The organism is Streptomyces sp. NPDC091271, from assembly GCF_044757505.1.
Lineage (GTDB): Bacteria > Actinomycetota > Actinomycetes > Streptomycetales > Streptomycetaceae > Streptomyces.
Genome location: NZ_JBIVVD010000009.1, coordinates 55,199 through 110,177, shown reverse-complemented (window position 1 = coordinate 110,177; position 54,979 = coordinate 55,199). Strand labels below are relative to the sequence as shown.

The following is a 54,979-nucleotide window of genomic DNA, read 5'->3' as shown; positions in this document are numbered from 1 at the left end:
GACACGGACGGCGGCCCCTCCGAGATCGCCACCCCGCGCCTGGTCAGCGACCTCTCCGTGGAGCGCGACCGCATCGACAGGAAGATCGACGAGCTGCTCCGCTCCCGGGAGGTGCTGGACGACGTGATCGCCACGGCGGCGGGCGAGACGCCGAGCGGACGCTGAGCCGAGCACGCCTCCTTCATCCCCCCGGCGTCATCATCGGCTCGTCGGCGGACGGACCGAGCCGCGAGTCCGCCGAATAAAGGGGACACAGGATGTCGGGTATGGCGCCGAGCATGGTTTCACCGGTCGTCGGCGACGACTTCATGGACCGGGCCGTGCAGCCTGCCAGGACTCGAGGAGATACATGCCCGACACATCGACACCCGCACTCCATGGAAAGATCGCCCTGGTCGCAGGCGCCACCCGGGGCGCCGGGCGTGGCATCGCGGTGCAGCTGGGCGCGGCGGGCGCGACTGTCTACGTCACCGGTCGCACGACCCGGGGACGGCGATCGGAGTACGACAGGCCCGAGACGATCGAGGAGACCGCGGAGCTCGTCACCGCCGCGGGCGGTACGGGCATCGCGGTGCCCACCGACCACCTGGTGCCCCAGCAGGTCCGTGCGCTGGCCGGGCGCATCGATGCCGAGCAGGGGCGTCTCGACGTACTCGTCAACGACGTCTGGGGCGGCGAGCGGCTGTTCGCGTTCGACAAGCCGGTCTGGGAGCACGACCTCGACGACGGGCTGCGGCTGCTCCGGCTGGGCGTGGAGACGCATGCGATCACCAGCCACTTCACGCTTCCCCTGCTGGTGCGGCGGCCGGGCGGGCTCGTGGTCGAGATGACCGACGGGACAGCCGCGTACAACGGAGCGAACTACCGCAACTCCTACTTCTACGACTTGGTCAAGAACAGCGTGCTGCGCATGGCGTTCGTGCTCGCCCACGAGCTGGAGCCGCACGGCGGGACGGCGGTGGCGCTCACCCCGGGCTGGCTCCGATCGGAGATGATGCTCGACGCCTTCGGTGTGGCCGAGGAGAACTGGCGCGACGCGCTGACCGAGGTGCCGCACTTCTGTATCTCGGAAAGCCCGGCGTACGTCGGCCGCGCGGTCGCCGCTCTGGCTGGGGACGCCGCCCTGGCCCGCCGGAACGGCCAGTCACTGTCCAGCGGGCAACTCGCCCAGGAGTACGGCTTCACCGACCTCGACGGTTCCCGCCCCGACTGCTGGCGCTATCTGGTCGAGGTCGAGGGCGCCGGCAGGCCGGCCGACGCGACGGGGTACCGCTGACGGTCCGGCCGGGCCGTTCCTTCGGTTGAGGAGCCGCCTACTCCTCGGCGAAGACGTCCTCGACCGACCGGGCGGTGGGGGCCCGCAGAAGCCAGCGGTTCAGGGTGTCGAGATCGCCGCAGGTGGTGATCCGTTCACGCGCCTCGTCCGATACGTCGACGCCCGCTTGCGCAAGGAAGAGCAGGATGCCCTGCGCAATGCCCTCCGTCCGGCCCTCGTTCCGGCCCTCGTTCCGGCCCTCGTCCCGGATTTCCTCTGCCATGAAGGACTTGTAGAAAGAGAGGTCCACGGCCACCAGGTTCCTCCACTGTTGTGCGGCCGGGCGGTTGCCCAGGCCTTGCGCGGTGAGTTCGACAAGGGGATCGGCGATGATTTCCGGTACGTCCCGCAGAGCGGTGGACAGCGTTTTCAGTATGGCACCGATGTCCGGATCTGCAGCGTGCGTGATCGCCGCCAGCGTGGTCAACGCCAGATCCTTCCGGGCCTCGGCGACGTCGGTGATCACCGGCATGTTGTGCGGGCCCGCGACGAGTGGCCTCAGGGTGAGCGCGGGCCACTGGCGGGGCCCGATGGAGACGGGAGCGGAGGCCCATTCCGCCGTCGCACGGTCCTGGCAGACGACCAGCAGCAGCGGCGGAAGCCGGTATTTCGTGTGGAGGTAGGACAGGTAATAGGCCCAGCTCGCCGGCTTGTCCGTGTCCTTCTTTCCTTGGGCCTCGATGGCCAGGAGAAGCGGCTCGTCGTGCTCCGTCTCCAGCCGCAGCAGGGTGTCCACCCGCCGTTCGAGTGGACGGTTCTCGGTCAGGTCGGTAGGCATCACGGTGACCGAGACGGGTGGGGCGATCGTGATCCCCAGCACTTCCGAGACCCGGGAGAACAGGCCCGGGTGCTCCTGGAAGATTCGGTGCATCGCCTCGTGGGGCGAACTGACCATGCGGGACTCCTGCGGGTGGCGTGATGCTCGAAGCGCCCCCGAGCACCGGGTTCGTTCTTGCCAGGAGCATATGTCCGCGGTGTCATCCAAACCCGCCCCAAAGAGGCGGATCACCCCTGTGAGTGACGCACTCAGAACGGCAGTTACGAGCAGCCGCTTCCGGAGCCCGGCCGCGCGGCTCCGGAAGCGGCCAGCGCTCCGCTACTGCGGTAGCACCGGCAGCAGCTCCGGCAGGTGGCCGTCCGATGCCGCAGCGGCCGTGACGCGCTCCTCGGGCACCTCGCCGTACAGCGTCGTACGCGGCTTCGCGGGCCGGCCCGCGAGGTCGGCGATGGCGACGAGGTCCTGGATCGAGCGGTACGAGCCGTAACTGGAGCCCGCCATACGGGAGATGGTCTCCTCCATCAGGGTCCCGCCCAGATCGTTGGCGCCCGAGCGCAGCATCTCCGCCGCGCCCTCCGCACCGAGCTTCACCCAGCTGGTCTGGATGTTGGTGATGTGCGGGTGGAGCAGGAGGCGGGCCATCGCGGTGACGGCCCGGTTGTCGCGGTCGGTGGGCCCGGGACGGGCGATGCCCGCCAGGTAGACCGGGGCGTTGGTGTGGATGAACGGCAGCGTCACGAACTCCGTGAAGCCGCCGGTCTCCTGCTGGAGGCGGGCCAGCGTCCTGAAGTGGCCGAGCCAGTGGCGAGGCTGGTCCACATGGCCGTACATCATCGTGGACGAGGAGCGCAGCCCCGTCTCGTGGGCCGTTTTGATGACCTCCAGCCAGTCGGCCGTCGGCAGCTTGCCCTTGGTGAGGATCCAGCGGACCTCGTCGTCCAGGATCTCCGCGGCGGTGCCGGGGATCGAGCCGAGGCCGGCCTCCTTGGCCGCGGTCAGCCAGTCGCGGACGGACATGCCGGTGCGGCTCGCGCCGTTGACGACCTCCATCGGCGAGAAGGCGTGGACGTGCATGCCGGGGACGCGTTCCTTCACCGCCCGCGCGATGTCGAAGTACGCGGTGCCGGGCAGGTCCGGGTGGATGCCGCCCTGCATGCAGACCTCGACCGCGCCGACGTCCCAGGCCTGCGCCGCGCGGTCGGCGACCTGGTCGAGGGAGAGGGTGTAGGCGTCGGCGTCCGTACGCCGCTGGGCGAAGGCGCAGAAACGGCAGCCGGTGTAGCAGACGTTGGTGAAGTTGATGTTCCTGGTGACGATGTAGGTGACGTCGTCGCCGACCACGTCACGGCGCAGGGTGTCCGCGATCCGGCACAGCTCGTCCAGCGCAGGCCCGTCCGCGTGGAGCAGGGCGAGGGCCTGGTCGTCGGTGAGCTTCGTGGGATCGTCGGCGGCCTGGCTCAGCGCCTGGCGTACGTCGGTGTCGATGCGGGACGGGACCATGCCCGGGGCGGCGGCCTCGCGCAGGGCCTCCCAGTCGCCGTACACCTCGTCGAAGTCGTCGCGCCGGTCGCCGGTACGGCCCTCGGTGTCGATGGTGCGGTGCAGGTCGGTGCGGCCGGACGAGCCGAACTCCTCGTCGGGCTCCTGCCAGGGCAGTCCGGCCGGGATCGCGCCCTCCTTGGCGAGGCCCGTCTCCGGGTCGGCGAGCGCGCGCACGTGCGGCAGGAGGCGGGGGTCGAGCCAGGGCTCGCCGCGCTGGATGAACTCCGGGTAGATGGTGAGGCGTTCTCGCAGCTGGAAGCCGGACTCGGCGGTGCGGGCCGCGAGTTCGTCGATGTGCGGCCAGGGGCGTTCGGGGTTCACATGGTCCGGGGTGAGGGGCGATACGCCGCCCCAGTCGTCGATGCCCGCACCGATCAGCAGGGCGTATTCGGCGTCGACGAGATTCGGCGGGGCCTGGATGCGGGCCGAGGGACCCAGGATGTGGCGGGCCACGGCGATCGCGGCGGCCAGCTCCTCCAGCTCCGCGTCCGGCATCCCGCGCATCGCGGTGTCCGGCTTGGCGCGGAAGTTCTGGACGATGACCTCCTGGATCCCGTGGTAGGCGCGGGCCGTCTTGCGCAGCTCGAAGAGGGAGTCGGCGCGCTCCTCGTACGACTCGCCGATCCCGATCAGGATGCCGGTGGTGAAGGGCACGTTGGACCGGCCGGCGTCCTCCAGCACCCGCAGCCGGACGGCCGGCTCCTTGTCCGGGGACCCGTGGTGCGGGCCGCCCTTCTCGGACCACAGCCGGGTCGCCGTCGTCTCCAGCATCATGCCCATGGAGGGGGCGACGGGCTTCAGCCGCTGCAGGTCCGTCCACGTCATCACACCGGGGTTCAGGTGCGGCAGCAGCCCCGTCTCCTCCAGCACCCGGACCGCCATGGCCCGCACGTACGCCAGGGTGTCGTCGTAACCCTCGGCCTCCAGCCATTCCCGCGCCTCGGGCCATCGGTCCTCGGGCCGGTCGCCGAGCGTGAACAGGGCTTCCTTGCAGCCCATTTCGGCGCCCTTCCGGGCGATGTCGAGGATCTCGTCCGGCGACAGGAACATCCCGTGCCCCTCGCGCCTGAGCTTCCCGGGCACGGTGACGAAGGTGCAGTAGTGGCAGGTGTCCCGGCAGAGCCGGGTCAGGGGGATGAAGACCTTGCGGGAGTACGTGATCACTCCCGGCCGGCCCGCGGCTTCGAGGCCCGCGTTCCGGACCCGGGCGGCGGACGCGGCGAGATCGGTCAGGTCCTCCCCCCGCGCCTGGAGCAGGACGGCGGCCTCGGCCACGTCGAGGGCGACACCGTCGCGGGCCCGCCGGAGGGCACGCCGCATGGCGTTGGTCGTGGGGCGCTGAGGAACGGTCATGATCCGAGCATACGAGCGCGTCTCTCCTTCTGGACCAGGGCCTCTTCCCCGCGTAACCGCCCCGTCGGCACTGGCGCCTTGGCCGTTATGTCCCGCTTGCCCCGTAGGCTCGGAGGGGTGATGGAAACGATCGTCTTCGACATCGGAGAAACCCTCGTCCGCGACGACCGCCACTGGGCCTCGTGGGCCGACTGGCTCGGGGTCCCGCCGCACACCGTCAGCGCCTTGGTCGGCGCCGCCGTCGCTCAGGGCCGCGACGGCACCGACGCGTTGCGCATCCTGCGCCCCGGCATGGATGTGGCCGAGGCGTACCACGCCCGGGCGGCGGCCGGGCGGGGCGAGCACCTGGGCGAGGCGGACCTCTACCCCGACGTCCGCCCGGCGCTTGCCGAACTGCGCGCGCTCGGCCTGCGGGTCGTCGTCGCGGGCGACCGGACGGCCCGGGCGGGAGAGCTGCTGCGAGCCCTGGACCTGCCGGCCGACCTGGTCGTCACCTCGGAGGAGTGGGGTGTCACCAAACCGGACCGGGAGTTCTTCGCCCGCGTGCTGGAGGTGTCGGGCGCCTCACCGGAGGCCACCCTGTACGTGGGGGACCACCCCGCCGACGACCTCTTCCCGGCGAAGTCGTCCGGCCTGCGGGCGGCCCACATCCGCCGCGGCCCGTACGGACATTGGTGGGCGGACCACCCGGACGTCCTGGAGACGGCGGACTGGCACATCAGCGCCCTGACCGAACTGCCGGCACTGCTGGGCGGAAACACGCGACGGAGAACGGCATCGGGCCGGCCCGGAACACCCGCGCGGCCCGAGGAGCCCACCTCACCCGAGGATTCCGCCCCGACCGAGCAGCCCGCCCGGCCCGAGGATTCCGCCCCGACCGAGCAGGTACGGGCCTGAGCCCACGCCCCTACGCGTCATCTCCGCGCAGCGAGAGCCGCAGCCGGTCACTGGCCAGCCTCATGTGCTCGGCCATAGCCGCGTCCGCGCCCTCCGGGTCGCCCGCCCGGATCGCGTCGAGCACGGCCCCGTGCTCGTGCAGCGTCCCGCTGACCGTGCCCTCGATGTCTCCCGCCCGCTCCATCCACACCTGGAGCAGCGCCCGGATGGAGTGCAGGATGTCGCTGAGCACCGTGTTGCGGGCGATGTTCGCGGTCTCCAGGTGGAAGGCGATATCGGCGTCGATGAACGCCTTGACGTCCGTCCCCGCCTCCCGCATCCGCTCCAGGTGCTCCTCCAGCCGCTCGACGTCCGCCTCGGACGCCCGGTCCGCGGCCAGCCGCGCCGACATGCCCTCCATGAAGGTGCGGACCTCGACCAGGTCCTGGGTGCGGCGCTGACCGAGCATCAGGCCCCAGTTGATGGCCCGCGGCAGGAACTCCGAGGTCCCCTCGCGGACGTACGAGCCCGAGCCGGGCCTGATCTCGATGATGCCCAGGACGTCCAGCGCGGACAGCGCCCCGCGCACGCTGGACCGCGCGACGCCGAGTGCGTCGGCGAGCTGGCGCTCGGCGGGCAGGCGCGTGCCCGGCTTCAGGTTCCCCTCGGACAGGTGATCAAGGAGCCGCTTGGCCACCTCACTGACCGAGGACTCCCGTACGACGGGGCGCAGAAGTGACGTGAAATCGGGCGCTTCGGGCTGCGTGGACACGCTGACCAGTACATCAGACGGGGCGGCGGAACCCCGGAGCGGGCGGACGATAACGCGCTCATCGGGCCAGGAGAAGAGCTCAGGGGAGCGACCTACGTCACTTTGGTAAATTGGTGACCAATTTAGGATCCAGGGCTAGCTTGGAGTTGTTCACCGGCCGGAAACACAACCTTCCACGGTTCGCCTTCGCCTGCCGGAGTAGACACGGAATCGGACAAAGCGGTCCGCAAGCGAGGAGTCTCCATGGGCGCCACAGCGCATTCAGCGATCGAGAGATCAGCGATCAAGAAGGTCTCGGTCCGGCTCGTCCCCTTCGTGGCCCTGATGTTCTTCGTGAACTACCTGGACCGGACGGCCGTCTCGTTCGCCGAGCCCAACGGCATGGGGCAGGACCTCGCCCTCACCGCGGCGCAGTTCGGCTTCGCCTCCGGCGTCTTCTTCATCGGTTACATCATTCTCGAAGTGCCCAGCAACATGGCGCTGCACAAGTTCGGCGCCCGGCGCTGGCTGGCCAGGATCATGGTGAGCTGGGGCGTCGTCGCCCTCCTCTTCACCTGGGTGCAGAACAGCGAACAGCTCTACACGCTCCGCTTCCTGCTCGGTGTCGCCGAGGCGGGCTTCTTCCCCGGCGCGATCCTCTTCCTCAGCCAGTGGGTGCCCTCCCGGCACCGTACGAAGGTGCTCGGCCTCTTCTACCTGGCGCAGCCCCTGACCACCGTCATCGGCGCCCCGCTGGCCGGGTGGTTCATCAACCAGCACGGGCTCTTCGGCCTCGAGGGCTGGCGCGTGATGTTCCTCGGCGTGTCCATCCCGGCGATCCTGCTGGGTGTCATCGCCTGGTTCTACCTGATCGACAAGCCTGCCGACGCGAAGTGGCTGACCTCCGAGGAGCGGGACTGGCTCACCGATGAGCTCGCCGCCGAGAACGCCGGCAAGACCGGCGCGGACGAGAAGACCAATCACGGCAAGGAGGCCCTGAAGGCCGCCTTCACCAACAGCCGCGTCTGGACACTCGCCCTCATCTACTTCGGCTTCATCTACGGCCTGTACGCACTCGCCTTCTTCCTGCCGACAATCATCAACGGCTTCCAGGAGCAGTTCGGCACGACGTTCAGCGTGATGGACAAGGCCCTGATCACCGCCATCCCGTATCTCCCGGCCGCGATCGTCCTCTACTTCTGGTCCCGCCACGCCACCAGGCACGGCGTCCACACCTGGCACATCGCGGGTCCGGCCGTGGTCGGCGGGATCTCGATCCCCGTCGCCCTCTACATGGGCTCACCGGCCGCCACGGTCGCCGTCATCACCGTCACCGCCTGTGCGATCTTCGCCGCGCTGCCGGTCTTCTGGTCCGTCCCCTCACAGTTCCTGACCGGCGCGACAGCCGCGGCCGGTATCGCCCTGATCAACACCGCGGGCAACGTGGCCGGCTTCGCCGCCGGCTATGTCACCGGCTGGCTGAAGGACTTCAGCGGTGGTTACCACCTGCCGCTGTTCCTCGTCGGGGCCTTCATGCTCATGTCCGCCGCGCTGATGCTGTGGCTCGCCAACCGGTCGAACGGCCGGGGCGCGAACCAGGGCCGGCCCCTCGCAGAGGTCCGCTGATGACCCGCCTGTCCAACGACCCCGCCGCCTTCGCCGACGAGGCACTCGAAGGCTTCGTCGCCGCACACCCCCGCAGGGTCCGCCAGGTCCCCGGCGGCGTGGTCCGGGCCACCCGTACCGCCCCCGGCCAGGTCGCCGTGGTGGTGGGCGGCGGCTCCGGCCACTACCCGGCCTTCTCCGGTCTTGTCGGCCAGGGCCTCGCCCACGGCGCGGCGGTCGGCAACGTCTTCGCCTCCCCCTCCGCCCACCAGGTGCGCCAGGTCGCGCGGGCCGCCGAGACCGGCGGCGGCGTCCTCCTCGCGTACGGGAACTACGCGGGCGACGTCCTGCACTTCGGCCAGGCCGCAGCCCGGCTCACCGCGGAGGGCGTCCCCACCCGCACGCTGGGCGTCACGGACGACATGTCCAGCGCCTCGCCCGACGAGGCGCACAAGCGCCGTGGTGTCGCCGGGGACCTGGTCGTCTTCAAGGCGGCCTCGGCCGCGGCCGAGGCGGGACTGCCGCTGGACGAGGTCACCAGGATCGCCGAGCTGGCGAACGCCCGTACCCGGTCCTTCGGTGTCGCGTTCTCCGGCTGCACCCTGCCGGGCGCCGACCACCCCCTGTTCAGCGTCCCCGAGGGCCGGATGGCCGTCGGGCTGGGCATCCACGGCGAACCCGGCATGGGCGAGCAGCCCGTACCGACCGCCGACGAGGCGGCCGAACTGCTGGTCGCCACCGTCCTCGGCGAGCTTCCCGAAGGCGTCGGATCCCCACGCGGCGAGCGTGCGGCGGTGATCCTCAACGGTCTCGGCTCGGTGAAGTACGAGGAGCTGTTCGTCGTCTACCGCCGGGTCGCCCAACTCCTCGCCGAGGCCGGTGTGGAGACCGTCGACCCCGAGGTCGGCGAGCTGGTCACCAGCTTCGACATGGCCGGTGTCTCGCTCACCCTGTGCTGGCTCACCGACGAGCTGGAGCCCCTGTGGACGGCCCCGGCCGACGCCCCCGCCTACCGCAAGGGCTCCGTCGAGGCGGCGGACCTGTTCGCACCCGGCCCGTCGGCGGAGACGGCCGAGGAGACCGTCCCGTCCGCCACCGACGCCTCCCGCGAGGCGGCCCGCACGGCCCTCACCGCCCTGCGCGTCCTCAAGGAGACCGTCGACGTCCACGCCGAGGAGCTCGGCCGGATCGACGCGGTCGCCGGGGACGGCGACCACGGCATCGGCATGCAGCGCGGCTCCACCGGGGCGTACGAGGCGGCCGCCCGCGCCGTAGCGCTCGGCGCCGGTGCAGAAACGCTTCTGCACCGGGCCGCCGATGCCTGGGCGGACCGGGCCGGCGGCACCTCCGGTGCCCTGTGGGGCTGCATGCTCCGGGCGCTCGGCAGCACCCTCGGCGACACCGAGCGGCCCACGGCCCCCCTCGTCGCCACCGGGGTCGCCCGGGCCACGGCCGGCGTGATGGAGCTGGGGAAGGCGGAGGTCGGCGACAAGACCATGGTCGACGTCCTCGTCCCCTTCTCCTACGCGCTCACGGCCGCCACCGAGGCGGGACAGCCCCTGGCCACCGCCTGGGACACGGCCGCCCACTCCGCGTCCGCCGCCGCCGAGGCCACGGCGGACCTGCTCCCCCGGATGGGCCGCGCCCGCCCGCACGCCGGGAAGAGCCTCGGCACCCCGGACGCCGGAGCCCACTCGCTCGCCCTGATCGTCCGTGCCGTGCACGACGTGTTCGTACCCACCCTGGAGAACCACTGATGTCCGAGAAGCGGTCCGAGAAGCCGTCCGGGAAGCTCCGCGTCGTCGTCGGCTCCGACGACGCCGGCTACGCGTACAAGGAAGCCCTCAGGAAGGACCTGGAGGCCAGCGGCCTCGTCGAAGCCGTCACCGATGTCGGTGTCGACGCCGACGGGCACACCGCCTACCCGAAGGTCGCCATCGCCGCGGCCGAGATGGTCGCCCGCGGCGAGGCCGACCGCGCCCTGCTGGTCTGCGGCACGGGCCTCGGCGTGGCCATCGCCGCCAACAAGGTCAGGGGGATCCGGGCCGTCACCGCCCACGACTCCTTCTCCGTCGAGCGCGCGGTGCTCTCCAACAACGCCCAGGTCCTCACCTTCGGCCAGCGCGTCGTCGGTCTGGAGCTGGCCCGCCGGCTGGCCTCCGAGTGGCTGACGTACCGCTTCGACGAGGCGTCGGCGTCGGCCGCCAAGGTCGCGCTGATGGACGACTACGAGAACAAGCAGGAAGCCGCAGCCTGATGCCCGCGCGGAACCGCCCCCAGGTCACGATCGGGGTGAGCCTGAAGATGTACTTCGGCCACCACGAGACCCTCAACTGGGCCCGCAGCATCGCGGATCTGGCCGCCCGGCACCCGGCCGTCACCGACGGCACGGCCGAGCTTTTCGTGCTGCCCGCCTTCCCCGCACTCGTCCCGGTCACCGGCATCGTCGCCGGCACCCAGGTGCGGACCGGGGCGCAGGACCTGGCGACCGAGGACTCCGGTCCGTACACCGGCGAGGTCAGCGGCGCGCACCTGCACGAGATCGGCGCCCGCTACGCCGAGGTCGGGCACGCCGAGCGCCGCCGGCTCTTCGGCGAGGGCGACACGGTCGTCGCCGCCAAAACGGCCGCCGCCCTGCGCAACGGGCTGACCCCGGTGCTCTGCGTCGGCGAACTCGACCAGGTGTCCCCCGCCGAGGCGGCCGCCCGCACGGTCGCCGAGGCCGAACGCGTCCTGGCCACGGCGGCCCACGACGGCCCCCTCGCCCCGGTCGTCCTCGCGTACGAACCGCAGTGGGCCATCGGCGCCCCCCGGCCCGCCTCGCCCGAGCACATCCGCACGGTCTGCGAGGCCCTCACGGCCTGGCTCGCCACCCAGCCCTCCCTGTCCGGCAGCCGCGTGATCTACGGCGGCAGCGCGGGCCCGGGCCTGCTGACCGAGCTGGGCCCGTGCGTCGACGGCCTGTTCCTCGGCCGCTTCGCCCACGACCCGGCCGCGGTGGAACGCATCCTCGACGAGGCGCGGGAAGGGGCCGCCGCGTGTACGGCCTGAGCACCTACGCCTTCTTCTGGCGCATATCGGACAGGGCCCCCCGCCCCCTCACCCTCCAGGAGATGCTCGCGCAGACCCGGGAGCTGGGCGGCGAGGTCTTCCAGATCTGCGACTACCCGCTGATCGAGTCGTACGACGACGACCAGCTCGACGCCCTGCGCGCCACCGCCGCCGGACACGGCATCACGCTGGAGCTGGGCACCAGGGGCGTACGCACGGAGCACCTCTCCGCCTACCTCCGCATCGCTCGGCGCCTGGGCGTCACCCTGGTCCGCTCCATGCTGAACACGGCGGACCACCGGCCGTCCGTCGCTGAGGCCACGACGCTCCTGCGCGAAGCCGTCCCCGCCTATGCGGCGGCAGGCGTCACGCTGGGCCTGGAGACCTACGAACAGGTCTCCACCGAGGACCTGCTGGCCGTCGTACGCGGTGTGGACAGCCCGAACCTCGGCGTCGTCCTCGACCCGGGCAACAGCGTCGCCCGGCTGGAGCGCCCGGTGGACGTCGTCGACGCCACCGCCCCGTACGTGGTGAACATCCACGTCAAGGACTTCTCGTTCTCCCGCCGGGACGGCTGGGTCGGCTTCACCTTCGCCGGCTGCCTTCTCGGCGAAGGCCTCCTCGACTACGACCACATGATCCGCGAGGTCGGTCCCGACGAGCGTGGCATCAACCAGATCGTGGAGCACTGGCTCCCCTGGCAGGGCGGTTTCGAGGAAACCGCCCGCCTGGAGGACCGGTGGACCCGGCACAGCATCAACACCCTTCTGAGGAGCAAGTAATGGCCACCGGATCCAGGACCGTCGCCGTCATCGGGGCCGCGGGCAAGATGGGCCAGCGCGTCTCGAACAACCTGGTCAAGAGCGACTTCACCACCCTCTTCGCCGAGAACTCCCCCAAGGGCCAGGAGCTGATCCGTGAGCTCGGCCGCGAGCTCACGGACAGCGCCGACGCCGCCGCACAGGCCGACGTCGTGATCCTCGCCGTCCCGGATGTCGTCCTCGGCACGGTCTCCGAGCAGCTCGTCCCGGTCATGAAGCCCGGCGCGATCCTGCTGACCCTGGACCCGGCCGCCGCGTACGCCGGTCTGCTGACCCGTCGCGCGGACGTGCACAACGCCGTGGCGCACCCCTGCCACCCGTCGGTGTTCCTGGAGCGCACGACGAAGGAGGAGTGGGCGGACACCTTCGGTGGCATCGCCGCCCCGCAGGAGGTCGTCGCCTCCTTCGAGCCCGCCGCCGAGGCCGCCGACCCGGCGGCCCAGGAGCTGGCCGAGGCCGTCATCTCCACGATGTACGCCCCGGTCGTCGAGGTGCACTGGGTGACGGTCAAGCAGCTCGCGGTCCTGGAGCCGACCCTCGTCGAGACGATCGCCTGCATGGTCGGCGCCCTGCTGACAGAAGCCCTCCACGAGACGGTCCACACGGTGGGCGTCCCGGAGAAGGCGGCCCGCGCGATGCTGCTCGGCCACACCCAGGTCGCGCTGGCCAACACGCTCAAGGGCTCGAACCCGTTCTCCGACGCGTGCCTGATCGCGATGGACTACGGGCGGGAGTCGATCGTCCGCGACGACTGGAAGAACGTCTTCAAGGACGACGAGCTCGACAAGGTCATCACGCGGATGCTCAAGATCAAGGAGATCAAGCGCTGACCCGGTCCTGACACCGGCGCCACCGCTCAGATCCCCGCGAAACCGGGCCGGGCTCTCCATCAGGGGTGGAGGGTCCGGCCCTTCGCATGCCCTCTCGCCTCACACCCGGAGGATGCGGGAGATCCCGTAGTCGAAGCGCGCGTCGAAGGAGGCGTCCTCGAAGTGCTCGGCGGCCCGGGAGAGTGACGGGTACTCCCCCGCGTCCAGCCGTCGGGCGAACGCCGGGCCCCTCGCGTCCGGCAGCGCCTGCTCCTCCTGGGCCAGCCCGAGGGTGAAGTAGACCAGGGTCCAGGCCGTCCAGACCGCCTCCCGCTCCCGCAGTCCGCCGGCCAGCAGCGCCTCGACCGTCAGCTCGGCGAAACGGAGCGTGGCGGGCTCGGCGGCGTACGTGCCGGCCACGATCCTGGCTCCGTCCCGGTGGGCGAGCAGAGCCCGGCGATAGCGGTGGAACAGCTCGCGGACGCGGGGTTCCCAGGGGCCGGGCAGCCCTTCCACGGGCACCTCGGCCAGGATCGCGTCCGCCATCAGCTCCAGCAGCCGCGCCTTGGTCTTGGCGTGCCAGAGCACGGTGTTCATCCGTACGCCGAGCTGGTCCGCGATGCCCCGGATCGAGAGCCCGTCCGCGCCCTTCTCGTCCAGCAGCTCCAGCCCCGCCCGCACCACCGCGTCAGGGCCGAGCCGGGTGGGCGCGGGGTTCTCCGCTTGCTTCTTGGTCACCGACCTAGTCTACTGGGCACACATTTCATTGGTCACTGACCAAGAGCATGAGGAGCCGCCCCATGGAACACGTCGTCATCGCGGGAGGCGGGCCCACCGGCCTGTGGCTGGCCGCCGAACTGCGCCTGACCGGGACGCCCGTCACCGTCCTGGAAGCCAGGCACGAGCGCGACCCCCACTCGAAGGCCCTCACCCTCCACCCCCGCACGCTGGAAATCCTGGCCTTCCGGGGTGCCGTCGACCCCTTCCTCGCCGAAGGGCGGCGTATCCCCAGCGGGCACTTCGGCGGCCTGGACGACCGGATGGACTTCAGCGTCCTGGACACCCCGTACCCCTTCACGCTCGCCCTGCCGCAGGCCCGCACCGAGGAGCTGCTGGAGGAACACGCCCTGGCGGCAGGTGCCGACATCCGGCGCGGGCACCGGGTGACCGGCCTCACCCAGGACGAGGACGGGGTGACCCTGAACACCACCGGCCCCGAGGGCCCGTACACCCTGCGCGCCGCGTACGCCGTCGGCTGCGACGGCACCCGGAGCACCGTGCGCGAGGCCGCCGGCATCGCGTTCCCCGGCACCGACGCCACGACGTGGGGCTGGCTCGGCGACGTCGTCCTGGACGCCCCACCGGAGGGTGCGGTGTACGCCGCGTCGGGTCCGGCCGGTGGCGTCATGGTCGTCCCGATGCCGGAGGGCGTCCACCGGATCGTCGGCGGCGACCCGGACAGCAACGGTCCGGACCACCCGGGCGAACTGACCCTGGACGCCCTCCGCGCCAAGGTGAACCGGATCGCCGGCACCGACTTCGGGATGCGCGACCCGAGCTGGCTCTCCCGGTTCGGCAACGCCACCCGCCAGGCCGCCTCCTACCGCAAGGGCCGCGTCCTGCTCGCGGGCGACGCCGCGCACATGCACTACCCGGCCGGAGGCGTCGGCCTCAACGTCGGCCTCCAGGACGCGACGAACCTCGGCTGGAAGCTGGCCACGACCCTGGCGGGCACGGCCCCGGACGGCCTCCTGGACAGCTACCACACCGAACGCCACCCGGTGGGCGCCGACCTGCTGACCGGCACCCGGGCGCAGACGGCGCTGATGAACGCCCGCTCGGCCGAGGGCGAGGACCTGCGCGCCCTGCTCAGCGAACTCATCGCCACCGTCCCCGAGTTCTCCCGGAACCTGGCCGAACGGCTCTCGGCGCTGAACGTCGCCTACCCCGCGCCCCTCGACCAGCCCGGCCACCCCTTGACGGGCCGCCGCGCACCCAACCTCGAACTCGCCGACGGCACCGACCTGTTCACTGCCCTCCACTCCGGCCGATACGTCCTCCTCGGCTTCGCCGGCACCCCCGCGCCGATGCCCGGAGCCCTCACCCGTGCCGCGTCCCGGCCCTGCACCCGCCCCGCCTGGTCCACCGTGCACACCGCGCTCATCCGCCCGGACGGGCACGTCGCCCGGGCGAGCGATGTCCCCGACGTGATCCGGACGTGATCGCCGGCCCGTAATCTCCCTCCGGTCAGGGGGATCCACGGGGTGAACGGACAAGCGGGGGGCAGCACATGAGATACGGGCGCGCGGCGATACCGGTACTGGCCGGAGGGGTGCTGCTCACGGCGCTTCTGTGGTGGGCGGGGGCCAGCGCGAGCGCGCTGCATCTCCAGGGCGCCACCGACGTGCTCGGGGGCCGGGTGGTCGCCGATCTCCAGCAATGGCTCTCGCCATGGTCGTACGATCCCCCGGACTCGGTCCGCTTCGGCACCGGGGTGCTGGGGGACATCGCGGACCCTGCCTCGGCCGACCCCGAGCGCTATCTCTCGCTGTACGAGACGGGCATGCAGATCCGGTTCGCCGCGGTCTTCGTCTTCTTCATGGCAGGGGCGCTGGTGCTCGTGCGCAGGCTGCCTCCGGTGAACCGGCGGGTGCCGGCCGCGCTGCTCGCGGTGTGGGCCTGGGGCGTGGTCGCCGGAATGCTGGCGGCGACCGTCTCCGCACCGTGGCTCATCGCCTCGCACGGGCACGGCAGTTACCGCCTCCTGCCCCAGCTGGCGAGCATGACCTCCTCCGGGCAGCAGATCAACGTGGTGGCCTCGCTCGTCGCGGCGGTCGTCACCGTGCTCGTGGCGCGGATCACCGCCAAGGGCGCCGGCCCGCTGCCGCTGCGAGCCGTTCCGGTGGGGGCGGCCCGCCTGGCCGCGACCGCCGGCACCGCCGTGGTCGCCCTCTCCTTGGTGGTCCTCTCCTACGAGTCCGTGGCGGCGTCCATCCAGACGGTCTCCCTCTCCGGCGGGCTGCTCTCCGAGCCGGGCGACCTGCTGCGCGCATGGCTGCTGCTCGGCGGCTGGAACGCCCCGACGGCCGGCTCCCCCGGTCTCTGGTTCCTGTACCGCCTCGCCGACGTGCTGCTGCTCGCCGTGGTGTGGTGGGCGCTGCGGCTGCTGCCCGTCCTGCTGACCCGGGCCACCGTGCCGGCGACGGCGGTCGGCGGGGTCTGCGCGACGGTCGTCGGGCTGCTGGCGAGCCAGCTGTTCCAGTTCGCGGTGATCGGAACGGACTCGGGCCTGCGGTGGGGCGGGCAGTACCTGACCGGCGCCCTCGGCGGCCACGTCCCGGCCGCCCTGACCTGGGGCCTTCTGGCCGGTCTCACCGCCGCCGTGACCCTGCGACTGGCCGGAGGCGGCGCGGAGAACGCCGAGCCGTTGTTCTCCGTCCCGCCGGTCGCGCCGGCGCCCGCGGAGCTGCCGGACCGGTCCGCCGGATGACCGCAGCCCCCGTCCGGTGCGTCACCGGGCGGGGGCTGCGGTTCACAGGGGCCCGGTTACTTCCCCAGCACCGCCTTCATCACGTCCTTCGCGATCGGGCCGCCCAGGCCGCCGCCGGAGATGTCCGAACGGGAGATGTCCATCGCCGTCGGGTCGATGAACACAGCGACCGCCACGGACTGGCCGTCGGCCTTCTTGCCGTACGAGACGAACCAGCCGTACGGGACTTCCTTGCTCACGTCGTCGCCGCGCTGGGCCGTACCCGTCTTGCCGCCCACCGTCACACCGTCGATCAGGGCGCGCTTCGCGCTGCCCTCCTTGGCGGTGAACTCCATCATCTCCTGGACCTTCTTCGCCGTCTCCTCGGAGACCGCCTCGCTCTTGAGCTGCGGCTCGTGCTCCTCCAGCGTGGAGAGGTCCGGGCCGTCCAGCTTCTCCACGATGTACGGCTGCATCAGCTTGCCGTCGTTGGCGAGGGCCGCCGTGACCATCGCCATCTGCATCGGGGTGCTCGTGAGGCTGCCCTGGCCCATGCCGGTGAGGGCGGTGCCGGGCTTGTCGAGCTTCTCGGGGTAGAGGCTCTTGGTGGCGAGCATGTCGCCGAAGGCCTCGGAGTAGACGTCCGCGTTGAAGCCGAACTTCTCGGCCGTCTCGCGCATCCCCTGGTCGCCCACCTTGAGGGCGGCGTCCAGGAAGACGTTGTTGCAGGAGTACTGCATGGCCGTCTTCATCGACGCCTTGTTGCAGACCGCGTCGCCGGCCTCACTGCTGATCTTGCTCGACGACAGCGGCAGCGGGTACGGGGAGACCGCGTCGGTAGGAGCGTCGACGTCCGTGACGACGCCGTGTTCCAGGGCCGCGGCGGCCGTGAGGATCTTGAAGGTGGAGCCGGGCGGGAAGGTCTCGCGCAGCGGCCGGTTGGCCAGCGGCTTGCCCTTGTCGTCGACCAGCGCCTGGAACTTGTCGCCCTCCTTGAAGGAGTTGCCGGCGAAGACCGAGGGGTCGTACGAGGGCGTCGAGACCAGGGCGAGGACCTTGCCCGTCGACGGTTCGATGGCGACGACCGCCCCCCGGGCGTCCAGGTCGCTCAGGCCCTTGTAGCCCGCCTCCTGTGCCTTCGGGTCGATGGTGGTGACCACATTGCCGCCGCGCCGCTCCTCACCGGTGAGGATGTCCTTGGCCTGCTGGAAGGCGAAGCGCTCGTCCTCGCCGCTGAGGACGCTGTCGTACGTGTTCTCCAGGAGGGACATGCCCTGAGCCTGGGATGCGTAGCCGGTGACGGGGGCGTACATCGGACCCTGTTTGAACGTCCGCTGGTACTTGAAGTCGGTCCCCTCGACCTCCTTCGACCCCGTGACCGCCTTGCCGCCCACGATGATGTCGCCACGCGGGGTGGCGAACTGGGTGATCTTGACCCGCCGGTTGTGCTCGTGGGTGGCCAGCTCCTCGCTCTGCGCGTACTGGAGCCAGTTGGTCCGTATCAGCAGGGCAAGCATCAGCAGCCCGCAGAAAATGGCTATGTGCCGCAACGGCCTGTTCATCGTGCTCCCGCTCCCAGGCAGCCGAGCACACACGCACACGGGCCGCACCATCGATGTCCGGAGGTGATAGATGCGATTTTAGCGTCGATGGTTGCACGGGAGGTCACGGCCGATGGCTTCCGGGCCACAGTTCCCTCACACATGGGCGGCGTAGGCGTCCAGAGCGCGTAGCACCTCCGCCTCCCCGGCCGGGGGCAGTTGGAGGACGACCTCGTCGATGCCGAGATCCGCGTAGTACGCCAGCTTTCCCGGGGAGGGCCTGACTGCGTAGGGCACCACCTGGAGCTGCTCCGGGTCGCGGCCGCCCCCCTCCCAGGCGGCGCGCAGCTTCGGCACGGACTCCGACAGGCCACGCCCGCCGATCGGCAGCCAGCCGTCCGCGTCCCGGGCGATCTGCGCGAACAGCTTCGGTCCCGCCGCCCCGCCGATGAGGGTGCGCGGGCCGTTCACCGGGCCGCGCGGCGCCTGCACCGGCTTCGGGTAGGCATGGCTCGCCCGGACGGAGCCGAACTCACCCTCGTACGCCGTTGGTTCCTCCGCCCAGAGGGCACGCATCAGGGCCAGCCGGTCGCTGCCGAGGGCGCGCCGGGTCGACCACTCCACACCGTGGTCGGCGGCCTCCTCCACATTCCAGCCGAAGCCGACGCCGAGGGTGAACCGGCCGCCGGACAGGTGGTCGAGCGTGGCGGCCTGCTTCGCCAGGTCGATGGGGTCGTGCTGGGCGATCAGCGTGATGCCGGTGCCGAGGGCAAGCCGTTCGGTGACGGCGGCGGCCTGTCCCAGGGCGACGAAGGGGTCGAGGGTGCGGCCGTATTCGGGCGGCAGTTCGCCGCCTGCCGGATACGGGGTCTCCCGGCTCACGGGGATGTGGGTGTGCTCGGGCAGATACAGCCCGGCGAACCCCCGCTGTTCCAGCTCGCGAGCGAGCCGGACCGGTGTGATCGTCTCGTCGGTGAGGAAGATCGTTGTGGCGATCCGCATGCGAGGCACCTCCGTCGTCGTCCGTGACTGTCCCAACGTAAGCCGTGCGGCGGGTGAATCGGAGCCTCGCCAGGTGATTCAGTCCTGCACGACCAGCGCCGGGGTCTCCTTCGTCAGCACCTCACCCCGGAAGAACGCCGGGCCTCGGCGCCGCATGGCCTCCATCAGCACCACACCGAGCAGCAGCAGCCCGACACCGATGACGAAGACGGAGCCGACGCCGAACACGGAGGAACCGGAGCCGTACGCCGGGTCCCACATGTCGTACAGCGTCTTGCCGAAGACCGCCGTGAGCAGGATGCCGCCGACGACCGGGAACAGGCCCTTGAAGACGAGGTCGCGGGCGGACCGGGTGAGGTCGGCGCGGAAGTACCAGGCGCAGGCGAAGGCCGTGAGCGCGTAGTAGAAGCAGATCATCAGGCCGAGTGCGTAGATCGTGTCGACCAGGACGTGCTCGCTGACCAGGGTCATCACCGTGTAGAACACCCCGGTCGCGACACCCGCGACGACCGTGGCCCTGCCGGGCGTACGGAAGCGGGGGTGGACCTTGGCGTACGAGGCGGGCAGGGCCTCGTACGCCGCCATCGCCAGGACCGTGCGCGCCACCGGGATGAACGTGGTCTGCAGGCTCGCGGCGGCCGAGGCCAGCACCGCGACGAAGAGCAGGATGCCGAGGCCGGGGCCCATGACCGGGCCGGCCAGGGCGGCGAAGACGTTGTCGGAGGTGTCCGGGTTCGCGAGGCCAAGACCCGAGCCGCCGGTGCCGACGGCCATCTGGGCGGCGATGCCGGTGGCGAGGTAGGAGCCGACCAGGACGACCATCGCGATGAGTGCGGCGCGGCCGGGCGTCTTCTCAGCTCCGGTGGTCTCCTCGTTGGCGGTGAGACAGGTGTCCCAGCCCCAGAACATGAAGATGGAGAGGGACAGCCCCGCGGTGAAGGCGCCGAAGGACTGGACGGCGAACGGGTTCAGCCAGGACCAGGAGAAGTGCGTCGAGGTCGCGGTGAAGTCGCCGTCGGCCGCCTTCTGCACGGCCATCGCGACGAACACCGCGAGGACCACGAGCTGGAGGGCCACGAGGGTGTACTGGAGGCCCTTGGTGGCCGTCATCCCCCGGTAGCTGATCGCCGTCGCCACAGCGATGAGGAGGAGGCACGTGAGGATGTGGACCGGCTTGCTGTCGTCCAGGGCGGCCACCGGGCCGCTGCCGGTGATCTCGCCGGCCAGCAGCCAGAAGTAGGAGGTGGCGACGCCCGCGAGGTTCGACAGGACGATGATCGTGGCGATCACCAGGCCCCAGCCGCACATCCAGCCCAGTCGCGGCCCGAAGGCCTTCACCGTCCAGGTGAACGAGGTGCCGCAGTCCGGCACGGCCTTGTTGAGCTCCCGGTACGCGAAGGCGACCAGCAGCATCGGGAGGAACCCGGCCAGGAACACGGCGGGCATCTGCACGCCGACCTCACCGGCGGTGGAGCCGAGGGTGGAGGTCAGGCAGTACACCGGGGCGACGGTGGAGATACCGAGCACGGCACTGCCCATCAGGCCGACGGAGTTCCCGCCGAGCCCCTTGTCGCGTACGCCGCCGTCGGCCGGGGCGGTTCCCCGTACCGTGTCTCCGGCCTGTGGCCGCGCGTCCAGCTCTGTCATGGAGAGGACGCTATGCGCTGCGATTTCCATATCCGGAGGATGAGACTCCGACGTCTCACCCTTGATTACCCACGCCCTGGCGGCAATTGACCGCACACATCGAAAGCTTCAGATGAACATGACCTTGCATTCAATGACCCACACGTGGGCGTACAGGTGTACGGGAATCGCACCCCTGTCCTTTTTGTGATGATTCAAAATTTGTCCGTCGCGTGTCTGGGCCCTGCAGGACGCCCCCGTCGGCGCGGATGTTCCGGCCGGTGACCCGGGGCCCTCCCGGGCCGGCGAGAAGGGCGATGACGTCCGCCACGCGCCCGACTCCCCCAGGCGTCCCAGCGAGGCCATCGCGACCGCCCTCTCCAGGCCCTGGGGTGTGCTGCTCGATGGCGCCCTTGCTCGCGGCGTACGGGGCGCTCCCGGGGACGGGGAAGACGGTGTTCGGAGTGGGCACGCTCACGATCCGGCCGGCGGCGGGCGCGGCGAGGTCCAGCCGGAGAGAGGTGGCGGTGCCTTCCTCCCGCTCCGCCGGCCGCACGACCTCGTCCGCGGCCTCCTGGTTCCGCGCGTAGTTGAAGACCACGTCGGCCCCGTCCCGCGCGAGGCGCAGGACGGCCCGCCCGATGCCTCGTGAACCGCCGGTGACGACAGCCGTCCTGCCCTTGAGCACCGCCATGATGCCTCCGCTCCGCGGGTGTTCCGGTCCGTGGGACCAGGACAGCCCTCCCCGTCGCTTGACCCCGGAAGCGTCTTCGGCGAAGCGGAACGGCCTCGCTACTGCTTGCGGTACAGCTCCTCGATCTCCGCGTCGAAGTCCCGGATGATCGCGTCGCGCTTCAGCTTCAGCGACGGCGTGAGGTGACCGCTCTCCTCGGTGAAGTCCTTGGGCAGGACCGTGAACTTACGGATGGACTCCGCGCGCGAGACCAGACGGTTGGCCTCGTCCACCGCGCGCTGCAGCGCCGCGCGCAGCTCCTCGTCCTCGACGAGCTCGCGCAGGGGGATGTTTTCCTTCTTCCGCATCCGGCGCCAGTGCGCGAGACCGTCCGGCTCCAGGGTGATCAGGGCGCTGATGAACGGCCGGTTGTCCCCCACGACCATGCACTGGCTGACCAGCGGGTGGGCGCGCAGCCAGTCCTCCAGCGGGGCGGGGGTGACGTTCTTGCCGCCGGACGTGATGATGATGTCCTTCTTGCGGCCGGTGATCGTGAGGTAGCCGTCCTCGTCCAGAGCCCCAAGGTCACCTGTCGCGAACCAGCCGTCCTCCAGACGCGGCGTGGCCTCGCCGCGCTCGGTGTCCCAGTAGCCCTGGAAGACCTGGCCCCCGCCGAGCAGCACCTCTCCGTCGTCCGCGATGCGCACGGCGGTGCCCGGCAGCGGCCATCCCACCGTGCCCAGGCGGGGCTTGAGCGGCGGGGTGACCGTGGCGGCGGCGGTGGTCTCGGTCAGGCCGTAGCCCTCGAAGATCTGCATGCCGGCCCCCGCGTAGAACGCGGCGAGCCTGCGTCCCAGCGGGGAGCCGCCGCAGATCGCGTACCGGACGTGGCCGCCCAGCGCGGCCCGGATGCGCCGGTAGACCAGCGGGTCGTAGAGGGCGCGGGCGGCGCGGAGTCCCAGGCCGGGGCCGGGGCCCGTGCCGTGTTCGGCGGCCTCGACCGCCTCGCCGTAACGCCGCGCGATCCGGGCCGCACGGTCGAAGGACGAGGCGCGGCCCATCTTCTCGGCGGTGGCCCGGCCGGTGTTGAAGACCTTCTCCAGGACGTACGGGATGGCCAGCAGGAACGACGGCTTGAATCCGGCCAGGTCCGCGAGCAGGTCCTCGGTCCGGATGGACGGCGCGTGCCCGAGCCGTACCCGTGCGCGCATGCAGCCGATCGCGACCATCCGGCCGAAGACATGCGAGAGCGGAAGGAACAGGAGGGTGGACGCGGGGTACTTGGAGACCGACTTGAAGACCGGGTGGAGCAGCTCGATGGCGTTGTCGACCTCGGCGAAGAAGTTCCCGTGGGTCAGGACGCAGCCCTTGGGCCGGCCCGTGGTGCCGGAGGTGTAGATGAGGGTGGCGGGGCTGTCGGGTTCCAGGGCGCTCCGCCGGGCGGTGACGGCCGCGTCGGGTACGTCCTTGCCCAGCGTCTTCAGCCGGCCGATCGCGCCCGTGTCGAACTGCCACAGATGGGCGAGGTCCCCGAGCTGCTGCCGCTCCTGGCTGACCAGCCGGCCCTGCTCCTTCGTCTCCACGGCGCAGGCGACGGCCCCGGAGTCCTGGAGGATCCAGCGCGTCTGGAAGGCCGACGAGGTGGGGTAGATGGGCACGGTGACCAGCCCGGCCGCCCAGGACGCGAAGTCGAGCAGCGTCCACTCGTAGGTCGTACGGGCCATGATCGCGACCCGGTCACCGCTCTGCAGGCCCTCCGCCACCAGGCCCTTGGCGACGGCCAGGACCTCGGCGGCGAACTCGGCGGCGGTCACGTCCTGCCAGCTGTCGTCCGCCTGCTTGCGGCTGAGGACCGCCTCGGACGGGGCCTCCCGGGCGTTGTCGAAGGGGATCTCGGCGAGCGAGCCACGTCGCACGGCCGGCGCGAGCGGCGGCACGGACACTTCCCGTACGGATCCGTCGGCCGCCCTGACCTTGGTCGGTTCGACCAGGACCGGAACGGGGGACGCGGCGGGTACGGCGGCGGGGGCGGGCGTGGTCACGAGCGGCTCCTCGACATGGGTTCCGGCGCCGGGCCCCCGTCGGTGGGGTCCGGCGCCGAGGCGGCTGTGGGTGCGCGGGGTCGTTCACGTACGGATAGCGGCTGAGGGGGCTGCGGTTGCGGTCAGGGGCGTTCCAGGACGGCGGTGACCCCCTGGCCGCCCGCCGCGCAGATCGAGATCAGGCCCCGGCCGGGCGCGTTGCGCTCACCGAGGAGCTTGGCCAGGGTCGCCACGATCCGGGCACCGGTCGCGGCGAACGGGTGGCCGGTGGCGAGGGACGATCCGACCACATTCAGCTTGTCCCTGTCGACGGGCGCGAGCCCCTGCTGCTCCCAGGACGCCAGGGTGGCGAGCACCTGGGAGGCGAAGGCCTCGTGGATCTCGAAGAGGTCGAAGTCCTCCATGGTGAGCCCGGCACGCTCCAGCATGCGCGGCACGGCGTACGCGGGCGCCATCAGCAGCCCGTCCTCGCCGTTCACGTAGTCCACGGCGGCCGTCTCGTACAGCGACAGATACGCCAGCGGTTCCAGGCCGCGCGTCTCGGCCCACTCCTCGCTCGCCAGCAGCACGGTGGCCGCGCCGTCGGTCAGCGGGGTCGAATTGCCCGCGGTCATCGTCGCGTCGGGGTGGTCCGCGCCGAACACCGGCTTCAGCGTGGCGAGTTTCTCCACCGTGGAGCCGGGGCGCAGGTTCTGGTCGCGGTCCAGGCCGAGATACGGGACGACGAGGTCGTCCAGGAAGCCGCGTTCGTACGCCGCGGCGAGCCGCTGGTGGCTGGTGGCGGCCAGCAGGTCCTGGTCCTGGCGGGCCACCCCCCACTTCCGGGCGGTGACCGCCGCGTGCTCGCCCATCGAAAGGCCGGTGCGGGGCTCGGCGTTGCGCGGGATGTCCGGGACGAGGTGCCCGGGGCGTACGGCTGCGAGCGCCTTGATCCTGGCGCCCGTGGACTTGGCCCGGCGCGCCTCCAGCAGGATCCTGCGGAGCCGGTCGTTGACCCCGAGGGGTGCGTCGCTGGTGGTGTCGGCGCCGCCCGCGATCGCCGAGTCGACCGCACCGAGCGCGATCTTGTTGGCCACGGCGACGACGGCCTGCAGACCGGTGCCGCACGCCTGCTGGATGTCGTACGCGGGCGTGCGCGGGTCCAGGGCGGAGCCCAGGACCGTCTCGCGGGCCAGGTTGAAGTCACGGCTGTGCTTGAGAACCGCGCCGGCGACGAACTCGCCGACCTGCTGTCCTCGCAGGCCGAAGCGCTCGACCAGTCCGTCCAGCGCGGCGGTCAGCATGTCCTGGTTCGACGCCCTCGCGTACGGACCGTCGGAGCGTGCGAACGGGATACGACTGCCACCGATGACCGCGACCCGGCGCGGCTGCGGAAGTGCGAGGGGAATCAACTCGACCAGCTCATCTCGACAACTCCTGACCCTTGAGTAACCTTACTCCGGAGTAAATCTACGACCGAGCAGGAGTCCAGACAATGGCCGACCGCTATCTGCACTTCACCGGCACGGGCCCCGGCCGCTTCCTGACCCGCAGGCTCGGCCTGCCACAGCCCGCCCCGCTGCGCCGCTGGACACTGGAAACCCCGTCACTCGACGGGCCGTTGCTCCACCTCACCGCAGGTAGCTCCGCCCACTCCGGCACGCTCGGCCCGGTACTCGCCGCGACCGGCCTGAAGGTCACCGACCGGGCCGGACGCCCGGCCGCCGTCGTCCTGGACGCCACCGGCGTCACCACGGCCGCGGGACTCGCCGATGTACACGCCGCTCTCCACCCCGTCGTCCGATCGCTGGCCGGCGGCGGCCGCGTCGTCGTCCTCGGCACCACGCCGTCCCCCGACGACCACCACCAGGCGGCGGCCCAGCAGGCCCTCGAAGGGTTCGTACGCTCGCTCGGCAAGGAGATCGGCCGGGGCGCCACGGCGCAGCTGCTGCGGCTCGCGCCCGGGGCGGACGCCGCCTCCGCCGAGTCCACCCTCCGCTTCCTGCTCTCCCCCCGCTCCGCCTACGTCAGCGGCCAGGTCGTCGAACTCACCGCCGACGCGCCCGGCGAGGTCGCCGACTGGGCGGCGCCGCTGTCCGGGCGCACCGCGCTGGTCACCGGCTCGGCGCGCGGCATCGGCGCGTCCGTCGCCTCCGTCCTCGCCCGGGACGGCGCCCAGGTGATCTGCCTGGACGTCCCGCAGGCCCAGGAGGAGCTCGTCCGCACCGCGGACCGCCTCGGCGCCACCGCCCTGCCGCTGGACATCACCGCACCGGATGCCGCCGACCTGATCGCCGCGGCCGTCCCCGGCGGCCTCGACATCCTCGTCCACAACGCGGGCATCACCCGGGACCGCAGGCTCGCCAACATGCCGGCCGACCGCTGGGCCTCGGTCATCGACGTCAACCTCGACAGCGTCCTGCGCACCACGGACGCCCTCATCGGGTCGGGCACCCTGCGCCGCGGCGGCCGGATCGTCGCCACCGCGTCCATCGCCGGCATCGCGGGCAACAACGGCCAGACCAACTACGCGGCCAGCAAGGCCGGAATCATCGGCCTGGTCCGCTCCCTGGCGCCGCGAGCCGCCGCCGAGCACGGCATCACCGTCAACGCCGTCGCGCCGGGCTTCATCGAGACGAAGATGACGGCCGCCGTGCCCCTCTTCATCCGGGAGGCCGGGCGCCGGATGAACTCCCTGTCCCAGGGCGGCCTTCCGGTGGATGTCGCGGAGACCACCGCCTGGTTTGCCCAGCCCGCGTCCGGAGCGGTCAACGGCCAGGTCGTACGGGTCTGCGGCCAGAGCCTGCTGGGGGCGTGACGCGATGACCGGCCTGAGCCTCTCGCTCGTCCGCGGAGCCGTCACCTCACCCTTCAAGCGGGCCGGGCGCCCCGGCGCCACCCTGCCGCCGGCCCGTGAGGTGATCCCGCACGGACGCATCGCCCCCGGCCCCCTCGCCGCGTACAGCAGGATCTGCGGCTTCGCCGAATCGGGCCCGCTGCCGCTCACCTACCCGCACGTCCTGGGCTTCCCCCTGGCCATGCGGCTGATGACGGGCCGCGACTTCCCCCTGCCGGTGCTCGGACTGGTCCACACCTGGATCGAGATCACCGCACACCGGGTGCTGCAGCCGACGGACCAGCTCGAACTCACCGTGTACGCCGACGGCCTCACGCCGCACCGGCGCGGCACGGAGGTCACGATGGTCACCGAGGCGCGCCTCGCCGGCGCACTCGCCTGGGAGTCACGCAGCGGCTACCTGTCCCGGCACGCGACCGGAGCGGAGGCACCCCCGCCCTCTTCCCAGGCCTCGCCCCCGGAACCGCCCGCCGTGGCCGAATGGCAGCTGCCCGCCGACCTCGGGCGGCGGTACGGGGCCGCTTCGGGCGACCGGAACCCCATCCATCTCCACCCCGTGACAGCACGGCTCTTCGGCTTCCCCCGGCACATCGCGCACGGCATGTGGACCGTCGCCCGCTGCCTGGCGGAGGCCGAGGGCGGGAGCGGCTCACGCGGGCCGGGCCGGATCCGGTCCGTGCGGGCGGACTTCAAGGCGCCCGTCCTGCTGCCCTCCACCGTCACGTACGCCGCCGACGGCACCGCCTTCCAGGTGCGCGGCGCCAGCCGCGTCCACCTCACCGGCACCGTGGTCCGGGAGGGCTGAGGAACTACCGCTCGGTCCCCCGGGACTGCCAGCCGCGCCCGTGCATGAGGTTCTCCAGGCCCGCCCACGAGAAGTTCATCAGGGTGGAGGCGGCCTCCTTGGCGGAGACGCCGGGAGTGGCGTTCGCCCAGCCGGCGAGCGCCTCCGCCGCCCCCACCAGCGCCTGCGCGAGCCCCGCCACATCCCGGTCGGGCAGCGCGGGATCGCTGTGCGCCTCACGTGCCGCCGCGCCGATCAGACCCGTCACGAACGCAACGATCTCCTCACGCAGCGCCCCCACCTCGCTGACGAACGGCTCCCCGTGCGAGCTCGCCTGCTGGTGGAGCACCGCCCAGCCGTCCGGGTTCTCCGCGGTGTGCGTGAAGAACCCCCGCAGTCCCGACCACAGTTGCCGGTCAGCCGGAATCCCCGGCTCCACCGCGGCCTGCACGGCCTCCACCAGCGCTTTCGACTCGCGGCGGATGCACGCGGTGAAGAGCTCCTCCTTGGAATTGAGGTACAGATAGACCAAGGGCTTGGACACACCGGCCAGTTCCGCGATCTCGTCCATCGAGGCGGCCCGGTACCCGCGCTGCGCGAATGTCCGCACGGCCGCGTCCATCATCTGCTGCTCACGCACCGCGCGCGGCATCCGTTTGCTCTTCACTGCACTCACGTCAGACATCCCTCCCGCCCCCACTGCGCTACTCCTCGGTAAGACTACGGCGCGGCCCCGCCCGCCGTCGTACGGACGGAACACGGCCCGGCCACGATGGCCGGTAGTCGTCCACATACCTCCGGGGCAGCACCGCGTACACCTGTGGTGGCCCACGGGATCAGCCCGCGGGCCGATGCCTCCGCCCAAGCCCGCCGCCTAGTGTCCCTGGCATGACGATGAGACTCCGCAGACGGACGGCCGTCGCCGTCCTCGCAGCCACGCTCCTGCTGGCCACGCCCGTCGCCACCGCCCAGGCGTTATCCGGCCCGGCGCCCGCGCAGGCCGCGTCCGCCACCGCCACCGCCACCGCGTCCGCCACCGCCACGGTCGACGAACTGCCCCGCCCGACCGGCCCGTACGCCGTCGGCACAGAGGTCCTGAACCTCACCGACCACGACCGCCCCGACCCCTGGGTGCCCGAGGCCGGGGACCGCGAGCTGATGGTCTCCCTGTACTACCCGGCCCGCCATGGCCGGCCGGGTAGTACCGCCCCGTACATGACCATCGGAGAAGCCCGGATGGTGCTGGCGAACACCGGGCTGGAAGGCACCGTGCCACCGTCGGCGTTGAGCGGGCTGGGCACCCACGCCCGCACCGGCGCCCGGACAGCCCCTGGGCGCTTCCCCCTGGTGCTGCTCTCCCCCGGATTCGGCAACCCCCGGGCGACGATGACCTCGCTCGCGGAGGACCTGGCGAGCCGCGGTTACGTGGTGGCGAGTGTCGATCATGCCTACGAGGCATTCGGGACCGAACTGCCCGACGGCCGGGTACTGACCTGCGTGGCCTGCGAGAAGATGGAGTCCGCGCCATCCGATGAAGCCCGGGAGGAGCTGGGCAGGCTCGTCTCCACCGGACGGTCCGCCGACCTCTCCTTCGTGCTGGACCGGCTGACCGGCCACCGTCCCGCCTGGAAGAGCTCCCGCATGATCGACCCGCGCCGGGTCGCCGTGGCCGGCCATTCCATCGGGGGCAGCGCCGCCGCCTCCGCGATGCTCGAAGACCCGCGCTTCGACGCGGGGATCAACATGGACGGCAGGTTCCAGGAGCGCGTTCCCGCGTCCGGTCTCGGCGAGCGCCCCTTCATGATGCTGGGCACCACGTCCTTCCACACCCCCGGTGGCGAGGACGAGTCCTGGGACGAGGGCTATCAGCGGCTGGACGGCTGGAAGCGCTGGATCGGCGTCGCGGGATCCGGCCACTCCAGCTTCACGGACGTACCCGTCCTGGAGGACCGGATGGGTGTGACGCTGGACCCCTCGGTCACGCTCTCCACCGACCGTCAGGTCCGGATCACCCGTGACTACGTCGGCGCCTTCCTCGACCAGCACCTGCGCGGACGGCACCAGCGCCTGCTGGACGGCCCCACACCCGGCAACCCCGAGGTCGTCTTCCAGACCCGCTGACGGCCCCGTCGCACACAGGAGCGCCCCCGGACACAGAGGTCCGGGGGCGCTCGTGCGCGTGCGGGTCACGCCGTGACGGGAACGCCCTTCGGCTCCACGTCGTGCGCCTCGGGCTCCTCGACCGGGGAGGCCGACGCCGAGTTGTACGCGTCGTGGTCGAGGATCTTCTCGCGGGCCGCGACGATCACCGGGATCAGAGCCTGTCCCGCCACGTTCGTGGCGGTGCGCATCATGTCCAGGATCGGGTCGATGGCGAGGAGCAGGCCCACGCCCTCCAGCGGGAGGCCCAGCGTCGACAGGGTGAGGGTCAGCATGACCGTGGCGCCGGTGAGGCCGGCGGTGGCCGCCGAGCCGATGACCGAGACGAACGCGATCAGGATGTAGTCACCGATGCCCAGCTGGACGTCGAAGATCTGCGCGATGAAGATCGCCGCCAGCGCGGGGTAGATCGCGGCGCAGCCGTCCATCTTGGTCGTGGCACCGAACGGCACGGCGAAGGAGGCGTACTCCTTCGGGACGCCCAGGCGCTCCGTGACCTGCTGGGTGACCGGCATGGTGCCGACCGAGGAGCGGGAGACGAAGGCCAGCTGGATCGCGGGCCAGGCGCCCTTGAAGAACTGCAGCGGGCTGACCTTGGCGACCGTGGCGAGCAACAGCGGGTAGACGCCGAACATCACCAGGGCGCAGCCGATGTAGACGTCCGCGGTGAAGGTGGCGTACTTGCCGATCAGGTCCCAGCCGTAGTCGGCGATGGCGTAGCCGATGAGGCCGACGGTGCCGATCGGGGCGAGGCGGATGACCCACCACAGGGCCTTCTGGAGGAGCTCCAGGATCGACTCGCTGAGGGAGAGGATCGGCTTGGCCTTCTCGCCGAGCTGGAGCGCGGCGATACCGGCGACGGCGGCCATGAAGACGATCTGGAGGACGTTCAGCTCGGTGAACGGCGTGATGACGTCCGTCGGGATGATGCCGGTGAGGAAGTCCAGCCAGGAGCCGGCGCTCTCGGGCTTGGCGCCGTCCTTCGGGGTGAGGCCGGTACCGGAGCCCGGGTTGGTGATCAGACCGATCGCGAGGCCGATGGCGACCGCGATCAGCGACGTGATCATGAACCAGAGCAGGGTGCGGGTGGCCAGCCTGGCGGCGTTGTTGACCTTGCGCAGGTTGGTGATCGACACCAGGATCGCGAAGAAGACGAGGGGTGCGACGGCCAGCTTCAGCAGCTGGACGAAGATGTGGCCGACCTGGTCCAGCGTGGTGTAGAGCCAGCCGATCTCGTAGCTGCGGGTGATCCAGCCGAGCAGGACACCGAGGACCAGACCGGCGACTATCTGTATCCAGAACGGGATTCTGGGCAGGCGGAAGCCGGAACCGGACGGCTTGCCGGCTTCGGTCTCGGCGGTGGGCGCGGGATTCGCGGACACGGACACACTCCAGATGTGACGCATCGGGACGTACGAGGGAGAGACGTACGGTCGTGCGGTCGAACAGGGGGACGGGGGTGCGGCGCCCGCGTCAGGGGCGGCGCCGCTGCATGATGCCGGTTCAGACGTTGCGGCAACAGACCGCGGACATACAGCGGCAGAGATCGACATGCAGGCGCGCCACGAGCGGGACGCTCAGAGCGTGATGGGTGCGCACTGCGGTAATCATGTCGAATACGTTAACACTGCAACTTTGAGAACCTCAAAGGTACGCTTCTTGATCATCTCGGGAGAGCGTGCACCCGGGCACGCGGAAGCCCCGGTACGGGAGCGGCTGCTCCGGTCCGGGGCTTCGTATGTATGTGCGTGCGGTGTGAGGAACCTTACGCTGCGCCTACTGGGCGACGCTGTCCTCGCGGGTGCGGTTCGCCTCGAGCCTGGCCTTGGTCCGGTCGACCGACGAGATGAGCTGCTCGGACATCTCGTCGCGCTGCTTGCGCAGCAGGACGAAGCTCAGGGGGGCGGAGAGCAGCAGGCCGAGGAGGATCACCCAGACGACGTTGGAGCCGCCGACGCCGGAGGGGATGACACCGAAGTGGACCGCGACACCGGCGACGAAGAAGCAGCCGACGAAAATCAGCAGGCGCATGGCGGTGTACCGGATCGTTGCGCTCGGCTTGGCAGCGGACACGGCTGGCCTTCTCTCTACGTCCGACGGTCCTGCGGTCGTGCAGTCCGGGGTCCTGCCCGACCAGTGAAGCATGCCCCGAATTCGATCAGTTCGCAGGGTTGCCCCGGCGCGGCCGCGCGCCCGTACCCGGCAGCCTCAGCGGAAGAGCGGGAGCAGCATGATGACGTCGTCGCGGTAGTCGTCCTCGGCGACCCGGATGGCGTTCGGGACCCGGCCCACCTCCTTGTATCCGCAGGAGGTGTAGAAGCGGTCGGCACCGGTCCCGCCGCGGCAGGTGAGCCGGATGGCGTCGATGCCGTCGAGCTCCAGGGCGGCGTCGGCCGTGGCCGCCATCAGCGCGCGCCCGTAGCCCTTGCCCTGGTGGCGCGGGTGGACCATCACCGTGTAGGCGCCGATCCAGTGCCGCATGAGCCGGTGGGTGTTGTGGGTGAGGAAGGCGGTGGCGGCCACCGTGCCGTCCTCGTCCCGCCCGACGACCAGGTGGGTACGGCCCTCGGCCATTGCGGCGAGGTGCTTGACCAGCTCCGGCCGGACCTCCTCGTCGGTGACGGGCGGCACGAAGCCGACGGCTCCGCCGGCGTTGCTGACGTCGGCCCAGAGCGCGGCGATGCCGTCCCGCAGGGCCCGGTCGAATGCGGGATCCACTTCAAATGTAAGCGCCATATGTGCAGGTTAACCATTACGAGAGGGTGACCTCAACCCGCGTCCACCACGCGGGAAAGCCCCGGCCGGGGGACGGCAGGCCGGGGCTTTCGTACAGCGGGACACCCGGGGCACCCGCTACGGGCGCGGGGCGTCGGGCGGGCGTGAGGCCTCAGACGCGCATCGGCTGCGGAGTCTCGCGCCGGTCGGCCTCCGGGCCCGGGTACTCGCGCAGGATCTCGTACCGGGTGTTGCGCTCCACGGGCCGGAAGCCCGCGTCCCGGATGAGGTCCAGCAGGTCCTCGCGGCCGAGCTTGTTCGGCGTGCCGTAGTCGTCCGCGTCATGCGTGATCTTGTACTCGACGACCGAGCCGTCCATGTCGTCCGCACCGTGCTGGAGCGCGAGCTGCGCGGTCTGCACGCCGTGCATGACCCAGAAGACCTTGACGTGCGGGACGTTGTCGAAGAGCAGCCGCGAGACCGCGAAGGTCTTGAGCGCCTCCGCGCCGGTCGCCATCGACGTCCGCGCCTGGAGGGTGTTGCGGACCTTGCCGTCCTTCATGTCGACGAAGTCGTGCTGGTAGCGCAGCGGGATGAAGACCTGGAAGCCGCCGGTCTCGTCCTGCATCTCCCGCAGTCGCAGCACGTGGTCGACGCGGTGACGGGGCTCCTCGATGTGCCCGTACAGCATCGTCGCCGGGGTCTTGAGACCCTTCTCGTGCGCGAGACGGTGGATGCGCGACCAGTCTTCCCAGTGGGTGTTGTGGTCGACGATGTGCTGGCGGACCTCCCAGTCGAAGATCTCCGCGCCGCCGCCGGTCAGCGATTCCAGACCGGCCTCGATCAGCTCGTCGAGGATCTCGGAGGCCGTGAGCCCGGAGATCGTCTCGAAGTGGTGGATCTCCGTCGCCGTGAACGCCTTGAGCGCCACCTCCGGCAGGGCTTCCTTGAGCGCGCTGAGCGAGCGCGGGTAGTAGCGCCACGGCAGGGTGGGGTGCAGCCCGTTGACGATGTGCAGCTCGGTGAGGTTCTCGCCCTGCATCGCCTTGGCGAGACGGACGGCCTCCTCGATACGCATCGTGTACGCGTCCTTCTCGCCCGGCTTCCGCTGGAACGAGCAGTACGCGCAGGACGCGGTGCACACGTTGGTCATGTTGAGGTGACGGTTGACGTTGAAGTGGACGACGTCGCCGTTCTTCCTCGTACGCACCTCGTGGGCCAGCCCGCCGAGCCACGCCAGGTCGTCGGACTCGTAGAGCGCGATCCCGTCCTCGCGGGTCAGCCGCTCGCCGGCCCGGGCCTTCTCCTCCAGCTCGCGCTTGAGTCCCGCGTCCACTAGGGCGCCTCCATGTCTCTCTGTAGTCGTTCCGCCAGCCCACGGTACTCCCCCGCCCTCCGGGCGGAGGCACCCCCGTCACCGCTCGGCGTCACTCCTCCTCGGGGAGCTCTCCGACCCGGTTCTCCCACTTGGTGGAGAGCACGACCGTCGTACGGGTCCGGGAGACCCCCCTGGTGCCGCTGAGCCGCCGGATGGTCTTCTCCAGGCCGTCCACGTCGCCGACCCGCACCTTGAGCATGAACGAGTCGTCACCCGCGATGAACCAGCAGTCCTCGATCTCGGCGAGGTCCTTCAGCCGGTGCGCGACGTCCTCGTGGTCGGCGGCGTCGGAGAGGGAGATGCCGATCAGCGCGGTGACGCCGAGCCCGAGCGACGCGGCGTCGACGGTCGCGCGGTATCCGGTGATGACACCGGCGGTTTCCAGCCGGTTGATGCGGTCGGTGACGCTGGGCCCGGAGAGCCCGACGAGCCGTCCCAGCTCGGCATACGAGGCCCTGCCGTTCTCTCTGAGGGCCTGGATGAGCTGCCTGTCCACCGCGTCCATGTGACTGAAACCTTCCATTGTTCAGCAGTACCGCGAGCTTACGTGTAGAATCTAAGGCACAACAGGGCCAGGCCCTGTAAATCTTTCCCAGTATCCAAGAAATGCTTTCGAATCTTCAGGAGTGAACTTCACCGTGTACTCGATCGAGATGGCCTACGCCCGGATGCGCGAGCTGCAGGACCTGGCCAACCGCTCGCGTGCCCACCAGCCCGCCGCCGCCCACCGCGTCGACCGCGCCCGCGCCCCGCGCATGAGCAGGAAGAAGCGCTGACCTCACCGCTTCAGCTCCGGGAGGCACCACCGAGCTCCCCCTCCCACCGGCGGTACAGCTGGTGCGGCACCCCCGCCGCGTCCAGCACCCGCCCGGCGACGAAGTCCACCAGGTCCTGGATGTGCGTCGCCCCCGCGTAGAACGCCGGAGAGGCGGGCAGCACCACGGCGCCCGCCTCGTCGAGCGCGACCATCTGCTTGAGCGTCTGGCCGCTGAGCGGCGTCTCGCGCACCACCACGACCAGCTTCCGCCGCTCCTTGAGCGTCACGCTCGCGGCCCGCTGGAGCAGATCCTTCGAGAGCCCCAGCGCCACCCCGGCCACACACGCCGTCGACGCAGGGACGATCAGCATCCCCTTCGCCGGATACGACCCCGAGGAAGGCCCCGCCGCCAGGTCGCCGGCCGCCCAGTGGCGTACGCCGTCGATGTCGGGCCGGAAGGTGTCCGGCTTCCCGTCCGCGCCCCGCGCCAGCCAGCTCCGCAGGTCCTCCTGCCAGTGGGCGTCACGGAAGGCGATGCCCGTCTCGTCCAGGAGCGTCAGCCGCGAGGCACGGCTGACCACCAGATCGACGCTCTCCCCGGCCGCCAGCAGTCCGCGCAGCACCGAGGCCGCGAACGGCGTGCCCGATGCGCCCGATACCCCGACAATCCAAGGCCTGCGCTCCTGCTGACTCATCGAAGTCCCGGCTGTCACACCGCCGAGCCTATCCGGCACCCCGTCCCAGGAACTGAGCCAGGGGCTCCGGACGTTGCAACGGATGAGGGAACAGCCATGGACAGGGGGTGACCATGACGGGAACACGCACCACCGCCACCGCACGAGCCGTCACGGCCGGCGCGGTCATGCTCGCCTGGGTCGCCCTGCTGTGGCTGCTGGAAGGCATCGACATGGCGACGGGCAATTCCCTCGACAGCTACGGCGTCAGCCCACGCGAACCCGCCGAGCTGGCCGACGTCGTCCCCTCCGCGTTTCTGCACAGCGGCTGGGAGCACGTGGCGTCCAACAGCGTCCCGCTGCTGGTCCTCGGCTTCATCGCCGCGCTCGGCGGGGTACGCAGGTTCGCCGCCGTGGTGCTCGTCGTGATCGTGACGGCCGGCGTCGGCGTCTGGCTCACCGCGCCGCCGAACACGGTGACGCTCGGCGCGTCCGGCGTGGTCTTCGGCCTCTTCGGCTATCTGCTGGTCCGCGGCTTCGTGGACCGGCGCCCGCTGGACATCGTCGTCGGCGTGATCATCGCCGCGGTCTACGGCTCCCTGCTCTGGGGCGTACTGCCGACGGACTCCGGCATCAGCTGGCAGGGCCACCTCTTCGGCCTCATAGGCGGGGTGGCGTCGGCGTTCTTCTTCCGCCGCCCCCGCCGCCCGCAGGAGCCCAAGGGCTACATCACGGTATGAGGGTCAGGGTGTGAGGGTCAGGGTGTGAGACCCCGCACCAGCAGATCGAGCAGCGCACACGCGAAGAGCGCGATCCCGATGAAACCGTTGACCGAGAAGAAGGCCCGGTTCAGCCGGGACAGGTCGTGCGGCCGCACGACCCGGTGCTCGTACACGAAGGCCACGGCGACGACCACCATGCCGATCCAGTAGAAGATCTCCGCGTCCGTCGCCAGTCCGAACCACACCAGCAGCCCGGTCGTCACCACATGGCAGACCCGTGCGCCCCAGAGGGCGGCAGGGATCCCGAATCGCGCTGGGAAGGAGAGCACTCCGTGGGCCCGGTCCGCCTGCACGTCCTGGCAGGCGAAGATCAGGTCGAAGCCGCCGATCCAGATGCCGACGGCAAGCCCCAGGATCACCGCGTCCCACGACCAGCTCCCGGTCACCGCCAGCCAGGCGCCGATCGGCCCCATGGCCTGGGCGATCCCCAGGATCGCGTGCGGGAAGTTCGTGAACCGCTTGCCGTACGGATAGACGACCATCGGCACGACGGCGACCGGAGCCAGCGCCAGACAGAGGGGGTTCAGCAGGGCGGCGGCGCCCAGGAAGACGACGAGGGCCACGATCGCGCCGGTCCACGCGGACCTCACCGTGACGGCGCCGGTCACCAGCTCCCGGCCCTCCGTGCGCGGATTACGGGCGTCGATCTCGCGGTCGATGATCCGGTTGGCGGCCATCGCGAACGTACGCAGCCCGACCATCGCGACGGTCACGAGCAGCAGCGTGCCCCAGTGGAACGTGCCGTCCAGCTGGAACATCGCGGTCAGCGCGGCGATGTAGGCGAAGGGCAGCGCGAAGACCGAGTGCTCGATCATCACCAGCCGCAGGAACGCCCGGGGCTTGCTGCGGGGCTGCGGCACAGCGGCGGCGGAGGCGCTCACAGTCCGTACTCCTTCCATCGGCGGTCGACCTTCGCCGCCGTATCCGGGTCGGACTCGACCATGGCCGGCCAGCCGCCGTCCCGGGTGTAGCCCTCCTCGGGCCATTTCCTCGTCGCGTCGATGCCGGCCTTTCCGCCCCAGAACTGCTGGTAGGAGGCGTGGTCGAGATGGTCGACCGGGCCCTCGACGACGGTGAGGTCGCGGGCGTAGTCGGTGTTGCCCAGCGCCCGCCAGGAGACCTCGTGCAGGTCGTGGACGTCGCAGTCGGAGTCCACGACCACGATCAGCTTGGTCAGCGACATCATGTGGGCGCCCCAGACGGCGCTCATCACCTTCTGGGCGTGCTTCGGGTACTTCTTGTCGATCGAGACGATCGCGCAGTTGTGGAAGCCGCCCGACTCCGGCAGGTGGTAGTCCACGATGTCCGGGACGATGATCTTGAGCAGGGGCAGGAAGAACCGCTCGGTGGCCCGGCCCAGCGGACCGTCCTCGGTGGGCGGCCGGCCCACGACGATGGACTGCAGCAGCGGGCGCTTCCGCATCGTCACGCAGTCGATCTTCAGCGCGGGGAAGGGCTCCTGGGGGGTGTAGAAGCCCGTGTGGTCGCCGAAGGGCCCCTCGGGCAGCATCTCGCCCGGCTCCAGCCACCCCTCGATGACGACCTCGGCCTGCGCCGGGACCTGGAGCGGGACGGTCTTGCAGTCGACCATCTCGATCCGCTTGCCCTGGACGAAGCCGGCGAAGAGGTACTCGTCGATGTCCCCGGGCAGCGGTGCCGTGGAGGCGTACGTGACCGCGGGCGGCGCACCGAACGCGATGGCGACGGGCAGCTTCTCACCGCGCCTGGCTGCGACCTGGTAGTGGTTGCGGCTGTCCTTGTGGATCTGCCAGTGCATCCCGATGGTGCGCTTGTCGTGGCGCTGCAGCCGGTAGAGCCCGAGGTTACGGATCCCCGTCTCCGGGTCCTTGGTGTGGGTGAGGCCCAGGTTGAAGAAGGAGCCGCCGTCCTCGGGCCAGGTGAAGAGCGCGGGCAGCTGCTCCAGGTCCACGTCGTCGCCGGTGAGGACGACCTCCTGGACGGGGGCGCTGTCGGACTTCACCTTCTTCGGCGGCAGGTGGGTCACCGCGCCGAGCTTCCCGAAGGCCTCGCGGATCCCGACGAAGCCCTGCGGCAGTTCCGGTTTGAGGAGTCCGCCGATCTTGTCGCTGATCTCGGCGTAGGACTTCAGTCCGAGCGCCTTGAGCAACCGCCGGTCGGTCCCGAAGACGTTCATGGCCAGGGGCATGGACGCCCCCTTGACGTTCTCGAACAGCAGCGCGGGCCCGCCCGCCTTGTTCACCCGGTCGACGATCTCGCCGACCTCCAGATACGGGTCGACCTCGGCCTTGATGCGCTTGAGATCGCCCTCGCGCTCCAGAGCCCGGAGCAGGGAGCGAAGATCGTCGTAAGCCATAAGGCCAAGTATCGGACACCCGCTACCCTGGGCCCGTCACCGGGGGCGGTCCGTGCGCCTCCCCACCTCACCTCGGGGGACTTTCCACCATGCTCAGGGCCTTGATCTTTCTCCTGCCGCTGGCACTGACGATCTACGCGTTCATCGACTGCCTGAACACCCCGGAGGACGAGGCGAAGCACCTGCCGAAGATCGCCTGGGTCTTCATCATCCTGCTGTTCTGGATCGTCGGGCCGATCGTCTGGCTGGCCGCGGGCAAACCCCGCCACGCGCCCGCCGGGGGCCGTACGCCCTCCGAATGGCACCGCGGCCGCCGTACGGCGTGGGTGGCGCCCGACGACAACCCGGACTTCCTCAAGTCGCTGAAGGACGAGAAGGCGCTGAGGGACGAGAAGGCGCTGAGGGACGAGTCCAGGAGCGACGAGGCGCGCCTCGATGAGCGGGAGGCCGACCTGCGCCGCCGCGAGGAGGAGCTGAGGCGCCGTGAGGGCGGCGCTGGTCCCGGCGACTCGGCTCCGCCCGCCACTTCATGAACCCTGCCCTCACGGGTTCCTGACTTCATGAGGACAGGAGCCGCCCCAGCCGGTCGAGCAGGGGCAGCAGCGCCGTGCGCTCCTCGGGGGTGAGTGCCTCCAGCGCGCCGTGCACCACACGCATCTCGGCGCGGATGCGGTGTGCCAGCTCGGTGCCCTCCGCCGTGCGGGAGGCCACCTTGGAGCGGCGGTCACCCGGCGCCGGGGTGCGCGTCACCAGGCCGCGGCCCTCCATACGGCCGATGAGACCGGTCGCGTTGGACGCGTCGCACACCAGATGACTGGCCAGCGCGCTCATGGGCATGGGTTCGTTGAGGGCGATCAGCGCCCGGGCCTGCGAGGTGCTGAGACCGTGGCGGCCTGCGACGGCGGTGAGGTCGTCGTGGTGGCCACGGACGACGACTGCGAGAGGTTCGAGCAGTTCGTCCGGAGTAGGGACGGCGCGGGGTGCCGGTTCCGTCGTCATGGTCGGTCATCCTTCGATCGGTGCGCGTGGTCCGGAGGCCCGGACGCTGTCCGCCACGCACCCGCATTCATTTGACATGCTCAACTTTGACCCGTTACATGAAGGGTATTGCTTGAGCATATCAAGCTTCAGGTTTCACGCGTCTCGCGTCTCGTAGGGAGCACCCCATGTCCTCCGTACTCTTCGTCCTCACCGGTGCCGACCACTGGACACTCAACGACGGCACCGCCCACCCCACCGGCTTCTGGGCGGAGGAACTCGCCGCCCCCCACCGTGTCTTCTCCCAGGCCGGCTTCGACATCACCATCGCCACCCCCGGCGGGGTCGCCCCCACCGTGGACAGCGTCAGCCTCACCGCCGAGTACAACGGCGGCCAGGACCAGGCCGACGCCGTGGCCTCGTACCTCGCCGCCATCGACGAGACGCTCCGCATCCCCGCCCGGCTCGAGGACGTCGTACCCACGTCGTACGACGTCGTCTTCTACCCCGGTGGCCACGGCCCCATGGAGGACCTCGCCGTCGACGGTACGTCCGGCCGGCTGCTCACCTCGGCCCTCGACTCCGGCACCCAGGTCGCCGTCCTGTGCCACGCCCCCGCGGCCCTGCTGCCCGCGCGCCGTGAGGACGGCAGCTGGCCGTTCGCCGGCTACCGCATGACCGGCTTCAGCAACGCCGAGGAGACCCAGGCGGGCCTCGCCGACAAGGCGCCCTGGCTGCTGGAGGACCGCCTCGTCGAGCTCGGCGCCGACTACACCGCCGCGGACGCGTGGTCGGTGCACACCGTGCACGACCGCAACCTGCACACCGGCCAGAACCCGGCCTCCTCCGAGCAGCTGGCCCGCGAGATCCTGGCGGCCCTGTGAGCGCCGCCGAGGCCGTGCGGGAGACCCCGGCCGATGTCGTGGCCCGGCTCCGTGGAGCCTTCCGTACCGGCCGCACCAGGGACCTCGCCTGGCGCACGGACCAACTGACGCGCCTGCGCGCCCTGCTCACCGAGCGGGGTGACGACCTGGCCGAGGCGCTTCACGCCGACCTCGGCAAGAGCCGCAAGGAGGCCTACCGGACCGAGATCGACTTCACGGTCCGCGAGATCGACCACACCCTGGAGCGCCTGGCCGGCTGGCTGGAGCCCGAGCCCGCTCCCGTACCGCCCATACTCGCCGGGGCCACCGCCCACACCGTGCAGGACCCGCTCGGTGTCGTCCTCGTCATCGCGCCCTGGAACTACCCGGTGCAGCTGCTGCTCGCACCGGTCGCAGGCGCGCTGGCCGCGGGCAACACCGTCGTGGCGAAGCCCAGCGAGCTGGCGCCCGCCACCTCCGCCGCCCTGGCCCGGCTGCTGCCGGAGTATCTGGACGCCGACACGCTCGCCGTCGTGGAGGGCGGGGTCCCGGAGACCACCGCGCTGCTCGCCGAGCGCTTCGACCACATCTTCTACACGGGCAACGGCACGGTCGGCCGCATCGTGATGGCCGCGGCGGCGAAGCACCTCACGCCGGTGACGCTCGAACTGGGCGGCAAGTCGCCCGTGTTCGTCGACCGTGGCACGGACCTGAAGACGGTGGCCGCACGGCTGGCCTCCGGGAAGTTCCTCAACGCCGGCCAGACGTGCGTCGCGCCCGACTACGTCCTGACCGACCCGGAGACCGCGCCGGCCCTGGCGGACGCCTTGGCGGCTGCGGTCGAGGGGCTGTTCGGGCAGGACGCGTCCACCAGCCCGGAGTACGGCAGGATCGTCAACGAGCGCCACTTCGACCGGCTGGTGGGCCTCCTGGACTCGGGCCGCACGGTGACGGGCGGCGCCCACGACCGGGACACGAAGTACATCGCCCCGACCGTGCTGGCCGATGTCGCCCCGGACTCCCCCGTGATGCGGGAGGAGATCTTCGGCCCGGTCCTGCCGGTCCTCACCGTGGACGGCCTCGACGAGGCCATCGGGTTCATCAACGACCGGGACAAGCCCCTGGCGCTGTACGCGTTCACGGAGTCCCCCGCCGTACGCGAGCGGCTGCTGGCCGAGACGTCCTCGGGCGGGGTCGGCATCGGCCTGCCGCTGGCCCACCTGACCGTGTCGGACCTGCCGTTCGGCGGGGTCGGCGAGAGCGGCATGGGCAGCTACCACGGCCGGTACTCCCTGGAGACCTTCAGCCACCGCAAGGCGGTCCTGGACACCCCGCTCGGCTGACGCCCGTACATGCCGCGAGGGCGCGACCGCTTCGGTGCGGTCGCGCCCTCGCGGCTGTGTTGGTCAGACGCCGGCGTAGGAGTGCTTGCCGGTGACGAAGATGTTCACGCCGTAGTAGTTGAAGAGCCAGCAGCCGAAGGCGATCAGCGCCAGGTAGGCCGCCTTGCGTCCCTTCCAGCCGGCCGTCGCGCGGGCGTGCAGGTAGCAGGCGTAGGCGACCCAGGTGATGAAGGACCAGACCTCCTTGGGGTCCCAGCCCCAGTAGCGGCCCCAGGCGTCGCCCGCCCAGATGGCGCCCGCGATGATCGTGAACGTCCACAGCGGGAAGACGGCGGCGTTGATGCGGTACGAGAAGGTGTCCAGGGTCTTCGCGGCGGGCAGCCGCTCCAGGACCGAGGTCGCGAACTTGCCCGGCGTGCCACCGTTCGCGATCTTGTTCTCGTAGCTGTCACGGAACAGGTAGAGCAGCGTACCGACGGCGCCGAGGTAGAAGACGGCGCCGCAGATGATGGCGGTGGAGACGTGGATCCACAGCCAGTAGGAGTGCAGCGCAGGGACCAGCTGGTCGCTGTCGGTGTACAGCGTGGTGGTCGCGATGCCGAGGTCCAGCAGGACGGTGGTGACCAGCAGCAGACCGATCCAGCGGACGTTCTTCCTCAGCGCCAGGAGGATCAGGTACGCACCGACGGCCACGGTGGAGAAGGTGATCGAGAACTCGTACATGTTGCCCCAGGGGGCACGCTGCACGGACAGGGCGCGGGCGACGACTCCGCCGGCCTGGACGGCGAAGGCGACGACGGTCAGGGAGACCGCGATCCGCCCCCACAGGTCGCCCTTGAAGGTGCCGCCCGCGGCTCCGGGGCCGTCCGGGACGTCCCGGGTCCCGGCGGCGGAACGGGTGACGATCTTGGGGCGCTCCAGCACTGCGGTGCTGCCGCCCTGCGCGGTCTGCACCTTCACCGTCGAACCGCCGGTGGCCGCGTCCTTCTTCAGCGCGGCGGCCGTGCGGCCGACCTTGCTGCGGCTGCCGAACACCCACTCCGCGATGTGCGCGAAGAAGGCCAGGGTGTAGACGGCCATCGACGAATAGATCAGCGTGTTGCTGATGTTCGCAAGATTCTCGTTGGTTGCGGCGGCGAGATTCACTTCTCAGCCCCTTCGGCAGGTTCTTCGGAGGGTTGTTCGGTCTCGGGTTCGAGATCGGGCGCGGTGGGCGCCACGGTGTTGAGCGCGACCGCGAGATCGGCCAGCTCCTCGGGCAGCTTCGCGGACTCGCTGCGCCCCAGGCCCGCCATCTCGACGACGGTGACGCCGTCCGCGCCCCGGACCGCCCGCACCCAGACGCGGCGGCGCTGGATGAAGAGCGAACCGGCGAGCCCGATGATGGCGGCGACGGCGCCGGTGAGCGCCCAGCCGCTGGCGGGCTGGCGCGAGATCTGGAAGCTGGCCCACTCCTCGACGCTCTCGAAGGTGACCGAGCCCGCGCCGTCGGGGAGCTTCATGGTCTCGCCGGGACGCAGTCGCTTCTTGAGCTTGTCCCCGTTGCTGTCCTTGAATTCCTTCATCTTGGACGTGTCGAGCTGATAGACGTTCTGCGGCAGTCCGGAGTCGACACCGAGGCTGCCGTAGTAGCCGTTGAGCGCGAGGACCGGGTAGTCGAGCCCGGGGTACTGCGAGAACATCGTGCCCTGGCCGTTGCCCGCGAACGTCGGTACGAAGAAGGCCTGGAAGCCCAGCTGGGTCTTCTTGCCGTCGGTCCCCTTGTAGCCGTCCATCACCTTGACCGCGCCGGTCGAGGTGACGTTGTTGTCGATGGGCAGCAGGGGCACGGCGGACCTGTAGACCTCCTTGCCCTTGCCGTCCTTGACGGAGATGACCGGGGCGTAGCCGTGGGCGTTCAGGTAGACCTTCGTGCCGTCGACGACGAGCGGCTTGTTGACCTCGATGACCTTCTTCTTCGGCTCACCGTCGGCGCCCTCGGCGTACGTCACGCGGGCCTCGTAGGTCCTGGGCGTGCCACGCTGCGGGCCGCTCCGCTCGTACGTGCCGACGAAGTCCTCCAGGTCGAAGCTGAAGGGGGTGAGGTCGTCGGTGTCGAAGAGCGAGCCGGACTTGAAGTCGTCGTACTGGGTGATCGTGTTGGCGAAGCCGTCACCCTCCACGATCAGTTTGCCGCCCTCGGACTTGAAGAGCTGCCCGCCGGCGAACGCGACGAGCATGACGATCAGCGCGATGTGGAAGAGCAGGTTCCCGGTCTCGCGCAGGTAGCCCTTCTCCGCGGCCACCGCGTCGCCCACCGCGTGCGAGCGGAAGCGCCGCTTGCGCAGGATGCCGAGCGCGGCCTCGCGGACCTGCTCGGGCTCGGCGTCGGTGCGCCAGGTGGTGTACGCGGGCAGCCGGGTCAGCTTCTTCGGGGCGCCGGGCGGACGGCCGCGCAGCTGGCCGACGAACTGGCCGGTGCGCGGGACGATGCAGCCGATCAGGGAGATGAACAGCAGGATGTAGATCGCGGAGAACCACACCGAGCTGTAGACGTCGAAGAACTGGAGCTTCTCGTAGATCGGCGTGACGGTGGTGTGGGCCTTCTTGAAGGTCTGCACCTTCAGCTCGTCCACGCTGTTCTGCGGGATCAGTGAGCCGGGGATCGCGCCGAGCGACAGCAGGAAGAGCAGGATCAGCGCGACCCGCATCGAGGTGAGCTGGCGCCAGAACCACCGGGCCCAGCCGATGACGCCCATCGCGGGCACGGAGGACGCGGAGTCTTCGCGCGGGGCGGTGGACAGTTGCTCTCCGGCCTCGCGGAGGTCGCGCTCGTCCGTGGTGTGCGTGTTGCTCATGGACTCAGATCCCTACAGTGAAGCCGTTGGACCAGGCCTGCATCTCCTGGATGAGCACGTCCCAGGCACCCGTCAGCAGGAGCAGTCCGGTCACGATCATCATGCCGCCGCCGATGCGCATGACCCACGCGTAGTGGCGCTTGACCCAGCCGAACGCTCCGAGCGCCTTACGGAAGGCGACCGCCGCCAGGACGAAGGGGACACCGAGTCCGAGACAGTACGCCACGGACAGGATCGCGCCTCGGCCCGCGGTCGCCTGGTCGAAGGCGAGGGCGTTGACGGAGGCGAGCGTCGGGCCGAGGCACGGGGTCCAGCCGATGCCGAAGAGCGCGCCCAGCAGAGGCGCTCCCACCAGTCCGGTCACCGGCCGTCTGTGGATGCGGAACTCGCGCTGCGTCATCCAGGGCATGAGGCCCATGAAGAAGACCCCCATGAGGATCATCAGGACGCCGAGGACCTTGGACAGCGTGCCGCTGTACTCCTGGAGGGTCCCGCCGAAGAAGCCGAAGAGCGCACCCCCGGACACGAACACGGCGGTGAAGCCGAGCACGAAGAGCGAGGCCCCGGCGACGGTTCTGCCCCGCCGCTGTTCGGCCAGGTCGGCGCCGCTGACCCCGGTGACGTAGCTGAGGTAGCCGGGCACCAGGGGCAGGACGCACGGCGAGAAGAAGGAGACGAGACCACCGAGCAGAGCGATGGGCAGCGCCACTATGAGAGCTCCGCCGAGGACCGTCTCGTTTCCGCCGGCCGCGGCCAGTTCGAGCACCGGAGTCACTTCTCCGCGACCAGCGGGTCGATCATCTCGCGCAGCTTCTCCGCGTCGAGCGCGGCGAGCGAGCGGGCGGCCAGCTTCCCGTCCCGGTCGATGACCACGGTCGACGGGATGGCCTGCGGGTTCAGCGTGCCCTTCGGGAAGCGCAGCAGCAGCTTCCCGGTCGGGTCGTAGATGCTCGGGTAGGTGACCCCGAAGTCCTTCTCGAAGCTGACCGCGAGGGACTTCTGCGGGTCCCTGGTGTTGACGCCGACGAACTGGACGCCCTGGTCCTCGGTCGCCTTCGCGACCTTCTCGAAGTGCTTGGCCTCGGCTCGGCACGGGCCGCACCAGGATCCCCAGAAGTTCAGGACGACGATCTTGCCCTTGTAGTCGGCGACGGCGAGGTCCTTGCCGTCCAGGGTCGTGCCGTCCAGCTTCGGCGCGTCGGTGCGTTCGCCCTTGGCGACGGTGGAGATCCCGCCGCTGCCGGTGACGAAATTCGTGTTGCCGCCGCCGCCCGCCTTGGCGCCGTCACCACTGCATGCGGACAGGGTCAGGGCACCGGCCACCGCGGTTGCGGCGAGCAGGGTGAAGCGGCGTCGGGGTACGCGGCCAGAGCTCATGTGAAAAGTTTCGCATGGCAGTTCCGGGGATCTTGGGCACCCCCCTCGGTGACCGTAAAGCCCCTTGTCAAGCCTGTTTAAAGAAGGTGTTCCAGCCACCTTCGGGGGCTTGTCCCACCTGGAGCGTACGGAGCTTCGCGAGCACCGCCGGGTCCTGTGCGTCGAGCCAGTCGACGTACTGCCGGAAGGAGACGAGGCGCACATCCGGCTTGCCCGCGATGTGTTTGAGCGCGTCCTCCACGGCGTCCATGTAGATGCCGCCGTTCCACTCCTCGAAGTGGTTTCCGACGTAGAAGGGCGCACGGTTCGTCTCGTAGGCGCGGTCGAATCCGGCGATATACGCGTCGGTGGCCTGGGTGCGCCATCCCGGATAGCGGGAGGGCATGCCATTGGTCGAATTCTTCGACTGGTTGGCGAGGATGTTGTAGTCCATGGAGAGGACTTCGAAGGTGTGGCCGGGGAAGGGAATGCCCTGAAGCGGAAGGTCCCAGACGCCCTGGCGCTTCTCGGGCCACATCTGGCTGCCGCCCGGCGAGCTCGCGTCGTACCGCCAGCCGAGCTGCTTCGCGGTGGGGAGGAGATTGTCCTGGCCGAGCAGACAGGGTGTACGGCCCCCGACCAGTTCCTTCCGGTAGTCGAACGGCAGCGGTTCGACGTCCTCCCACCCGGTGTTGGTCCGCCATTCGGTGACGAACGACACCGCCTGATCGATCTCGCTCTGCCATTGCGCGGGTGTCCAGTTGCCCACCGATCCGGAACCGCCGCAGAAATGCCCGTTGAAATGGGTGCCGATCTCGTGCCCTTCGAGCCAGGCCTGGCGGACGTACTTCAGGGTCTGCTTGACGTGGTCGTCGGTGAGATAGCCGATGTCGGAGGCGCCCCGGGGGTTGTTGGGCGGGCGGTAGAGCGACTTCTTCGACTCGGGAAGCACATAGAGCCCGGAGAGGAAGAAGGTCATCGCCGCGTCGTGTTCCTTGGCGAGTTCGAGAAAGCGCGGGAAGAGTCCGTTGCCGACCTCGCCCGCTCCGTCCCAGGAGAAGATCACGAACTGCGGCGGCTTCTGGCCCGGTTCGAGCGGGACGGGGGCGACGGGCTGATTCGGCTGCTTTCCGGTGTCCGCCGTGGAGCCGTCACCGATCAGTCTCACCTGTTTTCCGGGGGCGCCTCCGCCATTCCCGTGCGTCCCTTTGCCGCCGTTGGAACTCTTCCCAGGCTCCGCCCGGCTGTCCGACGATCCGAGGGAGCCGCAGCCGGACATCGACAATGCGGCTGCGGCTCCGAGCCCTGCCCCGAGCAGGCCCCTTCGGTTGATTTCACGCATAGCGTCCCCATCTGCGGTCGTATTACCTCAAGGCCATACAAACTGGCGATGGCTTAGATGAGGAAACCAACACGACGGTTCCACCGATAATCACAAAAGTTGTTACGTGAACAGACCCTTACAGGTGCTGCACACGGCATACAGAACGGCGGGAAACACGAGCCCCGGCGCGCGACATACGGGCGGCTACGCCCCGAACGCCTTGGACTTCCCCTTGACCGGCTTCGCACCCGCGAGGAGATGCGCCGGCACCAGGTCCCGGGCGGGCTCGGTGTATCCGACCGACACGATCTGGTCGCCCTGGTACGTGAAGGTCGTCAGCGAGGCCAGGGTGCACTGCCGCTTGCGCGGGTCGTGCCACAGCCTGCGCCGCTCCACGAAGCTCCGCACGATCCAGATCGGCAGCTGGTGGCTGACGCAGACCGCCTCGTGCCCCCGGGCGGCGTCACGCGCCGCGTCCAGGGCGCCCATCATCCGTACGACCTGCTCGATGTACGGCTCACCCCAGGACGGCTTGAAGGGGTTGGTGAGGTGCTTCCAGTTCTCGGGCTTGCGCAGTGCGCCGTCGCCCACCCCGAAGGTCTTCCCCTCGAAGACGTTGGCGGCCTCGATGAGACGCCCGTCGGTCGCCAGGTCCACGCCCTGCGACTTGGCGATCGGCGTGGCCGTCTCCTGGGCGCGCTCCAGCGGAGAGGCCACGACATACGTGATGTCGCGCTTCTCCAGGTGCTCGGCGACCCGGTCGGCCATCTTGCGGCCGAGCTCGGACAGGCTGTAGCCGGCGCGGCGCCCGTAGAGCACGCCGTCCGGGTTGTGCACCTCACCGTGGCGCATCAGGTGGACGACGGTGATGTCCTTCGCACTGTTCCCGCTCATGCGGTGGCCTCCGATGCGGCACGGGCGGCGGCGGGCAGCGCCGCGGCGATCCGCTCGAGCGCCCGTGCGTCGTGGGCGGTGGAGACGAACCAGGACTCGAAGGCGGACGGCGGCAGATAGACGCCCTGCTCCAGCATCGAGTGGAAGAACGCGGTGAAGCGGAAGGCTTCCTGCTTCTTCGCCTCCTCGTAGTTCCGGACGGGCTCGTCGGTGAAGAAGACGGAGAACATGTTGCTCGCCGCCGACACCGTGTGCGCGACGCCCTCCTTGGTGAACGCCTCGCCGACCAGGGAGCGCAGCTCCGCGGAGACCGCGTCGACCTTCGCGTACGCCGCGTCGTCCAGCAGCCGCAGCTGGGCGAGGCCGGCGGCGGTGGCGACCGGGTTCCCGGAGAGGGTGCCCGCCTGGTAGACGGGGCCGGCGGGGGCCAGGTGCGCCATCACGTCGGCACGGCCGCCGAAGGCCGCGGCGGGGAAGCCGCCGCCCATGACCTTGCCGAAGGTCATCAGGTCGGGCCGCACACCGTCGATGCCGTACCAGCCGGCCTTGGACGTACGGAATCCGGTCATCACCTCGTCGGAGATGTACAGCGCGCCGTCGGCCGCGCAGATCTCCTTCAGCCCGGCGTTGAAGCCGTCCAGGGGCGGTACGACGCCCATGTTGCCCGGCGACGCCTCGGTGATCACGCAGGCGATCTCACCGGGCTGTGCGGCGAAGGCGGCGCGCACGGCCTCCAGGTCGTTGTACGGCAGCACGATCGTGTCGCCCGCCTGGGCGCCTGTCACCCCGGGCGTGTCGGGAAGACCGAAGGTGGCGAGCCCGGAGCCGGCCGAGGCCAGCAGCGCGTCGACGTGCCCGTGGTAGCACCCGGCGAACTTCACGACCTTGGCGCGCCCGGTGAATCCACGGGCGAGCCGGATCGCGGACATCGTCGCCTCGGTGCCGGACGACACCAGCCGCACCTGCTCCACGGGCTCGATCCGGGCCACGATCTCCTCGGCGAGCGCGACCTCGCCCTCCCCCGGCGTACCGAACGAGGTACCCCGGGCCACCGCGTCCTGGACGGCCGCGATGACTTCCGGGTGCGCGTGGCCGAGGATCATCGGCCCCCACGAACACACGAGGTCGACATACTCACGGCCGTCGGCGTCGGTGAGGTACGGACCCGTACCGGACACCATGAACCGGGGCGTACCGCCCACGGCCCGGAAGGCACGCACGGGAGAGTTCACGCCGCCGGGCGTCACGAGGGACGCGCGGTCGAAAAGCGTCTGCGAAACTGGGGCTTCGTATGAATACGCCACTTTGGTCCTGATCTGCGATTCGGGTTTCGGGGGGCCTGGCCGGAATTCCCGGCCGCCGGTGAGCAGGGAGCTCGCTCTCCCCGTATGAGGCTCGTACAACGAAAGGGCGTCAGTCTCCTCGCGTCTGCGAAACTGGGGCGTCATAGGGAAAGCTCACACATGCCATGGTGTCAGAGGCGTCGACGGTCTTGCGGACAGGTGTTTCACCGCACGCCCGTGGGGGAGGTCACTGACGATGATCGGGTTGCGCGGCGGGGCTGTGTCTCCTAAGAAGTAGTCGGGTGGATGAGATATGCATCGCGGTGGCGGAGTGGGCGAAGGGACCGACGACCTGGGGCCCGAGCCTGCCCGGCGAGGGCGGCACCGGCGTAAGGCCGAGCGCGAGGCCGAGCGCGTGCGGGACGTCCGGGCGGGCGGCGTCGACGGTTCGGGGAGCAGGAGCAGTGGACGCGTGGGGGTGACCTACAAGTACTTCGGTGCCCCTGACGGGGCCACCGCCGCACGTGTGCCCATCTCCATGCGTCCCGAGGAGCTGGGCGGCGACGAGCTGGGCATGGGCGGCATGTTCAGCAAGATCAAGCCCGAGACGGTGGCGGCCATGGTCCTCACCGGCATACAGGGCATACCCCTGAACAAGGTGCCCCCGCTGGAGCTGGTCGTGCTCCATCCCGACTACGCCGTGGTCAAGCTGCCGATGACGGTGGTCGACCCGCTGCGGGACGTCGGTGAGGAATCGGTCGGCGCGGCGGCCTTCATCTGGTCCACGGTCCCGGACCGCGGCGGCCCGCGCGACGCGTTCAACGTCTACCAACTGCTGCACGAGTGGCAGGACTTCTCCCACCGGCTGCACGACGCGGGCCACCAGGCGTACTGCCTGGTGTGGCCCTGACGCCGCAGCCGGTTCCCCCGGTCACTCCGGTTTCCGCGGTTCCCCCGGTTTCTCCGCGGCGGAGGCTCCCGGGAAGAAGCGGCGGCCTGGGGGGCCTGCCCCGTTCCCACGCCTCTTTCCCGGTGTAGGAACATGTACCCATGACGGCGGATGAACTGCGCGTGGTCGTGGAAGCCACGGACGACGGTGTCGTCCTGATCCGTGTCCGGGGAAGCCTGGACGGGTGGTCGGGCCCTTCCGGCCTGGTCGAGGCGCTGGACGAGGCGGCCGGGAGCGGGGGGCGGCTGACCGTGGCCGATCTGTCCGGGCTGGAGTTCGCGGACTCGACCGCGCTGCATGCCTTGCTGAACGCACAGCACCGCCACGCAGCGGCGGGGGTGGCGCTGGTCCTGGCCGGGCCGCTCGGGACAGGCGTGCGCAGGCTCTTCGAGGTCTCGGGCACCGGCGGAGCCTTCACGTTCGCCGACACGGTGGACGCGGCGCTGACATGCTGAGCGCCTGCGGGGGGTGCCGGCCGTCGGCCGGTCTCCCGGCCGGGAGTGTGACCGGAGGCTGTTCGGGCAGGCGCAGGGGGTAATGGACGGGGAACGAGAAGTGCTTGAGGACGGCAGGCGTCGGGTCGAAGGGCCGGATGACGCCGTCGGCTGGGCTGCTCCGGAGGAGCCGGTGCGTACGGGCCGCACGCCCGGCGTGCCGCGGAACGCGGCCGCCGCTCGCGACGCCGTCGTCCGGCTCCTGCAGGAGCGTTTCTGCGAGCTGGGCGGGGAAGGGCCGGCCGATGTCGTGGTGGCCGACGCGCTGCTGGTGACGTCGGAGCTGGTCACCAACGCCGTCAGGCACGGCGGCGGGCTGACCGGATTCACGACGGAGATCACCGACGAAGGCCTCCTCCTCACCGTCAGCGACGCCAGCACCCTGCCACCGGTCACGGTGGAGCGCGATCCGTCCGCCGCCCCGGTCGGTGGCTACGGCTGGCCCCTGGTGCACCGCCTGGCGAAGCGGGTGTCCGTCACGTATCTCCCCGACGGCAAACACATCGTCGCGCTGGTCGCCCTCACCTGAGCGGCCGTCACGGCGGGCACCGAACGGCGGGGCAGGGAGTCGGCGCGGTGGTCACCGGCAGTCGGCATAATTCCCGCATGGCCCGCGAGCACCTCGACAACTCCGCGTCGCCCGGCCTTCCCGTGGTGGCGGCCGAGGGGGAGATCAACGGTCACTGGGTCGTCCGGGCTCAGGGCGATCTCGACTCCGACAGCATCGATCCGCTCTTCCTCGCCATGTGGCAGGCCGTGGCCGGGCACGGGACAGTCGTACTGGAAGCGTCCGCGATCACCTTCGCGGACTCCTCGTTCCCCGGTCTCCTCATCGAGGTGCACCAGCGGACGGATCTGCGCATCGCCGCACCGGGCACGGCCCTGACGAGGCTCCTGCGGACCGCGGGGGTGGACCGGGTGCTGCGGAGCTTTCCGACGCTCGACGCGGCCCTCGGTGCGCTCTGTGACCGCCGCCGGCCGGCACGTCGTCGCGTCAACCTTCGGGCGTCATCGCCAGCCGTCAGCCGGGAGGGGCGGGCGGCGTACCTTCCTCCTGCTCGGTCCGCCGGCCGGCTCCCTCGAGGACGAAGAGCCGCGCCGTCCCGGTGACGTCCAGGATCCTGCGGAGGAAGGCGGGCGGGTTCTCCAGGTGCAGCGCCACACCGCGGGATGCCGTACCGCGGTGGATCAGCAGGAGGCTGGAGACCCCCATCGAATCGCACAGCCGCAGCCCGGAGCAGTCGAGGAACAGGTCCCGCGGGCCGGGATCGGCCGCAAGGCAGACCTGCGCCCGTTCCACGAGCAGATCGCTCGAGTCGAAGTCCAGGTCACCGACGAGACGCAGCCGTACGGCACCCGGGCCGGCCTCGATCTCCACGGTGAGCGGCGGACAGGGAAGTTCGGTCATCCGGAAGCTCCGGGGTCGTGGCCGGCGGTTGTCAGGAAGGCGTCCAGGACGGTGCGCGCCCGGGCGAGCAGCCGGGTGGACCGGGGAAAGTCCTTGAGCTCCGGCCCCAGGACGTCGAGGACCGGTTTCAGGGACGCCGCCGGGACCCGCCGTGCCTCGAGGATGCCCGCGGTCCACGCCAGGAAATCGGTGAAGAGCTCGTCGTCGTCCATGTAGAGGGCCACGCCCAGGTAGTCGACGATGTGGGCGATGTCCTGCGCCGTGTGCTCGCGCTGCTGGTCCGTGTAGGCGGCCGCCGCGGGGAAGCGGGTCTCGAGCTGGGCCAGCACCTCCCGCACGAGCTGCGGCCTGCTGCGGACGACGAGGGTGTACTCCTGGTCGCCGAGGTGCGGCAGGTCGTCGATCTGCTGCCTGCCGGCGGACGGCACCGCGATGCCGTCCGCGATCCGGCGTGCCGCGGAGCGCGCGTCCGGCTCCCAGGCATCGGCGCCCAGCCGTCGCGCGTGCCGCCCGTCGGGCCCGAATGCCGCCCCGCCCGCCAGCACGGGTACCCCCACGGCCTGACAGGCGGTGATCGCCGCGTGCGCGGTGGGCAGCCGGGTGGGGATCGAGGAGGACAGCGCGACCACGTCCGCACCGTTGGTGTGCAGGTGCCCGATGAGATGGGGCGTGGGCACCTGGGCCCCGAGGAAGTCGACCTGCCACCCCCGCAGCGTGAGGACCTCGGCCAGCAGACGGGCCGGCAGCACATGCCATTCCTGGTCCACACAGGCCACGGTGACCCGGCCCAGACGCGGTGTGGTGCGCACGGCCGGGTGGTGGGCGAGCGCGGCTATGACCCGTTCGGCGATGGCGCTCGCCGCGTGTTCCTGCGCCACGCTGAGGCGGTTGGCGGCCCATTCGGTGCCGACCCTCGCCTGCACGGGGGCGATGACGTCCAGCAGCGCCGTCTCCGCGTCGATCCCGTCGTCCAGTGCGGTGAGGACCACCGAGGCGGCGGCGTGTTCGTCCCGGTCGGTCACCGCGGTCCACAACCGGTCCTGCAGGCCGCGCATCCGGGGAGCGGCAAGCGTGTGTGTGCTCATGCCGTGTACCTGCCCCGGGTGTGGCCGTCCACCGCGCTGAGATGGGTGGTCAGCGGGGCGGTGATCGCGACGAGGGCCATGTCGTCGTGCCGGCCGTCGTTCAGCCACTGGGACGCGAGCACCTGGACACGCTCGACCACGGCCGTGCCCGGCATGCCCCCGCACTCCGCCAGGGCCCGCATCAGCCGCTCCTCGCCGAAGAGTTCGTCGCCGAGGGGGCCGCCGCGCGCCTCGGTCACACCGTCGGTGTAGAGCAGACACGTCTCGCCCGGCAGGAGGTCGGTCTCCACGGTGCCGGCCTCGATGTGGGGCAGCGCCCCGACCAGGGTCCCCCGGGTGCCGATCTCCTCGACACGGCCGTCGTTGCGGATCACCAGGGGGGCGGGGTGGCCCGCCGACGTGAGGCGCAGCCGCACCCGGTTCTCCTCGCGCCGGACCGAAGCCAGCACCAGGGTCGCGAAGCGGGTGTGGTGCGAGTTGAGGAGCGCCCCGTTGAGGAGCCGCAGCATCTGCTCGTGGTCGCCGCCCAACGGCGTGAGCGCCTGGAGCGTGTTGCGGATCTTGCCGGTGAGCACGGCCGCGTCCAGGCCCTTTCCGCACACGTCGCCGAGGACCGCCAGTGACGCGTCGTCGGGCGTGCTGCCGGGATGTACGTCGTAGAAGTCACCGCCCACCCGGTCCCGGTCGGCGGAGGGCCGGTAGCCGCCGGCGTACTCGACCCCGTGCACCCGGTTCAGCTCGGGCGGCAGCAGGTCCCGCATCAGGGTCCGCGTGATGTCGCTCTGTTCCGCGTACAGCCGCGCGGCGGACATGGCGGCGCCGGCCCGCGCGGCGAACAGCCGGGCGAAGACCTCTTCGCTCTCGTCGAACTCGGTGGCCCCCGTGCCGCGCAGCAGGACCAGGACCCCTGCCGGGACCCCGTGGCCCGGCAGCGGGGTGACGGCGGCCGACCCGACGGTGCCGGTGAAGTCCTCCGGGAGAAGCCATGCCGGCAGTGAGGCGGGATCGATCCACCGGGAGGGTACGGGCGGGAAGCCCTGCAGCGCCTCGCTCAGGCCGGGCACCTGTGCCGGGTCCGCCGTCACCGTGCCGCGCACCGCTGCCCGGCCCTCGACCGCGTACGCCAGGGGCAGCTTCCGCCCCACGGCGGGCCCGATGACGACGGCGGCGTCGGCGAGGTGCCGGGAGGCGAGTTCGGCGGTGACCCGCATGCAGCGGTCGGTGTTCAAGGAGGCCAGGAGCACGCTCGACGCCTCGGCCAGGAAGGTGGTGCGCGCGCGCTCCGCGGCCAGTTCCTCCTCGGCGAGCTGCCGGTCGGTGGTGTCGGCCAGCCACCACACCAGGTCGCCGTTGCGGCTCGGGGCCGGGTGCGCCTCGAAGCTCCGCGCACCGATCCGCCCGCGGAAGGCGGTGCGGTGCGGGCCGGAGGCCGGGTCGTCGCCCGCCGTGCGGCGGGCGGGGCCGGTCGCCTCCTGGTGGGCACGTGCCAGCCAGGCCGGCACCGCCTCCGTCAGTGCGGTGCCCCGAGGCGCGCCCCCGAGGAGCGCCTCGGCGGCCGGGTTGAGGTCGACGACCGTTCCGGCCGTGTCGACGACGAGCACGGCGTACGGGGCCTGGCCCCACAGGTCGGTATCGGACGCTGGATCCCGCTGAGTTCTTGTGGCGATGGGTTCCTTCAGAGATGCCATGAGGGGGGACCCGCCTACGGCGAGTCGCACCACCTTCCAACTGGACGAAAATCACTTTCCCAGCGGCAACCATTGCCCAGCGGAGGAGCTGATGGCAACCCACCCTCCCGCGCAGGCATGAGTGCGGGGCGGCGCGCACACCGTCCACACCCGGGAACTTCACGAGAAGCACACAGCTCGCGTGGACCCTCGGAGCCACGCCGTCGTGGGGCCTCCCGCACCGCCCTCTCGGAGCGTCATCGCTTCCGCGCAGGCTCAGTTGCCCCCGGCGAGCCGGCCGCTGAGCGAGCCGTGGAGGTCGGCGCTCCGCTCGTTGAGGCCGATGATCTCCACGCTCTTCCCGCGCTGTTCGTACTTCGTGGTGATGGCGTCCAGCGTCGCGACCGCGGAGGCGTCCCAGATGTGTGCCGCGGTCAGGTCGATGACGACCAGCTGGGGGTCGGCGGCGTAGTCGAACCGCCCGACGAGGTCGTTGGACGAGGCGAAGAAGAGCTCGCCGAAGACGGAGTAGACGATCCGGCCGCCGTCCCGGTCGGTGACGGACGTGACGTCGGCCAGGTGGGCCACCCTCCGGGCGAAGATGACCATGGCGGTGACCGAGCCGACGACCACGCCGACGGCGAGGTTCTCGGTGGCGACCACGCAGGCCACCGTGATCACCATGACCGCGATCTCTCCGGCGGGCATCCTCCTCAGGGTCGCGGGCGCGACGGAGTGCCAGTCGAAGGTGGCGAAGCACACCATGACCATGACCGCGACGAGGGCCGCCATCGGGATACGCGAGACGAGCGGCCCGAACGCG

Annotated in this window: 53 protein-coding genes and 1 pseudogene (2 of these 54 cut by a window edge); 23 read left to right on the top strand and 31 right to left on the bottom strand. The window is 70.6% G+C overall.

Going from position 1 to position 54,979, the window contains the following annotated elements:
- A protein-coding gene (locus tag ACIQM3_RS32785) for a MerR family transcriptional regulator (protein WP_401630833.1) crosses the window boundary here: on the top strand, positions 1–165 show its 3' portion. 210 nt of this gene lie to the left of the window's left edge; 165 of the gene's 375 nt are visible here — the last part of the coding sequence; the start codon falls outside the window, past its left edge; its stop codon occupies positions 163–165.
- Between the two features lie 184 nt (positions 166–349).
- Positions 350–1,276 (top strand): SDR family oxidoreductase, encoded by a 927-nt coding sequence (locus tag ACIQM3_RS32780; protein ID WP_401630832.1) that lies wholly within the window; start codon positions 350–352, stop codon positions 1,274–1,276.
- Positions 1,277–1,313: 37 nt separating this feature from the next.
- Here ACIQM3_RS32780 and ACIQM3_RS32775 read toward each other — a convergent pair whose 3' ends face one another.
- Both ACIQM3_RS32775 and ACIQM3_RS32770 read right to left on the bottom strand, forming a co-directional pair.
- The gene (locus tag ACIQM3_RS32775) at positions 1,314–2,210 is read right to left on the bottom strand and encodes a hypothetical protein (RefSeq protein ID WP_401630830.1); all 897 of its coding nucleotides are present in this window, start codon (positions 2,208–2,210) and stop codon (positions 1,314–1,316) included.
- A 201-nt stretch (positions 2,211–2,411) separates the two neighbouring features.
- Positions 2,412–4,988: a bifunctional FO biosynthesis protein CofGH gene (locus ACIQM3_RS32770; RefSeq protein ID WP_401630828.1), complete on the bottom strand. Its 2,577-nt coding sequence runs from the start codon at positions 4,986–4,988 to the stop codon at positions 2,412–2,414.
- A 120-nt stretch (positions 4,989–5,108) separates the two neighbouring features.
- Between ACIQM3_RS32770 and ACIQM3_RS32765 the strand changes: the two genes are divergently transcribed.
- Positions 5,109–5,885 carry an HAD family hydrolase gene (locus ACIQM3_RS32765; RefSeq protein WP_401631256.1) on the top strand — a complete coding sequence of 259 codons (777 nt, stop codon included), beginning with the start codon at positions 5,109–5,111 and terminating at the stop codon, positions 5,883–5,885.
- 10 nt (positions 5,886–5,895) lie between these two features.
- Here the strand turns inward: ACIQM3_RS32765 and ACIQM3_RS32760 are convergent, their stop codons facing one another.
- A complete protein-coding gene (locus ACIQM3_RS32760) occupies positions 5,896–6,636 on the bottom strand; it encodes a FadR/GntR family transcriptional regulator (RefSeq protein ID WP_401630826.1) in 741 nt (246 codons plus the stop codon).
- A 243-nt stretch (positions 6,637–6,879) separates the two neighbouring features.
- Between ACIQM3_RS32760 and ACIQM3_RS32755 the strand changes: the two genes are divergently transcribed.
- Genes ACIQM3_RS32755 through ACIQM3_RS32730 form a run of 6 tightly spaced genes read left to right on the top strand, consistent with a single transcriptional unit; the run spans position 6,880 to position 12,922 of the window.
- The gene (locus tag ACIQM3_RS32755; RefSeq protein WP_401630824.1) at positions 6,880–8,241 is read left to right on the top strand and encodes an MFS transporter; all 1,362 of its coding nucleotides are present in this window, start codon (positions 6,880–6,882) and stop codon (positions 8,239–8,241) included.
- Positions 8,241–9,977 carry a dihydroxyacetone kinase family protein gene (locus ACIQM3_RS32750; protein WP_401630822.1) on the top strand — a complete coding sequence of 579 codons (1,737 nt, stop codon included), beginning with the start codon at positions 8,241–8,243 and terminating at the stop codon, positions 9,975–9,977. Before ACIQM3_RS32755 ends, ACIQM3_RS32750 begins: the two co-directional genes overlap by 1 nt.
- Complete coding sequence (locus ACIQM3_RS32745; RefSeq protein ID WP_401630820.1) at positions 9,977–10,477, top strand: ribose-5-phosphate isomerase; 501 nt, start codon at positions 9,977–9,979, stop codon at positions 10,475–10,477. Before ACIQM3_RS32750 ends, ACIQM3_RS32745 begins: the two co-directional genes overlap by 1 nt.
- Entirely contained in the window at positions 10,477–11,271 is a 795-nt protein-coding gene (locus ACIQM3_RS32740) for a triose-phosphate isomerase family protein (RefSeq protein WP_401630818.1), read from the top strand. Before ACIQM3_RS32745 ends, ACIQM3_RS32740 begins: the two co-directional genes overlap by 1 nt.
- Positions 11,259–12,053, top strand: a complete 795-nt coding sequence (locus ACIQM3_RS32735; protein WP_401630816.1) for a sugar phosphate isomerase/epimerase family protein — start codon at positions 11,259–11,261, stop codon at positions 12,051–12,053. Before ACIQM3_RS32740 ends, ACIQM3_RS32735 begins: the two co-directional genes overlap by 13 nt.
- Entirely contained in the window at positions 12,053–12,922 is an 870-nt protein-coding gene (locus ACIQM3_RS32730) for a phosphogluconate dehydrogenase C-terminal domain-containing protein (RefSeq protein WP_401630814.1), read from the top strand. The genes ACIQM3_RS32735 and ACIQM3_RS32730 overlap by 1 nt, the downstream gene beginning before the upstream one ends.
- 99 nt (positions 12,923–13,021) lie before the next feature.
- Here the strand turns inward: ACIQM3_RS32730 and ACIQM3_RS32725 are convergent, their stop codons facing one another.
- Positions 13,022–13,639 (bottom strand): TetR/AcrR family transcriptional regulator C-terminal domain-containing protein, encoded by a 618-nt coding sequence (locus tag ACIQM3_RS32725; protein ID WP_401630812.1) that lies wholly within the window; start codon positions 13,637–13,639, stop codon positions 13,022–13,024.
- Positions 13,640–13,701: 62 nt separating this feature from the next.
- Here ACIQM3_RS32725 and ACIQM3_RS32720 point away from each other — a divergent pair, with 62 nt between their 5' ends.
- Complete coding sequence (locus ACIQM3_RS32720) at positions 13,702–15,123, top strand: FAD-dependent monooxygenase (RefSeq protein WP_401630810.1); 1,422 nt, start codon at positions 13,702–13,704, stop codon at positions 15,121–15,123.
- A 68-nt stretch (positions 15,124–15,191) separates the two neighbouring features.
- Positions 15,192–16,391: a hypothetical protein gene (locus ACIQM3_RS32715; protein ID WP_401630808.1), complete on the top strand. Its 1,200-nt coding sequence runs from the start codon at positions 15,192–15,194 to the stop codon at positions 16,389–16,391.
- A gap of 56 nt (positions 16,392–16,447) precedes the next feature.
- Here ACIQM3_RS32715 and ACIQM3_RS32710 read toward each other — a convergent pair whose 3' ends face one another.
- The 6 genes and pseudogenes from ACIQM3_RS32710 to ACIQM3_RS32685 all read right to left on the bottom strand — a co-directional run bounded on the left by ACIQM3_RS32710 (position 16,448) and on the right by ACIQM3_RS32685 (position 24,654).
- The gene (locus ACIQM3_RS32710) at positions 16,448–17,932 is read right to left on the bottom strand and encodes a peptidoglycan D,D-transpeptidase FtsI family protein (RefSeq protein ID WP_401630806.1); all 1,485 of its coding nucleotides are present in this window, start codon (positions 17,930–17,932) and stop codon (positions 16,448–16,450) included.
- 135 nt (positions 17,933–18,067) lie between these two features.
- Positions 18,068–18,913, bottom strand: a complete 846-nt coding sequence (locus ACIQM3_RS32705) for an LLM class F420-dependent oxidoreductase (protein WP_401630804.1) — start codon at positions 18,911–18,913, stop codon at positions 18,068–18,070.
- A gap of 78 nt (positions 18,914–18,991) precedes the next feature.
- A complete protein-coding gene (locus tag ACIQM3_RS32700) occupies positions 18,992–20,560 on the bottom strand; it encodes an APC family permease (RefSeq protein WP_401630802.1) in 1,569 nt (522 codons plus the stop codon).
- A 229-nt stretch (positions 20,561–20,789) separates the two neighbouring features.
- Positions 20,790–21,233: pseudogene (locus ACIQM3_RS32695) on the bottom strand (SDR family NAD(P)-dependent oxidoreductase); the annotation flags it as partial.
- 98 nt (positions 21,234–21,331) lie between these two features.
- Entirely contained in the window at positions 21,332–23,254 is a 1,923-nt protein-coding gene (locus ACIQM3_RS32690) for an AMP-dependent synthetase/ligase (protein ID WP_401630800.1), read from the bottom strand.
- Between the two features lie 122 nt (positions 23,255–23,376).
- On the bottom strand, positions 23,377–24,654 hold the full coding sequence (locus ACIQM3_RS32685; protein WP_401631254.1) for an acetyl-CoA C-acetyltransferase: 1,278 nt from the start codon (positions 24,652–24,654) through the stop codon (positions 23,377–23,379).
- Between the two features lie 74 nt (positions 24,655–24,728).
- On the opposite strand from ACIQM3_RS32685, the gene ACIQM3_RS32680 reads away from it, so the two are divergent.
- Both ACIQM3_RS32680 and ACIQM3_RS32675 read left to right on the top strand, forming a co-directional pair.
- Positions 24,729–26,051, top strand: a complete 1,323-nt coding sequence (locus tag ACIQM3_RS32680; protein WP_401630799.1) for a 3-oxoacyl-ACP reductase — start codon at positions 24,729–24,731, stop codon at positions 26,049–26,051.
- A 4-nt stretch (positions 26,052–26,055) separates the two neighbouring features.
- Positions 26,056–26,895: a MaoC family dehydratase gene (locus ACIQM3_RS32675; protein ID WP_401630797.1), complete on the top strand. Its 840-nt coding sequence runs from the start codon at positions 26,056–26,058 to the stop codon at positions 26,893–26,895.
- Positions 26,896–26,899: 4 nt separating this feature from the next.
- Here the strand turns inward: ACIQM3_RS32675 and ACIQM3_RS32670 are convergent, their stop codons facing one another.
- Positions 26,900–27,526 carry a TetR/AcrR family transcriptional regulator gene (locus ACIQM3_RS32670; RefSeq protein ID WP_401631252.1) on the bottom strand — a complete coding sequence of 209 codons (627 nt, stop codon included), beginning with the start codon at positions 27,524–27,526 and terminating at the stop codon, positions 26,900–26,902.
- 236 nt (positions 27,527–27,762) lie between these two features.
- Between ACIQM3_RS32670 and ACIQM3_RS32665 the strand changes: the two genes are divergently transcribed.
- Positions 27,763–28,995: an alpha/beta hydrolase family protein gene (locus ACIQM3_RS32665; protein ID WP_401630795.1), complete on the top strand. Its 1,233-nt coding sequence runs from the start codon at positions 27,763–27,765 to the stop codon at positions 28,993–28,995.
- Between the two features lie 65 nt (positions 28,996–29,060).
- Here ACIQM3_RS32665 and ACIQM3_RS32660 read toward each other — a convergent pair whose 3' ends face one another.
- From ACIQM3_RS32660 to ACIQM3_RS32640, 5 genes are all read right to left on the bottom strand, one after another.
- Positions 29,061–30,416 carry a dicarboxylate/amino acid:cation symporter gene (locus ACIQM3_RS32660; RefSeq protein WP_401630793.1) on the bottom strand — a complete coding sequence of 452 codons (1,356 nt, stop codon included), beginning with the start codon at positions 30,414–30,416 and terminating at the stop codon, positions 29,061–29,063.
- Positions 30,417–30,810: 394 nt separating this feature from the next.
- On the bottom strand, positions 30,811–31,107 hold the full coding sequence (locus ACIQM3_RS32655) for a DUF4229 domain-containing protein (RefSeq protein WP_401630791.1): 297 nt from the start codon (positions 31,105–31,107) through the stop codon (positions 30,811–30,813).
- A 135-nt stretch (positions 31,108–31,242) separates the two neighbouring features.
- A complete protein-coding gene (locus ACIQM3_RS32650) occupies positions 31,243–31,770 on the bottom strand; it encodes a GNAT family N-acetyltransferase (protein WP_401630789.1) in 528 nt (175 codons plus the stop codon).
- A 151-nt stretch (positions 31,771–31,921) separates the two neighbouring features.
- The gene (gene mqnE, locus ACIQM3_RS32645; protein WP_401630787.1) at positions 31,922–33,085 is read right to left on the bottom strand and encodes an aminofutalosine synthase MqnE; all 1,164 of its coding nucleotides are present in this window, start codon (positions 33,083–33,085) and stop codon (positions 31,922–31,924) included.
- Positions 33,086–33,176: 91 nt separating this feature from the next.
- On the bottom strand, positions 33,177–33,632 hold the full coding sequence (locus tag ACIQM3_RS32640) for an Lrp/AsnC family transcriptional regulator (protein WP_104786757.1): 456 nt from the start codon (positions 33,630–33,632) through the stop codon (positions 33,177–33,179).
- A gap of 121 nt (positions 33,633–33,753) precedes the next feature.
- Here ACIQM3_RS32640 and ACIQM3_RS32635 point away from each other — a divergent pair, with 121 nt between their 5' ends.
- Positions 33,754–33,903 (top strand): hypothetical protein, encoded by a 150-nt coding sequence (locus ACIQM3_RS32635; RefSeq protein WP_356710105.1) that lies wholly within the window; start codon positions 33,754–33,756, stop codon positions 33,901–33,903.
- Between the two features lie 10 nt (positions 33,904–33,913).
- Here the strand turns inward: ACIQM3_RS32635 and ACIQM3_RS32630 are convergent, their stop codons facing one another.
- Positions 33,914–34,579 carry a UbiX family flavin prenyltransferase gene (locus tag ACIQM3_RS32630; RefSeq protein ID WP_401631250.1) on the bottom strand — a complete coding sequence of 222 codons (666 nt, stop codon included), beginning with the start codon at positions 34,577–34,579 and terminating at the stop codon, positions 33,914–33,916.
- 113 nt (positions 34,580–34,692) lie between these two features.
- Between ACIQM3_RS32630 and ACIQM3_RS32625 the strand changes: the two genes are divergently transcribed.
- Complete coding sequence (locus tag ACIQM3_RS32625; RefSeq protein ID WP_401630785.1) at positions 34,693–35,298, top strand: rhomboid family intramembrane serine protease; 606 nt, start codon at positions 34,693–34,695, stop codon at positions 35,296–35,298.
- Between the two features lie 17 nt (positions 35,299–35,315).
- Here ACIQM3_RS32625 and mqnP read toward each other — a convergent pair whose 3' ends face one another.
- Both mqnP and ACIQM3_RS32615 read right to left on the bottom strand, forming a co-directional pair.
- Positions 35,316–36,239 carry a menaquinone biosynthesis prenyltransferase MqnP gene (gene mqnP, locus ACIQM3_RS32620; RefSeq protein ID WP_401630783.1) on the bottom strand — a complete coding sequence of 308 codons (924 nt, stop codon included), beginning with the start codon at positions 36,237–36,239 and terminating at the stop codon, positions 35,316–35,318.
- Positions 36,218–37,675: a menaquinone biosynthesis decarboxylase gene (locus ACIQM3_RS32615; RefSeq protein ID WP_401522283.1), complete on the bottom strand. Its 1,458-nt coding sequence runs from the start codon at positions 37,673–37,675 to the stop codon at positions 36,218–36,220. The genes mqnP and ACIQM3_RS32615 overlap by 22 nt, the downstream gene beginning before the upstream one ends.
- 89 nt (positions 37,676–37,764) lie before the next feature.
- On the opposite strand from ACIQM3_RS32615, the gene ACIQM3_RS32610 reads away from it, so the two are divergent.
- Complete coding sequence (locus ACIQM3_RS32610; RefSeq protein WP_401630781.1) at positions 37,765–38,208, top strand: PLD nuclease N-terminal domain-containing protein; 444 nt, start codon at positions 37,765–37,767, stop codon at positions 38,206–38,208.
- 25 nt (positions 38,209–38,233) lie between these two features.
- Here the strand turns inward: ACIQM3_RS32610 and ACIQM3_RS32605 are convergent, their stop codons facing one another.
- Entirely contained in the window at positions 38,234–38,674 is a 441-nt protein-coding gene (locus ACIQM3_RS32605) for a MarR family winged helix-turn-helix transcriptional regulator (RefSeq protein ID WP_401630779.1), read from the bottom strand.
- A 167-nt stretch (positions 38,675–38,841) separates the two neighbouring features.
- Here ACIQM3_RS32605 and ACIQM3_RS32600 point away from each other — a divergent pair, with 167 nt between their 5' ends.
- Both ACIQM3_RS32600 and ACIQM3_RS32595 read left to right on the top strand, forming a co-directional pair.
- The gene (locus ACIQM3_RS32600; protein WP_401630777.1) at positions 38,842–39,537 is read left to right on the top strand and encodes a type 1 glutamine amidotransferase domain-containing protein; all 696 of its coding nucleotides are present in this window, start codon (positions 38,842–38,844) and stop codon (positions 39,535–39,537) included.
- Positions 39,534–40,859, top strand: a complete 1,326-nt coding sequence (locus tag ACIQM3_RS32595; RefSeq protein WP_401630775.1) for an aldehyde dehydrogenase family protein — start codon at positions 39,534–39,536, stop codon at positions 40,857–40,859. The genes ACIQM3_RS32600 and ACIQM3_RS32595 overlap by 4 nt, the downstream gene beginning before the upstream one ends.
- 63 nt (positions 40,860–40,922) lie before the next feature.
- Here the strand turns inward: ACIQM3_RS32595 and ccsB are convergent, their stop codons facing one another.
- The 7 genes from ccsB to hemL all read right to left on the bottom strand — a co-directional run bounded on the left by ccsB (position 40,923) and on the right by hemL (position 48,574).
- Positions 40,923–42,005: a c-type cytochrome biogenesis protein CcsB gene (gene ccsB, locus ACIQM3_RS32590; RefSeq protein WP_401630773.1), complete on the bottom strand. Its 1,083-nt coding sequence runs from the start codon at positions 42,003–42,005 to the stop codon at positions 40,923–40,925.
- Positions 42,002–43,696 (bottom strand): cytochrome c biogenesis protein ResB, encoded by a 1,695-nt coding sequence (locus ACIQM3_RS32585; RefSeq protein WP_401630771.1) that lies wholly within the window; start codon positions 43,694–43,696, stop codon positions 42,002–42,004. The genes ccsB and ACIQM3_RS32585 overlap by 4 nt, the downstream gene beginning before the upstream one ends.
- Positions 43,697–43,700: 4 nt before the next feature.
- The gene (locus ACIQM3_RS32580; RefSeq protein ID WP_401631248.1) at positions 43,701–44,462 is read right to left on the bottom strand and encodes a cytochrome c biogenesis CcdA family protein; all 762 of its coding nucleotides are present in this window, start codon (positions 44,460–44,462) and stop codon (positions 43,701–43,703) included.
- 5 nt (positions 44,463–44,467) lie between these two features.
- Complete coding sequence (locus ACIQM3_RS32575) at positions 44,468–45,073, bottom strand: TlpA family protein disulfide reductase (protein ID WP_401630769.1); 606 nt, start codon at positions 45,071–45,073, stop codon at positions 44,468–44,470.
- A 67-nt stretch (positions 45,074–45,140) separates the two neighbouring features.
- A complete protein-coding gene (locus tag ACIQM3_RS32570) occupies positions 45,141–46,394 on the bottom strand; it encodes a hypothetical protein (protein ID WP_401630767.1) in 1,254 nt (417 codons plus the stop codon).
- Positions 46,395–46,580: 186 nt separating this feature from the next.
- Complete coding sequence (locus ACIQM3_RS32565; RefSeq protein ID WP_401630765.1) at positions 46,581–47,270, bottom strand: histidine phosphatase family protein; 690 nt, start codon at positions 47,268–47,270, stop codon at positions 46,581–46,583.
- A complete protein-coding gene (hemL, locus tag ACIQM3_RS32560; RefSeq protein WP_401630763.1) occupies positions 47,267–48,574 on the bottom strand; it encodes a glutamate-1-semialdehyde 2,1-aminomutase in 1,308 nt (435 codons plus the stop codon). The genes ACIQM3_RS32565 and hemL overlap by 4 nt, the downstream gene beginning before the upstream one ends.
- Positions 48,575–48,866: 292 nt before the next feature.
- On the opposite strand from hemL, the gene ACIQM3_RS32555 reads away from it, so the two are divergent.
- From ACIQM3_RS32555 to ACIQM3_RS32540, 4 genes are all read left to right on the top strand, one after another.
- Entirely contained in the window at positions 48,867–49,463 is a 597-nt protein-coding gene (locus ACIQM3_RS32555) for a hypothetical protein (protein WP_401630761.1), read from the top strand.
- A gap of 140 nt (positions 49,464–49,603) precedes the next feature.
- Positions 49,604–49,957 (top strand): STAS domain-containing protein, encoded by a 354-nt coding sequence (locus ACIQM3_RS32550; RefSeq protein WP_401630759.1) that lies wholly within the window; start codon positions 49,604–49,606, stop codon positions 49,955–49,957.
- A 100-nt stretch (positions 49,958–50,057) separates the two neighbouring features.
- Entirely contained in the window at positions 50,058–50,525 is a 468-nt protein-coding gene (locus ACIQM3_RS32545) for an ATP-binding protein (RefSeq protein ID WP_401630757.1), read from the top strand.
- Positions 50,526–50,602: 77 nt separating this feature from the next.
- Positions 50,603–51,106 carry an STAS domain-containing protein gene (locus tag ACIQM3_RS32540; protein WP_401630755.1) on the top strand — a complete coding sequence of 168 codons (504 nt, stop codon included), beginning with the start codon at positions 50,603–50,605 and terminating at the stop codon, positions 51,104–51,106.
- Here ACIQM3_RS32540 and ACIQM3_RS32535 read toward each other — a convergent pair.
- From ACIQM3_RS32535 to ACIQM3_RS32520, 4 genes are all read right to left on the bottom strand, one after another.
- Positions 51,018–51,404 (bottom strand): STAS domain-containing protein, encoded by a 387-nt coding sequence (locus ACIQM3_RS32535; protein WP_401630753.1) that lies wholly within the window; start codon positions 51,402–51,404, stop codon positions 51,018–51,020. The two genes, ACIQM3_RS32540 and ACIQM3_RS32535, sit on opposite strands and share 89 nt — an antisense overlap.
- Positions 51,401–52,489: a B12-binding domain-containing protein gene (locus ACIQM3_RS32530; RefSeq protein WP_401630751.1), complete on the bottom strand. Its 1,089-nt coding sequence runs from the start codon at positions 52,487–52,489 to the stop codon at positions 51,401–51,403. Before ACIQM3_RS32530 ends, ACIQM3_RS32535 begins: the two co-directional genes overlap by 4 nt.
- Positions 52,486–54,177: a SpoIIE family protein phosphatase gene (locus ACIQM3_RS32525; RefSeq protein WP_401630749.1), complete on the bottom strand. Its 1,692-nt coding sequence runs from the start codon at positions 54,175–54,177 to the stop codon at positions 52,486–52,488. Before ACIQM3_RS32525 ends, ACIQM3_RS32530 begins: the two co-directional genes overlap by 4 nt.
- Before the next feature lie 255 nt (positions 54,178–54,432).
- Positions 54,433–54,979, bottom strand: the 3' end of a protein-coding gene (locus ACIQM3_RS32520) for a SulP family inorganic anion transporter (RefSeq protein WP_401630747.1). The gene runs 986 nt beyond the window's last position; the window shows 547 of its 1,533 coding nt (coding positions 987–1,533); the start codon falls outside the window, past its right edge; its stop codon occupies positions 54,433–54,435.

What these genes read in the sequence shown, in the direction of transcription:
- ACIQM3_RS32780 (WP_401630832.1), top strand. Translation starts at nt 350, where the DNA reads ATGCCCGACACATCGACACCCGCACTCCATGGAAAGATCGCCCTGGTC.
- ACIQM3_RS32775 (WP_401630830.1), bottom strand. Translation starts at nt 2,210, where the DNA reads ATGGTCAGTTCGCCCCACGAGGCGATGCACCGAATCTTCCAGGAGCAC.
- ACIQM3_RS32770 (WP_401630828.1), bottom strand. Translation starts at nt 4,988, where the DNA reads ATGACCGTTCCTCAGCGCCCCACGACCAACGCCATGCGGCGTGCCCTC.
- ACIQM3_RS32765 (WP_401631256.1), top strand. Translation starts at nt 5,109, where the DNA reads ATGGAAACGATCGTCTTCGACATCGGAGAAACCCTCGTCCGCGACGAC.
- ACIQM3_RS32755 (WP_401630824.1), top strand. Translation starts at nt 6,880, where the DNA reads ATGGGCGCCACAGCGCATTCAGCGATCGAGAGATCAGCGATCAAGAAG.
- ACIQM3_RS32750 (WP_401630822.1), top strand. Translation starts at nt 8,241, where the DNA reads ATGACCCGCCTGTCCAACGACCCCGCCGCCTTCGCCGACGAGGCACTC.
- ACIQM3_RS32745 (WP_401630820.1), top strand. Translation starts at nt 9,977, where the DNA reads ATGTCCGAGAAGCGGTCCGAGAAGCCGTCCGGGAAGCTCCGCGTCGTC.
- ACIQM3_RS32740 (WP_401630818.1), top strand. Translation starts at nt 10,477, where the DNA reads ATGCCCGCGCGGAACCGCCCCCAGGTCACGATCGGGGTGAGCCTGAAG.
- ACIQM3_RS32730 (WP_401630814.1), top strand. Translation starts at nt 12,053, where the DNA reads ATGGCCACCGGATCCAGGACCGTCGCCGTCATCGGGGCCGCGGGCAAG.
- ACIQM3_RS32720 (WP_401630810.1), top strand. Translation starts at nt 13,702, where the DNA reads ATGGAACACGTCGTCATCGCGGGAGGCGGGCCCACCGGCCTGTGGCTG.
- ACIQM3_RS32715 (WP_401630808.1), top strand. Translation starts at nt 15,192, where the DNA reads ATGAGATACGGGCGCGCGGCGATACCGGTACTGGCCGGAGGGGTGCTG.
- ACIQM3_RS32710 (WP_401630806.1), bottom strand. Translation starts at nt 17,932, where the DNA reads ATGAACAGGCCGTTGCGGCACATAGCCATTTTCTGCGGGCTGCTGATG.
- ACIQM3_RS32705 (WP_401630804.1), bottom strand. Translation starts at nt 18,913, where the DNA reads ATGCGGATCGCCACAACGATCTTCCTCACCGACGAGACGATCACACCG.
- ACIQM3_RS32700 (WP_401630802.1), bottom strand. Translation starts at nt 20,560, where the DNA reads ATGACAGAGCTGGACGCGCGGCCACAGGCCGGAGACACGGTACGGGGA.
- ACIQM3_RS32680 (WP_401630799.1), top strand. Translation starts at nt 24,729, where the DNA reads ATGGCCGACCGCTATCTGCACTTCACCGGCACGGGCCCCGGCCGCTTC.
- ACIQM3_RS32675 (WP_401630797.1), top strand. Translation starts at nt 26,056, where the DNA reads ATGACCGGCCTGAGCCTCTCGCTCGTCCGCGGAGCCGTCACCTCACCC.
- ACIQM3_RS32670 (WP_401631252.1), bottom strand. Translation starts at nt 27,526, where the DNA reads ATGCCGCGCGCGGTGCGTGAGCAGCAGATGATGGACGCGGCCGTGCGG.
- ACIQM3_RS32665 (WP_401630795.1), top strand. Translation starts at nt 27,763, where the DNA reads ATGACGATGAGACTCCGCAGACGGACGGCCGTCGCCGTCCTCGCAGCC.
- ACIQM3_RS32650 (WP_401630789.1), bottom strand. Translation starts at nt 31,770, where the DNA reads ATGGCGCTTACATTTGAAGTGGATCCCGCATTCGACCGGGCCCTGCGG.
- ACIQM3_RS32640 (WP_104786757.1), bottom strand. Translation starts at nt 33,632, where the DNA reads ATGGACGCGGTGGACAGGCAGCTCATCCAGGCCCTCAGAGAGAACGGC.
- ACIQM3_RS32630 (WP_401631250.1), bottom strand. Translation starts at nt 34,579, where the DNA reads ATGAGTCAGCAGGAGCGCAGGCCTTGGATTGTCGGGGTATCGGGCGCA.
- ACIQM3_RS32625 (WP_401630785.1), top strand. Translation starts at nt 34,693, where the DNA reads ATGACGGGAACACGCACCACCGCCACCGCACGAGCCGTCACGGCCGGC.
- mqnP (WP_401630783.1), bottom strand. Translation starts at nt 36,239, where the DNA reads ATGGAAGGAGTACGGACTGTGAGCGCCTCCGCCGCCGCTGTGCCGCAG.
- ACIQM3_RS32615 (WP_401522283.1), bottom strand. Translation starts at nt 37,675, where the DNA reads ATGGCTTACGACGATCTTCGCTCCCTGCTCCGGGCTCTGGAGCGCGAG.
- ACIQM3_RS32610 (WP_401630781.1), top strand. Translation starts at nt 37,765, where the DNA reads ATGCTCAGGGCCTTGATCTTTCTCCTGCCGCTGGCACTGACGATCTAC.
- ACIQM3_RS32605 (WP_401630779.1), bottom strand. Translation starts at nt 38,674, where the DNA reads ATGACGACGGAACCGGCACCCCGCGCCGTCCCTACTCCGGACGAACTG.
- ACIQM3_RS32600 (WP_401630777.1), top strand. Translation starts at nt 38,842, where the DNA reads ATGTCCTCCGTACTCTTCGTCCTCACCGGTGCCGACCACTGGACACTC.
- ACIQM3_RS32585 (WP_401630771.1), bottom strand. Translation starts at nt 43,696, where the DNA reads ATGAGCAACACGCACACCACGGACGAGCGCGACCTCCGCGAGGCCGGA.
- ACIQM3_RS32575 (WP_401630769.1), bottom strand. Translation starts at nt 45,073, where the DNA reads ATGAGCTCTGGCCGCGTACCCCGACGCCGCTTCACCCTGCTCGCCGCA.
- ACIQM3_RS32570 (WP_401630767.1), bottom strand. Translation starts at nt 46,394, where the DNA reads ATGCGTGAAATCAACCGAAGGGGCCTGCTCGGGGCAGGGCTCGGAGCC.
- ACIQM3_RS32565 (WP_401630765.1), bottom strand. Translation starts at nt 47,270, where the DNA reads ATGAGCGGGAACAGTGCGAAGGACATCACCGTCGTCCACCTGATGCGC.
- ACIQM3_RS32555 (WP_401630761.1), top strand. Translation starts at nt 48,867, where the DNA reads ATGCATCGCGGTGGCGGAGTGGGCGAAGGGACCGACGACCTGGGGCCC.
- ACIQM3_RS32550 (WP_401630759.1), top strand. Translation starts at nt 49,604, where the DNA reads ATGACGGCGGATGAACTGCGCGTGGTCGTGGAAGCCACGGACGACGGT.
- ACIQM3_RS32540 (WP_401630755.1), top strand. Translation starts at nt 50,603, where the DNA reads ATGGCCCGCGAGCACCTCGACAACTCCGCGTCGCCCGGCCTTCCCGTG.
- ACIQM3_RS32535 (WP_401630753.1), bottom strand. Translation starts at nt 51,404, where the DNA reads ATGACCGAACTTCCCTGTCCGCCGCTCACCGTGGAGATCGAGGCCGGC.
- ACIQM3_RS32530 (WP_401630751.1), bottom strand. Translation starts at nt 52,489, where the DNA reads ATGAGCACACACACGCTTGCCGCTCCCCGGATGCGCGGCCTGCAGGAC.
- ACIQM3_RS32525 (WP_401630749.1), bottom strand. Translation starts at nt 54,177, where the DNA reads ATGGCATCTCTGAAGGAACCCATCGCCACAAGAACTCAGCGGGATCCA.